At 67.7% G+C, this 57,671-nt stretch carries 47 protein-coding genes and 1 other RNA gene (2 of these 48 cut by a window edge); 30 read left to right on the top strand and 18 right to left on the bottom strand.

Annotated features, from left to right (window positions below):
- On the bottom strand, nt 1-471 hold the 5' portion of the coding sequence (locus tag ASF26_RS12510; protein WP_056254262.1) for a pyrimidine 5'-nucleotidase. 258 nt of this gene lie to the left of the window's left edge; only the first 471 of its 729 coding nucleotides appear in the window; the start codon lies at nt 469-471; the stop codon falls past the left edge of the window.
- 475 nt (nt 472-946) lie between these two features.
- On the opposite strand from ASF26_RS12510, the gene ASF26_RS12505 reads away from it, so the two are divergent.
- Nucleotides 947-4,378 carry an EAL domain-containing protein gene (locus ASF26_RS12505; protein WP_056254258.1) on the top strand — a complete coding sequence of 1,144 codons (3,432 nt, stop codon included), beginning with the start codon at nt 947-949 and terminating at the stop codon, nt 4,376-4,378.
- Nucleotides 4,379-4,397: 19 nt separating this feature from the next.
- Here ASF26_RS12505 and ASF26_RS12500 read toward each other — a convergent pair whose 3' ends face one another.
- Together ASF26_RS12500 and ASF26_RS12495 are read right to left on the bottom strand one after the other, a co-directional pair.
- On the bottom strand, nt 4,398-4,838 hold the full coding sequence (locus ASF26_RS12500) for a response regulator (protein WP_056140216.1): 441 nt from the start codon (nt 4,836-4,838) through the stop codon (nt 4,398-4,400).
- Nucleotides 4,835-5,959 carry a PAS domain-containing protein gene (locus tag ASF26_RS12495; RefSeq protein WP_056254253.1) on the bottom strand — a complete coding sequence of 375 codons (1,125 nt, stop codon included), beginning with the start codon at nt 5,957-5,959 and terminating at the stop codon, nt 4,835-4,837. The genes ASF26_RS12500 and ASF26_RS12495 overlap by 4 nt, the downstream gene beginning before the upstream one ends.
- Before the next feature lie 415 nt (nt 5,960-6,374).
- On the opposite strand from ASF26_RS12495, the gene ASF26_RS12490 reads away from it, so the two are divergent.
- The 3 genes from ASF26_RS12490 to ASF26_RS12480 all read left to right on the top strand — a co-directional run bounded on the left by ASF26_RS12490 (nt 6,375) and on the right by ASF26_RS12480 (nt 9,674).
- Nucleotides 6,375-7,574 (top strand): patatin-like phospholipase family protein, encoded by a 1,200-nt coding sequence (locus ASF26_RS12490; RefSeq protein ID WP_200925923.1) that lies wholly within the window; start codon nt 6,375-6,377, stop codon nt 7,572-7,574.
- Nucleotides 7,575-7,711: 137 nt separating this feature from the next.
- The gene (locus ASF26_RS12485) at nt 7,712-9,337 is read left to right on the top strand and encodes an ABC-F family ATP-binding cassette domain-containing protein (protein WP_056254250.1); all 1,626 of its coding nucleotides are present in this window, start codon (nt 7,712-7,714) and stop codon (nt 9,335-9,337) included.
- Between the two features lie 16 nt (nt 9,338-9,353).
- Nucleotides 9,354-9,674 (top strand): GIY-YIG nuclease family protein, encoded by a 321-nt coding sequence (locus tag ASF26_RS12480; RefSeq protein ID WP_056254246.1) that lies wholly within the window; start codon nt 9,354-9,356, stop codon nt 9,672-9,674.
- 522 nt (nt 9,675-10,196) lie between these two features.
- Here ASF26_RS12480 and ASF26_RS12475 read toward each other — a convergent pair.
- The gene (locus tag ASF26_RS12475; protein ID WP_056254243.1) at nt 10,197-10,325 is read right to left on the bottom strand and encodes a hypothetical protein; all 129 of its coding nucleotides are present in this window, start codon (nt 10,323-10,325) and stop codon (nt 10,197-10,199) included.
- 151 nt (nt 10,326-10,476) lie between these two features.
- Between ASF26_RS12475 and ASF26_RS12470 the strand changes: the two genes are divergently transcribed.
- The gene (locus tag ASF26_RS12470) at nt 10,477-11,724 is read left to right on the top strand and encodes a nucleoside transporter C-terminal domain-containing protein (RefSeq protein WP_056254239.1); all 1,248 of its coding nucleotides are present in this window, start codon (nt 10,477-10,479) and stop codon (nt 11,722-11,724) included.
- Between the two features lie 10 nt (nt 11,725-11,734).
- On the opposite strand, the gene minE is transcribed toward ASF26_RS12470, so the two are convergent.
- The 4 genes from minE to minC (ASF26_RS12450) all read right to left on the bottom strand — a co-directional run bounded on the left by minE (nt 11,735) and on the right by minC (ASF26_RS12450) (nt 14,383).
- On the bottom strand, nt 11,735-12,040 hold the full coding sequence (gene minE / locus ASF26_RS12465) for a cell division topological specificity factor MinE (protein WP_018045195.1): 306 nt from the start codon (nt 12,038-12,040) through the stop codon (nt 11,735-11,737).
- The gene (gene minD / locus ASF26_RS12460; protein WP_018045194.1) at nt 12,037-12,852 is read right to left on the bottom strand and encodes a septum site-determining protein MinD; all 816 of its coding nucleotides are present in this window, start codon (nt 12,850-12,852) and stop codon (nt 12,037-12,039) included. The genes minE and minD overlap by 4 nt, the downstream gene beginning before the upstream one ends.
- Nucleotides 12,853-12,864: 12 nt before the next feature.
- Nucleotides 12,865-13,563: a septum site-determining protein MinC gene (gene minC, locus ASF26_RS12455; RefSeq protein ID WP_056254235.1), complete on the bottom strand. Its 699-nt coding sequence runs from the start codon at nt 13,561-13,563 to the stop codon at nt 12,865-12,867.
- Nucleotides 13,564-13,684: 121 nt separating this feature from the next.
- Nucleotides 13,685-14,383 carry a septum site-determining protein MinC gene (gene minC, locus ASF26_RS12450; protein ID WP_244475914.1) on the bottom strand — a complete coding sequence of 233 codons (699 nt, stop codon included), beginning with the start codon at nt 14,381-14,383 and terminating at the stop codon, nt 13,685-13,687.
- Nucleotides 14,384-14,559: 176 nt separating this feature from the next.
- On the opposite strand from minC (ASF26_RS12450), the gene ASF26_RS12445 reads away from it, so the two are divergent.
- The 4 genes from ASF26_RS12445 (at nt 14,560) to ASF26_RS12430 (ending at nt 21,042) form a co-directional block, all read left to right on the top strand.
- The gene (locus tag ASF26_RS12445) at nt 14,560-15,576 is read left to right on the top strand and encodes a metalloregulator ArsR/SmtB family transcription factor (protein WP_056254227.1); all 1,017 of its coding nucleotides are present in this window, start codon (nt 14,560-14,562) and stop codon (nt 15,574-15,576) included.
- A 65-nt stretch (nt 15,577-15,641) separates the two neighbouring features.
- Nucleotides 15,642-16,562: a methylenetetrahydrofolate reductase [NAD(P)H] gene (gene metF, locus ASF26_RS12440; protein WP_056254221.1), complete on the top strand. Its 921-nt coding sequence runs from the start codon at nt 15,642-15,644 to the stop codon at nt 16,560-16,562.
- A 178-nt stretch (nt 16,563-16,740) separates the two neighbouring features.
- A complete protein-coding gene (gene metH / locus ASF26_RS12435; protein ID WP_056254217.1) occupies nt 16,741-20,493 on the top strand; it encodes a methionine synthase in 3,753 nt (1,250 codons plus the stop codon).
- Nucleotides 20,494-20,607: 114 nt separating this feature from the next.
- Nucleotides 20,608-21,042 carry a hypothetical protein gene (locus tag ASF26_RS12430; protein WP_082477612.1) on the top strand — a complete coding sequence of 145 codons (435 nt, stop codon included), beginning with the start codon at nt 20,608-20,610 and terminating at the stop codon, nt 21,040-21,042.
- Between the two features lie 18 nt (nt 21,043-21,060).
- Here the strand turns inward: ASF26_RS12430 and ASF26_RS12425 are convergent, their stop codons facing one another.
- Nucleotides 21,061-21,282, bottom strand: a complete 222-nt coding sequence (locus ASF26_RS12425; RefSeq protein ID WP_056254211.1) for a hypothetical protein — start codon at nt 21,280-21,282, stop codon at nt 21,061-21,063.
- A gap of 257 nt (nt 21,283-21,539) precedes the next feature.
- Here ASF26_RS12425 and fae point away from each other — a divergent pair, with 257 nt between their 5' ends.
- Nucleotides 21,540-22,079, top strand: coding sequence for a formaldehyde-activating enzyme (gene fae, locus ASF26_RS12420; RefSeq protein WP_056140822.1), 540 nt, complete (start codon nt 21,540-21,542; stop codon nt 22,077-22,079).
- Nucleotides 22,080-22,181: 102 nt separating this feature from the next.
- Here the strand turns inward: fae and ASF26_RS12415 are convergent, their stop codons facing one another.
- Both ASF26_RS12415 and pepN read right to left on the bottom strand, forming a co-directional pair.
- Nucleotides 22,182-24,587, bottom strand: coding sequence for an ATP-binding protein (locus tag ASF26_RS12415; RefSeq protein ID WP_056254207.1), 2,406 nt, complete (start codon nt 24,585-24,587; stop codon nt 22,182-22,184).
- Between the two features lie 191 nt (nt 24,588-24,778).
- Nucleotides 24,779-27,421 (bottom strand): aminopeptidase N, encoded by a 2,643-nt coding sequence (gene pepN, locus ASF26_RS12410; RefSeq protein WP_056254203.1) that lies wholly within the window; start codon nt 27,419-27,421, stop codon nt 24,779-24,781.
- A 168-nt stretch (nt 27,422-27,589) separates the two neighbouring features.
- On the opposite strand from pepN, the gene ASF26_RS12405 reads away from it, so the two are divergent.
- The gene (locus ASF26_RS12405) at nt 27,590-28,030 is read left to right on the top strand and encodes a VOC family protein (protein ID WP_056254200.1); all 441 of its coding nucleotides are present in this window, start codon (nt 27,590-27,592) and stop codon (nt 28,028-28,030) included.
- Between the two features lie 46 nt (nt 28,031-28,076).
- Here ASF26_RS12405 and ASF26_RS23150 read toward each other — a convergent pair whose 3' ends face one another.
- A complete protein-coding gene (locus ASF26_RS23150; protein ID WP_200925922.1) occupies nt 28,077-28,253 on the bottom strand; it encodes a hypothetical protein in 177 nt (58 codons plus the stop codon).
- Nucleotides 28,254-28,420: 167 nt separating this feature from the next.
- Between ASF26_RS23150 and rnpB the strand changes: the two genes are divergently transcribed.
- From rnpB to ASF26_RS12360, 10 genes are all read left to right on the top strand, one after another.
- Nucleotides 28,421-28,814: RNase P RNA component class A (gene rnpB, locus ASF26_RS13690), an RNA gene on the top strand.
- A gap of 429 nt (nt 28,815-29,243) precedes the next feature.
- Nucleotides 29,244-30,311 carry a 16S rRNA (cytosine(1402)-N(4))-methyltransferase RsmH gene (rsmH, locus tag ASF26_RS12400; RefSeq protein WP_056254197.1) on the top strand — a complete coding sequence of 356 codons (1,068 nt, stop codon included), beginning with the start codon at nt 29,244-29,246 and terminating at the stop codon, nt 30,309-30,311.
- The gene (locus ASF26_RS12395) at nt 30,308-30,784 is read left to right on the top strand and encodes a hypothetical protein (protein ID WP_056254194.1); all 477 of its coding nucleotides are present in this window, start codon (nt 30,308-30,310) and stop codon (nt 30,782-30,784) included. Before rsmH ends, ASF26_RS12395 begins: the two co-directional genes overlap by 4 nt.
- Before the next feature lie 4 nt (nt 30,785-30,788).
- On the top strand, nt 30,789-32,618 hold the full coding sequence (locus tag ASF26_RS12390) for a penicillin-binding protein 2 (protein WP_056254189.1): 1,830 nt from the start codon (nt 30,789-30,791) through the stop codon (nt 32,616-32,618).
- The gene (locus ASF26_RS12385; RefSeq protein WP_056254186.1) at nt 32,615-34,084 is read left to right on the top strand and encodes a UDP-N-acetylmuramoyl-L-alanyl-D-glutamate--2,6-diaminopimelate ligase; all 1,470 of its coding nucleotides are present in this window, start codon (nt 32,615-32,617) and stop codon (nt 34,082-34,084) included. Before ASF26_RS12390 ends, ASF26_RS12385 begins: the two co-directional genes overlap by 4 nt.
- Before the next feature lie 199 nt (nt 34,085-34,283).
- Complete coding sequence (locus ASF26_RS12380; RefSeq protein ID WP_056254183.1) at nt 34,284-35,744, top strand: UDP-N-acetylmuramoylalanyl-D-glutamyl-2,6-diaminopimelate--D-alanyl-D-alanine ligase; 1,461 nt, start codon at nt 34,284-34,286, stop codon at nt 35,742-35,744.
- Between the two features lie 126 nt (nt 35,745-35,870).
- Complete coding sequence (gene mraY, locus ASF26_RS12375) at nt 35,871-36,953, top strand: phospho-N-acetylmuramoyl-pentapeptide-transferase (RefSeq protein ID WP_018045176.1); 1,083 nt, start codon at nt 35,871-35,873, stop codon at nt 36,951-36,953.
- Between the two features lie 209 nt (nt 36,954-37,162).
- The gene (gene murD / locus ASF26_RS12370; protein ID WP_056254179.1) at nt 37,163-38,521 is read left to right on the top strand and encodes a UDP-N-acetylmuramoyl-L-alanine--D-glutamate ligase; all 1,359 of its coding nucleotides are present in this window, start codon (nt 37,163-37,165) and stop codon (nt 38,519-38,521) included.
- Between the two features lie 227 nt (nt 38,522-38,748).
- Nucleotides 38,749-39,975, top strand: a complete 1,227-nt coding sequence (locus tag ASF26_RS12365) for an O-antigen ligase family protein (RefSeq protein WP_056254176.1) — start codon at nt 38,749-38,751, stop codon at nt 39,973-39,975.
- A gap of 183 nt (nt 39,976-40,158) precedes the next feature.
- A complete protein-coding gene (locus ASF26_RS12360; RefSeq protein ID WP_056254173.1) occupies nt 40,159-43,818 on the top strand; it encodes a PAS domain S-box protein in 3,660 nt (1,219 codons plus the stop codon).
- A 64-nt stretch (nt 43,819-43,882) separates the two neighbouring features.
- Here ASF26_RS12360 and ASF26_RS12355 read toward each other — a convergent pair whose 3' ends face one another.
- The 3 genes from ASF26_RS12355 to maiA form a co-directional block, all read right to left on the bottom strand.
- A complete protein-coding gene (locus tag ASF26_RS12355) occupies nt 43,883-44,206 on the bottom strand; it encodes a hypothetical protein (protein WP_056254170.1) in 324 nt (107 codons plus the stop codon).
- Between the two features lie 60 nt (nt 44,207-44,266).
- Nucleotides 44,267-45,598, bottom strand: a complete 1,332-nt coding sequence (locus ASF26_RS12350; protein ID WP_056254167.1) for an NAD(P)/FAD-dependent oxidoreductase — start codon at nt 45,596-45,598, stop codon at nt 44,267-44,269.
- A gap of 116 nt (nt 45,599-45,714) precedes the next feature.
- Nucleotides 45,715-46,359 carry a maleylacetoacetate isomerase gene (gene maiA, locus ASF26_RS12345; protein WP_056254163.1) on the bottom strand — a complete coding sequence of 215 codons (645 nt, stop codon included), beginning with the start codon at nt 46,357-46,359 and terminating at the stop codon, nt 45,715-45,717.
- Between the two features lie 184 nt (nt 46,360-46,543).
- Here maiA and dgcN point away from each other — a divergent pair, with 184 nt between their 5' ends.
- The 5 genes from dgcN to coaA all read left to right on the top strand — a co-directional run bounded on the left by dgcN (nt 46,544) and on the right by coaA (nt 50,933).
- Nucleotides 46,544-47,566 (top strand): N-acetyltransferase DgcN, encoded by a 1,023-nt coding sequence (gene dgcN / locus ASF26_RS12340; protein ID WP_056254160.1) that lies wholly within the window; start codon nt 46,544-46,546, stop codon nt 47,564-47,566.
- Complete coding sequence (gene dgcA, locus ASF26_RS12335; RefSeq protein ID WP_056254156.1) at nt 47,563-48,552, top strand: N-acetyl-D-Glu racemase DgcA; 990 nt, start codon at nt 47,563-47,565, stop codon at nt 48,550-48,552. Before dgcN ends, dgcA begins: the two co-directional genes overlap by 4 nt.
- 157 nt (nt 48,553-48,709) lie before the next feature.
- A complete protein-coding gene (hisF, locus tag ASF26_RS12330) occupies nt 48,710-49,486 on the top strand; it encodes an imidazole glycerol phosphate synthase subunit HisF (RefSeq protein WP_026176174.1) in 777 nt (258 codons plus the stop codon).
- A 101-nt stretch (nt 49,487-49,587) separates the two neighbouring features.
- Nucleotides 49,588-49,911, top strand: coding sequence for a phosphoribosyl-ATP diphosphatase (locus ASF26_RS12325; protein WP_056254153.1), 324 nt, complete (start codon nt 49,588-49,590; stop codon nt 49,909-49,911).
- A gap of 65 nt (nt 49,912-49,976) precedes the next feature.
- Nucleotides 49,977-50,933: a type I pantothenate kinase gene (gene coaA, locus ASF26_RS12320; protein WP_238254143.1), complete on the top strand. Its 957-nt coding sequence runs from the start codon at nt 49,977-49,979 to the stop codon at nt 50,931-50,933.
- Between the two features lie 15 nt (nt 50,934-50,948).
- On the opposite strand, the gene thpR is transcribed toward coaA, so the two are convergent.
- Both thpR and ASF26_RS12310 read right to left on the bottom strand, forming a co-directional pair.
- Nucleotides 50,949-51,491, bottom strand: a complete 543-nt coding sequence (gene thpR, locus ASF26_RS12315; protein WP_056254151.1) for an RNA 2',3'-cyclic phosphodiesterase — start codon at nt 51,489-51,491, stop codon at nt 50,949-50,951.
- Between the two features lie 4 nt (nt 51,492-51,495).
- Entirely contained in the window at nt 51,496-52,113 is a 618-nt protein-coding gene (locus ASF26_RS12310) for an arylesterase (protein WP_056140290.1), read from the bottom strand.
- A gap of 150 nt (nt 52,114-52,263) precedes the next feature.
- On the opposite strand from ASF26_RS12310, the gene ASF26_RS12305 reads away from it, so the two are divergent.
- The 4 genes from ASF26_RS12305 (at nt 52,264) to ASF26_RS12290 (ending at nt 57,284) form a co-directional block, all read left to right on the top strand.
- The gene (locus tag ASF26_RS12305) at nt 52,264-52,959 is read left to right on the top strand and encodes an ABC transporter ATP-binding protein (protein ID WP_056254854.1); all 696 of its coding nucleotides are present in this window, start codon (nt 52,264-52,266) and stop codon (nt 52,957-52,959) included.
- Nucleotides 52,960-52,998: 39 nt separating this feature from the next.
- The gene (locus tag ASF26_RS12300) at nt 52,999-55,569 is read left to right on the top strand and encodes an ABC transporter permease (protein WP_056254147.1); all 2,571 of its coding nucleotides are present in this window, start codon (nt 52,999-53,001) and stop codon (nt 55,567-55,569) included.
- Nucleotides 55,570-55,870: 301 nt separating this feature from the next.
- Nucleotides 55,871-56,647 carry a Bax inhibitor-1/YccA family protein gene (locus ASF26_RS12295; protein WP_056140296.1) on the top strand — a complete coding sequence of 259 codons (777 nt, stop codon included), beginning with the start codon at nt 55,871-55,873 and terminating at the stop codon, nt 56,645-56,647.
- Between the two features lie 91 nt (nt 56,648-56,738).
- Nucleotides 56,739-57,284 carry a GNAT family N-acetyltransferase gene (locus tag ASF26_RS12290; protein WP_056254144.1) on the top strand — a complete coding sequence of 182 codons (546 nt, stop codon included), beginning with the start codon at nt 56,739-56,741 and terminating at the stop codon, nt 57,282-57,284.
- 189 nt (nt 57,285-57,473) lie between these two features.
- Here ASF26_RS12290 and ASF26_RS12285 read toward each other — a convergent pair whose 3' ends face one another.
- Nucleotides 57,474-57,671: the 3' portion of a DUF2794 domain-containing protein gene (locus tag ASF26_RS12285; protein WP_056254143.1), read on the bottom strand. The gene runs 177 nt beyond the window's last position; the window shows 198 of its 375 coding nt (coding positions 178-375); its start codon lies beyond the right edge, outside the window; it ends in the stop codon at nt 57,474-57,476.

Raw genomic sequence — 57,671 nt, 5'->3', positions numbered from 1 at the left:
CTTCGGCACGAAGTCGGCGGCGGCGATGTCGAACACGTCCTCGAAATGGTCGAGGATGCCGAGCTTGGCAGCCACGTTCTCGGCATGGCGGCGGGAGCCGTTGGTGAGGATCAGCTTGCGGCCCGGCAACTGCTCGATGGCATGGCCCAAGGCCGCGTCGAGGCGGATCGTGGAATGGTCGATGTCGTGGGCGAAATCGAGGAAATGATAGGGGTCGACATTCTCCTCCACCATCAGCGCCTTCAGGGTGGTGCCGTAGCGATGGTAGAAATGCTTCTGCAGCGCCCGTGCCGAGATCCCGTCCAGCCCGTAGAGCTGCATGACGTACAGGGTGATCCTCTCGTCGACCTGTGGCCAGACGAGGGCGTCGCTGGGATAGAGCGTATTGTCGAGATCGAACACCCAGGTGTCGACGCTCGAGAAGCCACGGGAGCCCGCGCTGGAGAGATGGCTTTCGCCGGGAAGGAACAAGGTGGCTGAACGGGGTTCGAGGCGGCGGGAACGGTGCAGGACCGGTATGGCCACCAACGGTTACGATGAAATTGCGCCCTGCGAAAGGAAGCTCGGCCATTCGATCGGGGCAATCGCTCGATACGCTCGCCTCGGTTGTCGCGCTGGCCTCGATCGCCGGGGCGCGCCGGCGCGGGATCGGGCTTTCGCTTCGCTCGAGGCTTGTCGGGACGTACGTCCTGACAAGGCCGCGCCGGAAAGCCGCTCACACGGCTTCAAGCGATCGCCCTGGCCATTCGATCCCTCCCGATGACGAAACTGCCGTTTCGCGTTCCCGTGCCGTATCGGCCGAATGAAGGCGATGGTTCGAAGGAAAGAGTAGGACTATCGCAACGTTGATCAGCGTAATGTACATCGCGTAACGTCCATGACGCAGCGTCGATCGACGCCATCGGCAGGACGGATAACGTCGGCTTGCTTTCCTGGATGGTGCGACGTGCAAGATCGGGCACACGACCGAGGCGACGAGGAGCGGAATGATGCCATCGAGGCGGATTCCACGCATCCGAGCGATGGTGATCCGGAGCCACATCTCGACGCCGTGTGCCGCACCGCGTCGGCCCTGTTCCGCGTTCCCATCGTCCTCGTCCCCCTCGTCGATACCGAATTTCCCGCGCTGAAGGCGGGATCGGGTGCCGCGGGGGCGATGCCGGGTTGGTCCGATGCGTTCGCGGGGCAGGCCATCGCCGGCGAATCCAGCGGGCCGGTGGTGATCCCCGATCTCCTCGCCGACCCTAGATTTGCCGACCATCCCCTGGTGACGGGTGGACTTCGAGCCCGGTTCTACGCGGGCGTGCCCCTCACGCTCCGTTCCGGGCACAGGACCGGCACGCTGTGCCTCATCGACACCGTCTCGCGTCCGGATTTCACGGACGAACACCTGGTCCAACTCGAGGATCTCGCCCTCATCGTCGCCGGGCACCTGCACCTTCACCGCGCCAATGCGGAGCGCGAGGCTGAGCTGCGCGAGCGCCTGCGCGTCACGACCATGCTCACCCGCCGCGAAGCCCATCTCGAAGCGGCCCTGGCATCTCAGCGCCTGGCCGAGGAGATCGCGGGGTTCGGACATTGGCGCATCGACGTGGCCAAAGCCTGCGTCGAATGGTCGGCGGGGATGGCGCGGATCCATGGCCGCGCGCCCGCCGATCTCACGCGCATCCCCCTCGACGACCATCTGGGCTTCTACCATCCCCAGGACCGGGAGCGTGTCCGCTGGCATCTCGACGACACCGTAGCGGGGTCGGGGGCATTCGCGCGCGACACTTACGAGCATCGGTCGCGGATCGTCCGACCCGGTGGAGAATGCCGGGTGGTCGCCGAGCGCGGAATCGTCGAGCGTGATCCGGACGGGGGCATCCGGGCCATCTCCGGAATCTGCCTCGACGTCACCGAACTGGCCCGATCGGACCAGCACCTGCGCGAGACGACGGACCTCCTGCGCGTCACCCTGGAGAGCATCGACGAAGGCCTCGTCATGGTCGATGCGGACGACCGGGTCAGGGTCCATAACGAGCGCCTCAACCTGCTCCTCGACCTGCCGGAGGGCATGCTCCACGACGGAGCCCCCTTCGACGACCTCCGCCGCCACATCGCCGAACGGGATGGTTCGCTGCCGGCGACCCTGGACAGGCGGGGCCGGGACGGGAAACGCGATCACGGCGAAGCGGGCGCCAGCGGCGAGCACCTGCAGCGGGATGGGACGCTCCTCGAACTCTGCGGCGTGCCACTCGCCGACGGCAGCACCGTCTATACCTTCGCCGACATCACCGCCCGGCATAGGGCCGAACGCTCGCTTCGCGAGAGCGAGGCATCCTACCGCCTGCTCGCCGACTTCCTGCCCCAGATGGTCTGGATCACGAACGACCGCGGCGACACCACCTACTGCAACCGCCATTTCGGGCGCTACTACGAGCGGCCGCTCTTCTCCCTCAAGGAGCGGGTCGAGTCCTGTCACCCGGACGATCGCAGCCGCATCCGTGGCGATGTCTGCGACCGCCACAAGGCATGGCAGGATTACGATTTCGAGGTTCGCATCCGCCGCGCCGATGGCGTCTACCGCTGGCACAAGGTCAGCAAGCGCCCCATCCGCCTCCTCGACGGCCAGCCCGGATGGCTCGCGACGGCCTTGGATATCGACGACATCATCACCGCCCGGAACGCGCTGGAACGCACCGGCGACCTGCTGCGCCTCGCCCAGGACGCGGCGGAGGCGGGGGTCTGGGAATGGGACGTGGCCTCGGGCCGGATCTGGCAGTCCCAGGAAAGCGCACGGATGCAGGGATTGCCCCTCGATGGGGCGGATCCGGCCGCCGGCCTCGTGATGACCATGACGGAGTGGGAGCAAAACCTTCCGGCAGAGGATCTGGTTCGGGTCCGGGCGGAGGCGAGCCGGGCCATCGCGACACGCACCAACCACAAGGTGGAATTTCGCGTCCTGCACCCGTCGACCGGCGAATGCCGCTGGTTCCAAGGATTCGGCCAAGCCGTCCTCGACTCGGAGACGGGCGAGGTCCGCCGCTTCGTCGGCATGAATCTCCACATCACGGCCCGCAAGGAGGTGGAGCAGCGGATCGCCCATCTCGCCTGCCACGACGCCCTCACCGGGCTGCCCAACCGGTCGATGTTCCACGACCGCTTGGAACAGGCCCTCGGCTCGGTGCGGAACGGCGGTCGCGGGATGGCGGTGCTCTGCCTCGATCTCGACCGGTTCAAGGCGATCAACGACACGTTCGGACATCTGGCGGGTGACATCCTGTTGCAGCTCGTCGCCGAACGCCTGCGCGATGTCCTACGGCCCTGCGATATCGTCTCCCGCCTCGGCGGCGACGAGTTCGGCATCATTCTGGTCGATCTCAGCGGGCACGACGAGGCTGTCGAGGTCGCCCGCAGGGTGATCGACGCCATCGCGCTGCCGGTGAAGCTCGACGGGCACCTGGCCAATATCGGGATCAGCATCGGCATCGCCCATGCCCCCTCGGACGGACTCGAGGCCGATCCCCTCCTGAGGCATGCCGACCTCGCACTCTACCGGGCGAAGGCCGCAGGGCGGAACACCGCCCGCGTCTATGAAGCCAGCATGGATGCGGCGATCGAGGAGCGGATCAAGCTCGAATTCGAGCTGCGCGAGGCCATGCTCCGCCGCGACCTGACCCTGCACTACCAGCCGGTGGTCGACCTCGCGACGGACAGCGTGAGCGGCGTCGAAGCACTGATGCGCTGGCCCCATCCCACCCGCGGGATGATTCCGGCTTCGACCTTCGTCGAGATCGCCGAGGAAACCGGCCTGATCGTCGAACTCGGGAACTGGGCTCTGCGCGAAGCCTGCCGCGAGGCCGCGTCCTGGACGCATTCCGCCCGGATCGCGGTCAACGTCTCGGCGATGCAGTTTCGCGAGCCGGGCCTCGAAGAATGCGTGATCATGGCCCTGTCGGCGTCGGGCCTCGCGGCGGACAGGCTGGAGTTGGAGATCACCGAGAGCGTCCTCATCCAGGACACCGAGGCGGTGATCGCCTGCCTGCACCGCCTGCGCTACCTCGGCGTCCGTATCGCCCTCGACGATTTCGGGACCGGCTACTCCTCCCTGAGCTATCTGCGGCAGTTCCCGTTCGACAAGATCAAGATCGACCGCTCCTTCATCCGTGAGATCGCCGACCCGGACACCGCCGCCATCGTGCGCGCCATCGTCGGGCTCGGCGAGAGACGCGGAACGACGATCACGGCGGAGGGCGTCGAGACCCGGGCGCAGCTCGATCTCGTGCGGGCGGAGGGCTGCAACGAGGTCCAGGGCTTCTTCTTCAGCAAGCCTGTTCCCGCACGGGACTTGTCCGGCGTCGTCGCCAGGCTGTCGCGCGCCGAGAGGGCGGCCTGACCGACGGGACGGCGCGGATTCAGCCGCCGAGGCTGGCGAGATAGCCAGGAGCGAGGCGCAGGCCGAGGGGCAGGTTCGAGACCGGGGGCGGGGTCCGGATGCATTCCTCGAGGAATCCCATCGTGTTCCCGATGATGGCCTCGGAGAAGGGCTTGGCGATGACGGCCACCGCGCCGGCGAAGTCGTCGTGGAAGCGGCTCGCATTCGCGGTCAGGAAGACCAGCATCATCGCGGGCTCGTCCGCCAGATCCTTCGCCACGTCGAGGCCGGAGGAGCCGCCCTTCAGCTGCAGGTCGATGAGGACGATGTCGGGCCGGGTCCGGCGGGCCACCGCGACGGCATCCCTCGCGGACACGGCCGTGCCGACCACCTCGTGCCCCGCCTCTTCGAGCAGGATCTCGAGCTGCATCACGATCAAGGCTTCGTCTTCGACGACGACGATCCGGAGAGGTTCGGTCACATCGACTCCCTGTGGCCCGTCCCGCCGCGGGGCAGGCGGATCTCGATCCGCGTCCCGGGATTGGCCGGGTGCCAGGCGATATCGGCATTCAGCTGGCGCACCAGACTCTCGATCAGGCGCTTGCCGAAGGTGCGGCCGCCGACGACGTCCACCGGCATGCCGATCCCGTCATCGGCGATGGTGATGCGGATTTCCTCGCCCTCGGGCTTCACCGAGACCAACAGCCGGCCGCCCGCGTCACGGGGGAAAGCGTGCTTGAGGGCGTTGGTCAGCAGCTCGTTCATCACGAGGGCGACCGGGGGCGCCTGTTCGACGGCGACCTCGACGGAGACGAGGTCGACGTCGAGTTCGATCTCCTGCCGCCCGGAGCCGCGCACCAGATCGACGGCGAGTTCCTGAGCGAAGGCGGCGACATCGAAACGCTGGACGTCGTTGGACTGGTAGAGGCGCTTGTGCACGGTCCCGAGAGCCTCGACGCGGGCCAGCATGGACTTGAGCGAGGCCTTCGCATCCGGGTCGGTGATGGTCCGGGTCTGCAGGGTGAGCAGCGAGGCGATCATCTGGAGGTTGTTCTTCACCCGGTGGTCCACCTCATGGACCAGCATGGTCTTGGCCGCCAGCGCCTCGGTGAGCTCCCGCGTGCGCTTTTCCACCTCGCGCTCGAAATGGATCTTCTCGTTGCGCGTCTGCATGAGCGCATCGATCCGGTCCGTCACGTCGAGCTGCGACGCGAAGAAATACACGGTCTCCCCCTCGTCACTGGTCACGGGGCTGACATAGAGGGCGTTCCAGAACTGGCTGCCGTCCTTGCGATAATTGAGAATGTCGACGGCCACGTCGCGCTTGGCCGCGATCGCGTCGCGGATCTTGCGCACGGCGTCGGGATCGGTCTCCTCGCCCTGGAGAAGGCGGCAGTTCCGCCCCATGACGTCGGCGCGGCTATAGCCGGTCATCCTGAGGAACGCGTCGTTGACGAAGACGATGGGATTGTCGTCTTGCCGCGGATCGGTGATCAGCATCGCCATGCGCGTCGCGCGGATGGCGGCCGCGAAAGGATCGCCCCTTCCGTGCTCGGCCCCCAATCGGTCGGTGAGGTGCCAGGCGTCGTCCGCTTCCATCATGCCTTCCCATGCTGCCCGGCGCATCTTGCGGCCAGGGCGAAAGTCTTCGGCGAAGAGGCTCCGCCGTCCCGTGGATCCGTCTCACGTCGTCATGACGTTGAACCATGCAACGCGATGGGCGAGACGCGACGTCGTTGTGAATTGATGTCAACCACATAGAGGGGGACATCCAATCGACAAGCTTCGGTGTGCCGCATCGTTCCAGTCGTTCAGTGGTGTTTGCGCGGAACGTGTGTCGGAACACCGTCCGGAGACCGTTGCTGATCCATCACGCGCTGCGCCGATCGGGTCGGCCTGCACCGGCGACGATTGTCTGTCCTTACCCGGAACGGTAGAATGGCCAAGCTCGTTATCGTTGAGCTTGACGCTCCGTACGCCGGTGGCGATGCAGGTCGAACGCCAGGATCACGCCGTCATGTCGACATCTCGCCGGTTCGGATGGGTCAAGGGCGCGGCCGCGCTCGCCATGGCCGCGCAATTGGCCGCCTGCGGCTCGATCCCGCGCGTGGCCTACACCGCCGACCAGGCCTCGGCGGCGGTTCCGGCCGGTATGGATCTCAGCGTCCGCGCCTATGCCGACGCGTCCGAGAGCACCTTCACAGAAATGGTCGCACGGCCGGAACGCTCGAAGCGGGCCTTCGCCTATCTCGCCCTGTCGGGCGGCGGCGGTGACGGAGCCTACGGCGCCGGCATCCTCAACGGCTGGTCGGAATCCGGCAAGCGGCCCGAATTCGCCCTCGTCTCGGGGGTGAGCACCGGCGCGCTGATCGCGCCCTTCGCCTTCCTCGGCCCGGCCTACGATTCCACCCTCACCGACATCTATACCAGCGGCGTCGCTTCGACCCTCGTCCAATCGCCGAGCGTGACCAACATCGTATTCGGATCGGGCCTGTTCGGGGACGGCCGCCTGCGCGACCTCGTGCGCCGCTACGTGACGTCCGATCTCCTCGCCGCCATCGCCGAGCAGCACGCCAAGGGGCGCCGTCTCCTCGTGGTGACGACGAACCTCGACTCCCAGCGTGCAGTCATCTGGAACATGGGCGCCATCGCCACCAATGGCGGGCCCAACGCCGTCTCGCTGTTCACGGATGTGCTCACGGCCTCCGCCAGCATCCCGGCCGTATTCCCACCCCAGCTCCTCGACGTGCAGGCGGAGGGCAGGGCGTTCCAGGAAATGCATGTGGACGGGTCGGTGGTGACGCCGGTCTTCACCCTCCCGCAGTCGTTCCTGCTGCGGGACGGCCGCCTGCGCACGGCGGGCAAGGCCGATATCTACGTCATCATCAACGGGCGGCTGGAGCCGGAATTCGACGTGGCGCAGAACAACACCCTGTCCATCGTCGAGCGCTCCTTCACCACCGCGAGCCGGGCGCGCAGCCGCGCGACGCTGGCAGCCACCTATGCCTTCACCCGCGGCAACGGCATGGGCTTCAACCTGACCTATATCGACGAATCCGCGCCCAACACCACGACGGCGCGAGGCTTCGATACCGCCTACATGCGCCAACTCTACGAGAGCGGGCGGGAGACCGGCCGGGCTGGTACGTTCTGGCGCAAGAACGTGCCCACCGCCCCGCTGGTCAAGGCGATCGCCGCCGGCGTCGAGCGGAACTGACGGGCCGGCACCATCCCCCGGCGGGGTGGTGCCCTGCGCGGCCCGCCCTCGCGCTCGTTGCTGCACTGCGATAGGAGGAGGGACATCCTCCCGTGTGGCCACCGGCCCGCATCTCCCCTGCGTTTGGCCGCTGATTCATGATCCAGATCGAAGACCTCACTTTCAGTGCCTGGGGCCGGCGCTTCTTCGACCGCGCGAGCGTGGCCGTCCCGCCCGGATCGAAGGTCGGGCTCGTCGGCCGCAACGGTGTCGGCAAGTCAACCCTGTTCAAGATCATCCTCGGCGAGTTCCAGCCCGACAGCGGCGTGATCCTCCTGCCGAAGAATGCCCGCGTCGCCTCCGTCGATCAGGAGCACCCGGCGACACCCGTCACCCTGATCGACACCATCCTGGCGGCGGATATCGAGCGCGAGGCCCTGAACCTCGAGTTGGAGACCGCCGAGCCCGAGCGCATGGGCGAGATCTACGGCCGGCTGATCGAGATCGACGCCGACCGGGCTCCCGCGCGGGCGGGCGAAATTCTCGCCGGCCTCGGCTTCTCGGTGGAGGACCTGACCCGGCCGATGTCGGAATTCTCCGGCGGCTGGCGCATGCGCGTGGCTTTGGCCGCCGCGCTCTTCGCCGAACCGGACATGCTGCTCCTCGACGAGCCCACCAACTACCTCGATCTGGAGGGCGCCCTGTGGCTGGAGGCACGGCTGAAGCGCTACCCGCACTCCGCCCTGATCATCAGCCACGACCGCGAGCTTCTGAACAATTCCGTCGATGCCATCCTGCACGTCGCGGGCGAAAAACTCGAACTCTATACCGGCGGCTACGACGATTTCGAGAAGCGCCGGGCCGAGAAGGCGCGGTTGCAGGCTTCCACCAAGATGAAGCAGGACGCCGAGCGCGCACACCTGCAGAGCTTCGTCGACCGGTTCAAGGCCTCGGCGTCGAAGGCGGCGCAGGCCCAATCGCGCATGAAGCGCCTCGCCAAGATGGAGCCCATCGCCACCACCATCGAGGAGCATGTGGCCCCGTTCCATCTGCCTTCGCCCAAGCGCCCGCTGGCGCCGCCGCTGATGCATCTCACCGACGCCACCATCGGCTATGGCGATGACGAGCCGGTGCTGCGCGACCTCAACCTGACTCTCGACGTCGATGACCGGATCGGCCTTCTCGGCGTGAACGGCGCCGGCAAGTCGACCTTCGCCAAGATGGCGGCCGGTGCCCTGAAGGTGCGGGACGGGCGCATGGTGCGCGAGGGCAGGGTGCAGGTCGGCTGGTTCCACCAGCACCAGATCGAGGCCCTCGACCCGAAGGACACGCCGCTCGCCATCATCCGCCGCGAGCGGCCGGACGACAGCGAATCCGGCCGTCGCGCCAAGCTCGCCAGCTTCGGCCTCGCCTTCGACAAGCAGGAGACGACGGTGGACGCGCTCTCGGGCGGCGAACGAGCCCGCCTGCTGCTCAACCTCGTGGCGATGCAGGCGCCCCACCTGCTGATCCTCGACGAGCCGACGAACCATCTCGACATCGACAGCCGCCGGGCCTTGCTCGACGCTCTGAACGATTACGGCGGCGCCGTCATCCTCATCACCCACGACCGCTCGCTGATGGAACTGGTGGCCGACCGTCTCTGGCTCGCCGCCGACCGGACCGTGAAGCCCTTCGCCGGCGACATGGACGACTACGCCCGCTTCGTCCTCGACCGGTCGAAGACGGGAAAGACCGCGCCGGGGCAAGGTCGGGAGAAGAAGACCAAGCGCAAGGCGGCGTGAAGATAGAGACTGTCGCGTGCCGGCTTTTGTCTACATCCTGCGCTATGCCGACGGTCGCTACTATGTCGGATCGGCGCGCGGGGAATCTCTCGACAGGCGACTTGGTGAGCATAACGCCGGCACGTTTCCCGGCTACACCAGCAGCCGTCGTCCCGTCGTCCTGGTCTATGCCGAGCAATTTGAATGGATCACCGATGCCATTGCTTTCGAGCGCAGGCTGAAAGGATGGAGCCGGGCGAAGAAGGAAGCCCTCATCGCGAGCGACTGGGAGGCCTTGCAGAGATTGGCGAAGCGTCCGCGCCATGCTCAGACTTCCAACCCGCCGACCTCATCCTGAGGCGCTTTCGCATGGCGAAAGCCTCGAAGGAGGCTTCCAGTCCGCGTTACGCTAGCTGGAGGGCTCCTTCGAGGCCGCTCACGCGGCACCTCAGGATGAGGTCGATGGCGGGATGACCTGGGGAATTGATTACGCCCGCAGGGTTTTGGTGGTCGGCACGGATATCATACCCACCGACCTCACCTTGAGGCGCTTTCGCAGCGCGAAAGCCTCGATGGAGCCTTCCAGTCTGCGTTGCGCTGGCTGAGCGCCTCCTTCGAGGCCGCTTGCGCGGCGCCTCAGGATGAGGCGCGTGGTGGGAGGGTCAGACGGTGCCGTGTTGGGGCGGATCCGCGCGCATACGTCTTCGCCCAGGCGGCGCTACGGCAATCGGACATTTCGCGGGATGCACGGCCCTCCTCCCCCTTATGGGGAGGAGTGGGAGGTGGGGGTGGTGCCGCTAGCCTCGGCCGAGTGAGGGTCGCCCAGCCACCCCCACTCCTAACCTCTCCCCACGAGGGGGAGAGGGGATGTACGTCGAGCTTACTTCCGCAGGATCTTCGTCACGAGGCGGCCGATGGGGTTGCTCGAATCGTAGTTGCGGTCGTCGCGGACGACGGGGCGGTTCTCGTTGCCGAGGATCTTGGTGACGAGGCGTCCGATGAGGCTCATGGCTGTATCCCTTCAAACCGGTTATGCGCCGCATTACGGCGCAGCTTGACGGTCAACACGCCGGACGTCCTCCCGTTCCGGATGAACCCCATATGACGCGCGCCCGTCCCGGCATCGCCCTTGCTCCTCTCGGGCTGAAAGAGGGGACACGATGACCGAGCGACTGCTTCATGCCGGCGCGAGCCTGGCGCTGCTCCTCGCCGTCGCGATCCTGTTCTCCACCAATCGCCGGGCGATCCGCCCTCGGACCGTCATCTCGGCCCTCGCCCTGCAGATCGCCATCGGGGCAATCGTGCTGTTCGTGCCCGTGGGGCGTCAGGCCCTCGATGCGGCGGCGACGCTGGTCCAGACGGTTCTGGCCTATGGTGATCGCGGGGTCCTGTTCCTGTTCGGCGGCCTCGTCGAGCCGCGCATGTTCGAGCTCTTCGGCGGCAGCGGCTTCATCCTGGCCCTGCGGGTGCTGCCGCAGATCCTCTACGTCTCCGCGCTCATCGCGATCCTGTATCACCTCAAGGTGATGCAGACCCTCGCCCGCCTCATCGGGGCGGGCTTGCAGCGGGTGCTCGGCACATCGCCCATCGAGACCTTCTCGGCGGTGATCACCATCGTCATCGGCCAGAGCGAGATCGCCGTGGCCCTGCGGCCGTTCCTGATCCTGCTGACCGGGGCCGAATTGTTCGCCGTGATGTCGAGCGGGGCCGCCTCCACCGCCGGATCGATCCTGGCCGGCTACGCCGCGTTGGGCGTGCCGATGGAATATTTGCTCGCCGCCGGCGTCATGGCGATTCCCGGCGGGCTTCTCTACGCCAAGATCCTGATGCCCTCGACGGAGCCGACGCGGGTGACGACCATGCGGGTGGAATTCGCCGAGACGCGGGCGGTGAACCTCATCGAGGCGGCGGCCGATGGCACGCAGAAGGGCCTCGTCATCGCGGTGTCGGTGGGCGCCATGCTGATCGCCTTCACCGGGCTCATTGCGCTGCTCAACGGCATCGCCGGATGGGGCGGCGGACTCGTCGGTTATCCGTCCCTCAGCATCGAGGGCGTGCTCGGGCTCGCTTTCGCGCCGCTGGCCTGGCTCATGGGTGTGCCCTGGAGCGAGGCGGGTCTGGTCGGCGGCGCAATCGGGCAGAAGATCGCCTTCAACGAGTTCCTGGCCTATGCGCAACTCTCGCCGACACTGAAGGCTGGCACGCTCGATGCCCGGACGACGGCCATCCTGTGCTTCGCCCTGTGCGGCTTCGCCAATCTCGCCTCCATCGCGATCCAGCTCGCGAGTCTGGCGAGCCTCGTCCCCGAGAGGAGGTCCGAGATCGCACGCTATGGAATGCGCGCGATCCTGGCTGGTACGTTGTCGAACCTGACGAGTGCGACCATCGCCGGCCTGTTCATCGGCTGACGGCGGACCGTCACGCGGCGGCGCGCTTGGCCTTGGACGGCTTGGCCGCTGCCGGGGCGGCCTTGGCCGGGGCCGTGACCGGGAGTTCGATGTCGACGCCGAGCGTCGACATGTCCTGGCCCCGCTCCAGTCGGATCTGGACCTTGTCCCGCTCCACCGTGACATGCTTGGCGATGACGGCGAGGATCTCCTCCCGCAGGAGCATCACCAGGTCGGAGCCGCCGGCCCCGGCCCGCTCATGGGCCAGGATCAGCTGGAGACGGTCGCGGGCCGTGGGGGCCGAGGCCCGCTTGCTGAAGAGGTTGCGCAGGCTCATGCCGCCCTCCGGGTGAACAGCTTGTTGAGGAGAGACTTCTTGTCGGACGGCACAGTCATCGGAACCGTATCGCCCTTCAGGCGGCGGACGGCGTCGATATAGGCCCGGGCCGGGGCGCTGAGCGGGTTGTTCATCGTCACCGGGCAGCCGACGTTGGAGGCGCGCAGCACTTCCAGGCTCTCGGGGATGATGGCGAGCAGCGGGATCGAGAGGATCTCGAGCACGTCGTCGACCTTGAGCATGTCGCCGCGGTCGGCGCGGGCGGGGTCGTAGCGGGTGAGGATGAGGTGTTTCTCCATCACCTCTCCGCGCTCGGCCTTCAGCGTCTTCGAATCGAGAAGACCGATGATGCGGTCGGAATCGCGCACCGAGGAGACTTCCGGGTTCGTGACGACCACCGCGAGGTCGGCGTGTCGCATGGCGAGCGTCGCTCCGCGCTCGATGCCGGCCGGGGAATCGCAGATCACCCAGTCGAACTTCTCGCGCAGCTCTTCCATCACCTTGGCGACGCCCTCGTCGGTAAGCGCGTCCTTGTCGCGGGTCTGCGAGGCGGGCAGCAGCGACAGGTTCTCGAGCCGCTTGTCGCGGATCAGCGCCTGGTTGAGCTTGGCGTCGCCGTTGACCACGTTGATGAGGTCGTAGACCACGCGCCGCTCGGCGCCCATCACGAGGTCGAGGTTACGCAGGCCGACGTCGAAATCGACGACGGCGACGCTCTGTCCGGCCTGCGCGAGTGCTGCGCCGAGAGCCGCTGTGGTGGTCGTCTTGCCGACGCCGCCCTTGCCAGATGTAACGACCAGAACCTTGGCCATGCGTGTATCTCCTTAATCCAAGGTTGCCATTTTGATGGAGCCGCTATCGAGCCAGATCTGCACGGGTTTCCCGCGCAGGGTCGTGCCCATGTCCTCGGCCGTGCGGACGAGGCGATCGATCCCGAGCAGTTCGGGCTCGAACTTGCGGCAGTAGATGCGGGCGCGGGGGTTGCGGGCGGCACCGGCGATGGCCCGGCCGCGGAGCGCCCCATAGACGTGGATGGAGCCGCCGGCGAGGATCTCGGCGCCGGAGGCCACCGAACCCATGACGGTGACGTCACCGGTGGGATGCGTGATCGACTGGCCGGACCGGACCGAGCCCTCGATCATGAGAGACGTGGTTTCCGGCTCGGCCTCCTTCGGAATCTCGATGCCGATGGAGGGCCGTCCGTTTACGAGGAGCGGGGGCAGGGCGAGCCCGTCGAGCATCGTCGTTCCCGCCAGGGTCGCCGCCGCGCCCTCGATGCCGAGGATGCGGATGCGGCGGGCACCGAGATCGGCCAGGACCTTGCCGAGCACGTCCGGGTCCGACCCGAGCGCCGCGATGTCGAGGATGAGGGGGCGGCCGTCGAACAGGGTCGGCGACCGCTTCAGCGAGGCGTCCAGATCGGCGAACCAATCGGGAAGCGGAGCTTCCGGCGCCAGGACGAGTGCCTTGAAGGCACGGCCTCGTAGCGTCACGGATCGGCGGGATGGAGGGGCGTGTGTCACGGGCTCTCGCGATTCCTTACCGAACCATTGACGGTCCTTATGGTTACCGCTTGGTTAACGAGCCGGCTTTCTGTGATCCTGTGACCCTATAATCCTGCGATCCTGGGTTCCTGCGTTGGCGCTACTCCAGCGCGGCGACCTTGATCGCATCTCCTTCCAGGCGGATCTGCGCCGGTTGGCCCCGGCGGTCCGGCCCGAGATCGTCGGCCGTCCGGTAGAGACCGTCGATGGCGAGCAGTTCCGGCTCGAACTTGCGGCAGGTGATGCGGGCATCGGGATTGCCGGAGGCGCCCGCGATGGCCCGCCCCCGCAGCGCTCCATAGATATGAATGGAGCCGCCGGCGATCACTTCCGCGCCGGAGGCCACCGATCCCATGATGGTGATGTCGCCTTCGAGATGCAGGATCGTCTGGCCCGACCGGACCGGCTGGTCGAGGATCAGCGAGCGGGCGGCGCGCGGCGGTTCGGCGTGCGTGGGCGCGGGAGCGTCCGGCGTGGCGACCTCGTCCACCGGCCGTCCGCCAGCCGGGGCAGGGGGCAGCCCCTCGCCGAGGCTGCCGGATTTGGCTCCCTCGATTCCCATCACGGTGACGTCGCGGGCCTTGAGTTCGGAGACCAGGGCGGTGAGGTCCGCCCGGTCGAGGCCGAGGCCGGACACGTCGAGGATCACCGGGCGCCCCACGAAGAAGGCGGGGGAGCGCCGGGACAGCGCGTCGAGGTCTTCGAGCCAGTCATGCACCGGTGCCGAGGGGGCCAGCACCAGGGCCATGAAGGAGCGGCCACGGAAACGGATCGGGGGACGGGAATTCGGCTGGGTCACGCGGGGGCGTTTCTGTTGTTCTGGAATCGCAAAAGAAAGTCTTGGGCCGACCATATCGGCAGATCGCCCGGAACGCTCCCCTCCCGGCATCGTCGCCCACGCCTGTTTCTCAGCTGAATCCGGCGAGCCGCCGTTTCCCCTTGCCATGTGTCCGGATCGAACATAAAGATATCTTTATGTCTCAAGAGAGCGCCAAGGCGACAGTCGTCCTTCCTTTCTCCGATGCCCTCGGTGTGCTGCGCGCCACCGCGGAAGAGACGCGCCTGCGCATTCTCGCTTTGCTGATGCAGGGGGAATTGTCGGTCTCCGATCTCACCGACATTCTCGGCCAGTCGCAGCCGCGCATCTCGCGCCATCTCAAGCTTCTCGTCGAAGCGGGTCTGGTGGAGCGGCATCGCGAGGGGGCCTGGGCGTTCTTCCGTCTCATCGAGGCGAGGACGGGCCTGGTGGAGCCCCTGGTCGGCGGCCTCGACCGCTCGAGCCCGCCCCTGTCCGAGGATCGGGCCCGGTTGGAGGGCGTCCGGGCCCAGCGCGCGGATGCCGCGCAGAGCTTCTTCGCCCGCCTCGCCCCGAAATGGGACCAGCTTCGCTCGCTCCACGTGCCGGAGGCGATTGTAGAGGCGGCGGTGATCGACGCCCTCGGACCGCGCCCTGTGCGGAGCCTGATCGATCTCGGCACCGGCACGGGGCGGATGCTCGGACTTCTCGCGCCCAGGGCCTCCCGCGCAACGGGACTCGATTCGAGCCACGCCATGCTCTCCGTCGCGCGCGCCAATCTGGAGCGGGCCGGCTTGTCCGGCGTCGACCTGCGCCAGGGCGACATCCATGCGCCACCCTTCGGCCGGGGCAGCTTCGACCTCGTGGTGGTGCATCAGGTGCTGCATTATCTCGACGATCCCGCCCGTGCGCTCCGGGAGGCGGCGCGGCTCGTGGCGCCCGGAGGCCGGCTTCTCGTGGTGGATTTCGCGCCGCACGATCTCGAATTCCTGCGCGAGGAGCAGGCCCATCGCCGCCTCGGCTTCGCCGCCGAGCAGGTGACGGGCTGGCTCGCCGATGCCGGGCTCGGCATGGTGGCGACACGGCATCTCGCTCCGGCCGACGAGAGCGGGCACCAGCTCACCGTGACCCTCTGGCTCGCCGCCGCGGCGGCGGAGCCGACCCTCGCTTCCGAGGCGGAGCGCGCGGTGGCCTGACCGGCCGCCACGAAATTCCACCTCGACGACACACGTCTGAACCGAAAGATCTTGAGGACGACCCGATGCCCACCGCTTCCCACCACCGCGCGAGCCGCGACGGCTACCGTCCGATCCAGGTCTCCATCGAGTTCTTCCCGCCGAAGACCGACGAAATGGAGAAGGTCCTGTGGTCGTCGATCGAGCGGCTCGCTCCGCTCCAGCCGAAATTCGTCTCGGTGACCTATGGGGCCGGCGGCTCCACCCGCGAGCGCACCCACAACACCGTGGCGCGGATGATCAAGGAGACGAGCCTCAAGCCCGCCGCCCATCTCACCTGCGTGGACGCCACCCGGGAGGAGATCGACGAGGTCGTGCAATCCTATTGGGATGCCGGGGTACGCCACATCGTGGCCCTGCGCGGTGACCCGCAGGACGGTGTCGGCACCGCCTATCGGCCGCATCCCGGCGGCTATGCCAGGACCAGCGATCTCGTGGCCGGCATCAAGCGGATCGGCGACTTCAAGGTCTCGGTCTCGGCCTATCCCGAGAAGCACCCCGAAGCCGCCACGCTGGACGCCGATATCGACGCGCTGAAGGCCAAGGTCGATGCCGGCGCCGACCAGGCGATCACGCAGTTCTTCTTCGAAAACGAGGTCTACCTCCGCTACGTCGACAAGGTCCGCGCCGCCGGGATCGACATCCCGATCATCCCCGGCATCCTGCCGGTGCAGAACTTCAAGCAATCCGCCAATTTCGCCCGCCGCACCGGCGCCTCGGTGCCGTATTGGCTGGCCGCCCGGTTCGAGGGGCTGGACAACGACGTCGACACCCGTCGGCTGATCGCGGCGGCGGTGGCGGCCGAGCAGGTGCTCGATCTGGTGGACGAGGGGGTCAACGACTTCCATTTCTACTCGATGAACCGCTCCGACCTCGTCTATGCGATCTGCCATCTCCTCGGCCTGCGCGCGCAAGCGCCGAAGGTGGCGGCGGCGAAGGCGGCCTGAATCAAGAACGCGCGCTCCAACCCTCGGACCTCATCCTGAGGTGCCCGCATAAGCGGGCCTCGAAGGAGGGATCCAGATCGCGCAACGAGACCTGGAGGCCTCTTTCGAGGCCTTCGCTACGCTCCGGCACCTCAGGATGAGGTGGATTGGTGGGACTTCGCGTCTCCAAGGATACGACATGACAGACCTCCGCCCCGTAGACGGAAAAGAGATCGAAGCGGCCCTGCGCCAGCGGGCAGCGGAAAAAATCCTCGTCCTCGATGGGGCGATGGGCACCGTGATCCAGCGCCTCGGCTACGGCGAGGCGGATTTTCGCGGGGGGCGCTTCCTCGATCACAGCCACGACCAGAAGGGCAACAACGACCTCCTGATCCTGACGCAGCCCGATGCGATCCGGCAGATCCACCTCGACTACTTCCTGGCCGGGGCCGACGTCTGCGAGACCAACACCTTCTCGGGCACCACCATCGCCCAGGCCGATTACGGCATGGAATCGATCGTCCACGAGTTGAACGCGGAAGGCGCGCGGCTCGCCCGCGAGGCTGCCGCCTTGGCCGAGAAGCAGGATGGCCGCCGCCGTTTCGTGGCCGGCGCCATCGGCCCCACGAACCGCACCCTGTCGATCTCGCCGGACGTGAACAATCCGGGCTACCGGGCGGTGACCTTCGATCAGGTCAAGACCGCCTATATGGAACAGGTGCGCGGCCTCATCGACGGCGGCGCCGAACTGATCCTCATCGAGACGATCTTCGACACGCTCAACGCCAAGGCGGCGGTGGCGGCGGCCTGGGCGGTGTTCGAGGAGACCGGCACCACCCTGCCGATCATGATTTCGGGCACGATCACCGATCTCTCCGGCCGCACCCTGTCGGGACAGACGCCCGAAGCGTTCTGGAACGCGCTGCGCCATGCCAGCCCGCTCACCATCGGGCTGAACTGCGCGCTCGGCGCCAAGGAGATGCGCGCTCACATCTCCGAACTCTCGCGCATCGCCGACACCCTGGTCTGCGCCTATCCGAATGCCGGCCTTCCCAACGAGTTCGGCCTCTATGACGAAAGCCCCGAAGCCATGGGCAGGCTGGTGGGCGAGTTTGCCACCTCCGGCCTCGTCAACATGGTCGGCGGCTGCTGCGGCACCACGCCGGACCATATCCGCGCCATCGCGCAGGCCGTGGAGGGGGTGAAGCCCCGCGCGATCCCGGAGGTGCCCCGCCTGATGCGCCTGTCGGGCCTCGAGCCCTTCACGCTGACGAAGGAGATCCCCTTCGTGAATGTGGGCGAGCGCACCAACGTCACCGGCTCGGCCAAATTCCGCAAGCTCGTCACCGCCGGCGACTACGCGGCCGCCCTCGATGTCGCCCGCGATCAGGTGGCGGCGGGCGCCAGCATCATCGACATCAACATGGACGAGGGCCTGCTCGATTCCGAGAAGGCGATGGTCGAGTTCCTCAACCTCGTGGCCGCCGAGCCGGACATCGCCCGCGTGCCGGTGATGATCGATTCCTCGAAGTTCCACGTCATCGAGGCCGGGCTCAAGTGCGTCCAGGGCAAGGCCATCGTGAACTCGATCTCCATGAAGGAGGGCGTCGAGAAGTTCATTGCCGATGCCAAGGTGTGCCGCTCCTACGGCGCCGCCGTGGTGGTGATGGCCTTCGACGAGCAGGGCCAGGCCGACTCTTACGAGCGCAAGGTCGAGATCTGCACCAAGGCCTACAAGGTACTCACCGAGGAGGTCGGCTTCCCGCCCGAGGACATCATCTTCGATCCGAACGTGTTCGCGGTGGCCACCGGCATCGAGGAGCATAACGGCTACGGTGTCGCCTTCATCGAGGCGACCAAGACCATCCGCGAGACCCTGCCCCACGCCCATATCTCGGGCGGCATCTCGAACCTGAGCTTCGCCTTCCGCGGCAACGAGCCGGTGCGCGAAGCGATGCATGCGGTGTTCCTGTACCACGCGATCCAGGTCGGCATGGACATGGGCATCGTGAATGCCGGCCAGCTCGCGATCTACGACGAGCTGCCGGCCGAGCTGCGCGAGCTGTGCGAGGACGTCGTCCTCAACCGGCGCGAGGATTCCACGGACCGACTGTTGGAAGCGGCCGCGCGCTTCAAGTCGGGTGGCGGCGTGCAGGCCAAGACCGCCGATCTGTCCTGGCGCGAGGCTCCGGTGGAGAAGCGCATCGAGCACGCTCTGGTCAACGGGATCACCGAGTACATCCTCGCCGATACCGAGGAGGCGCGCCTCGGCGTCGAACGTCCGCTCCATGTCATCGAAGGCCCGCTGATGGCTGGCATGAACGTGGTCGGCGACCTGTTCGGCTCCGGAAAGATGTTCCTGCCGCAGGTGGTGAAGTCCGCCCGCGTGATGAAGCAGGCCGTGGCCTATCTCGAACCCTTCATGGAGGCGGAAAAGCTCGCCAATGGCGGCGACGGCAAGCGCCAGGCCGCCGGCAAGATCCTGATGGCGACGGTGAAGGGCGACGTCCACGACATCGGCAAGAACATCGTCGGCGTCGTGCTCGCCTGCAACAATTACGAGATCATCGACCTCGGCGTGATGGTGCCGGCGGCCAAGATTCTCGACGTGGCCAAGCGCGAGAATGTCGACATCGTCGGCCTCTCCGGCCTCATCACGCCCTCGCTGGACGAGATGGTTCACGTGGCGGCCGAGATGGAGCGCGAGGGGTTTTCGGTTCCCCTGCTCATCGGCGGCGCCACGACCAGCCGCGTCCACACCGCCGTGAAGATCCACCCCTCCTACAACCGTGGCCAGACCGTCTACGTGACGGATGCGAGCCGCGCCGTGGGTGTGGTCTCCAGCCTGCTCTCGAAGGAGACGCGGGACACCACCATCGCCAACATCCAGGCCGAGTACCGCAAGGTGTCGGACGCGCATGCGCGCTCGGAGCTCGACAAGCAGCGCCTGCCGCTGGCCAAAGCCCGTGCCAACCCGTTCAAGATCGACTGGTCGGGCTACCGTCCGACGAAGCCGAGCTTCACCGGCGTGCGGGTCTACTCCTCCTACGAGGTCGCCGACCTCGTGCCCTATATCGACTGGACGCCGTTCCTCCAGACCTACGAGTTCAAGGGTCGCTACCCGGCGATCTTCGAGGACCCGAACCAGGGTCCGGCCGCCAAGGCCCTGTTCGACGACGCGCAGGAGATGCTGAAGCAGATCGTCGACGAGCGCTGGTTCAACCCGAAGGCGATCATTGGCTTCTGGCCGGCAAATTCGGTGGGCGACGACATCGCGCTCTATACCGGCGAGAGCCGCTCCGAAAAACTCGCGACCTTCCACGGCCTGCGTCAGCAGCTGTCGAAGCGCGACGGGCGCGCCAATACCTGCCTGTCCGATTTCGTGGCACCGAAGGACTCGGGCATCGGCGATTACGTCGGCGGCTTCGTGGTCACGGCGGGGCTGGAAGAGGTTCGCATCGCCGAGCGCTTCGAGCGGGCCAACGACGATTACCGCTCGATCCTGGTGAAGGCGCTCGCCGACCGCATCGCCGAGGCCCTGGCCGAGCGCATGCACGAGCGCGTCCGCAAGGAGTTCTGGGGCTACGCCGCCGACGAGACCTTCGGCCCCGAAGATCTCGTGCGGGAGGACTATGCCGGCATCCGCCCGGCACCGGGCTATCCCTCGCAGCCCGACCACACCGAGAAGGTCACCTTGTTCGACCTGCTCAAGGCCGAGTCGCGCATCGGGGTGAAGCTCACCGAGAGCTATGCCATGTGGCCCGGCTCCTCGGTCTCCGGTCTCTACATCGCCCATCCGGACGCGCATTACTTCGGCGTCGCCAAGGTGGAGCGCGATCAGGTGGAGGATTACGCCCTGCGTAAGGGCATGGACCTCCGCGAGGTGGAGCGTTGGCTCGGCCCGATCCTCAACTACGACCCGGCCCGCTACCTCGCGGCGGCGGCGGAGTAAGGTACGCGATTCGGTGGAATGGAGCGCGGGTGTGTCCTGGCGAGGCTTGACCGTCGGACCGCCCGCGCTTCAATGCGATCCCTTGTTCGATGGCCTGAGCGGAGCGCGACCACGTTGAACCGGACCACCGGAATTCTGGCCGTCGCGGCCACGCTCGCCCTCGGGGTCTCGGGCTGCACCGGTTTCTCCTACCTGTCGAAGAATTACGCCACCGTGGGCGTCCAGGTGGTGACCATCGGCTGCAAGGACCCGTATTCCGTCTACGACCAGCGCCGCGTGAACAAGATGCTCGTCGTCTCCGATGGCGTGCGGGAAATCGTCGGCTGCGGCATCGACGAGCGCTACGACGGGCAGGGCGGCCCGGCGGAGACCCGAGCCAAGCGGTTGCGCGAGGCGGCGCGGACCTTCCTCGACGAGACGGCCCGCGAGAATTGCAAGATCACCGGGGAAGCCATCTTCTCCGACCTGCAGACCGAGTTCTCCTACATCTGCAAGCCGACGCCCGAAGAGCGCGGCTTGAAGGTGCCCAGACTCCCTGGTCGCGGCTGACCAGCCTGATCTGACGCATCAGTCCGCGTTCGCCGAGGGCGGACGCGGAAAAGTCCGCTCCGCGGCATCGCCCGATGCCGCGAGCAGGGCGCGGGCGAGGTCGCGCGCCTCCCGCCGGTCGAGGGCGAGAATGGCGGTGAAGGGCGTCCCGGACAGGTCCGCGAGGCCGAGTTCGAGCCGCACACCGTCCGGCAATGCGGCGACGGCGAGACTCCAATCCCGTTCCTGCTGCCCGTTCATGTACCCCACTCCCGTTCGGCTCGCGGCATCGGCCCGAGGATGGGCGGCGATCCACCGGACCACGCCGATGTCGCGATGCCGGAAACCGCGCATGGAATGACCGATTGCGGCGCGCAGGGCCAGAGGGGAAGCGCCCCCTGCGAAACTCTCTCGGACGCGGGCGATTGACGGGCGGCGGCGGAACGGTGTTTCTCCGCCCGCGAAACGGCCGGATCGCCGGCCGGGCAACCCTCGCCCAGGAACAAGGAAACGCCCACATGTCCGAGATCTGGTTCCGCACCGGAGAGGCCACCGTCCTCGCCGCCGATGGCCAGTACACCGACGCGATGCCGGAGGTGCTGATCGGCTCCACCCGCGGCCCGGTGGGTCAGGCCTTCGCCGGCATGATGGGGCAGGTCCAGGGCCATACCCGCATGTTCGTGGTGCGCGACCTGAACCAGCTCGTGCGCCCATCCACCATGATGACCACCAAGGCGACGATCCACACGGCGGAATACGTCAACCTGTTGGGCGGCGTGGTTCAGGCCGCCACGGGCGACGCCATCGTCGATTGCGTGATCGAGGGCATCCTGCCGAAGGACGGGCTCGACGACCTGTGCATGATCATCATGATCTGGCTCGACCCGCGCTGCGCCGAGGATGCCAATCTCGACCAGAAGGATCTCTACCGCACCAATTACGAGGCGACGAAGCTCGCCATCGCCCGCGCCATCAAGGGCGAGCCGAGCATCGACGAGCTCATCGCCAACCGCAAGACGGTGAAGCACTACGCGCTCGAGGACATCATCGAGTACTGAGAGGCCGGAAAACCCAAGGGCGGAGGGATGCGCGGGCGTTCCTCCACCCGCGGACCATTCCTATCCGTAAAAAAGCGGCCGGTACGGCGGCGATGGCCGCTCTCAGGCCGATACGGGTGCCAGGACCCGTGGCTGCATCCCGGCCGTTCCGGCGCCGCCGCGGGGCCGCGCGCCCGACACTTCGCGTAAGGAGTCCACCGTCTCGTCGGAGCTCGCGGCGACGAGATCGCGCCGCCGTTCCGCCGTCGGGATCGGCATGCGCACCATGATGATGGTGCCGAGGCCCTCCTCCGAACGGATGCGCAGCGAACCGCCATGCAGCTCCGCCATGGAGCGGGCGATGGCGAGACCCAGCCCGGACCCCTTATGGGTGCGCGTGAGATTCGTCTCCACCTGCTGGAAGGGCGAGCCGAGGCGGCGGAGCGCCGCCTTCGGGATGCCGATCCCGTTATCCTCGATGAAGATGTTGACCAGATCGCCGGAGGGGCGCGCCTTGACGACGATGCGCCCGTCGCCTCCGGGGGTGAACTTCACCGCGTTCTGAATGAGGTTCAGGAGGATCTGGTGCAGGGCGCGGCCATCGGCCAGCAGGGTCAGATCGGTGGCGACGTCGACCGCGATGGTCAGCGACTTCGCCTTTGCCGCCTCGGCCACGAGCTTCAGCGCGTTCTGGACCGCGTCGTCGAGGGGAACCTCCCGGAGGGCCAGACGGACGCGGTGCGATTCGATGCGCGACATGTTTAGGATGTCGTCGATGACCGAGAGCAGGTAGTCGCCGCTGGAGCGGATGTCGCGGCAATACTCGGTGTAGCGCGGGGAGCCGAGCGTCCCGTAGACCCCGCTCTCCATCAACTCCGCGAAGCCCATGATGGCGTTGAGCGGCGTGCGCAGTTCGTGGCTCATGGTGGCGAGGAACTCTGACTTCGCCTGGTTGGCCGTCTCGGCCTGGGCCTTCTGGTCGAGGTAGCGCTCGGCGAGGTCCGCGAGCTGCTGGGTCTGGAGTTCCAGGGTCCGGCGCGAGCGCTTGAGGTCCTTGACCGTCTCGATCAGTTCGCGCTCCGAGGCGACGAGCTGCTCCTGCTGGCGCTTGAGGTTGGTGATGTCGGTGCCGACCGAGACGTACCCGCCGTCCTTGGTCCGCCGCTCGCTGATCTGGAGCCAGCGACCGTCGGTGAGCTCCGCCTCGAAGGTGCGGGCCGTGGCCGACGAGGCCTCGATCTCGCGCAATTCGCGGCGCACCGGCGGCAGGACGCCCCGGCCCATGATCTCGTGGTAGCGCTTGCCCGGAATCGCGTCGTCCGGGCTCAGGGCATGGAGGTGGCGGAACTTCGAATTGCACAGGACGAGGCGGTTGCTCGTGTCCCACAGGACGAAGGCTTCGGAGATCGCCTCCACCGCGTCGCGCAGGCGCATGTCGGCGGTGGCGTTGGATTCGGCGAGCTGGCGCTGCTCGGTGACGTCGAGGGCGATGCCGACGAGGTGACGGCCGCCATCGACCTGATCGGGGACGATCTCGGCGCGGGTGCGCAGCCAGATCCAGCCGCCATTGGCGCTGCGCATGCGGAACTCGTGATCGACGGTGGATTGGCTCGCGGCCAGCTGGCGAGCCAGGGCGTAGAGGTCGCCGTCATCGGGATGGACCAGGGCGTTCACGTCCCCGAAGGACAGGAACTCCCGCTCCCGGCGGTATCCGAGCAGGGCGTACATCGAATCCGACCAGTAGATCCGGCCGCGTGGAATATCCCAGTCCCACAATCCGCAGCGGCCACGACCGAGCGCCGTGTCGAGCCGCTGCTTGATCTGCTCGCAGAGCCTGTCCACCGCGTAGGCGCGCTGGGTCTGGAGCGCGTAGGCGATCCCGATCCCGATGATGACGAGGGCGGCGGCGCCGTAGAGCACCACCTGATGCCGCATCCGCATGGCCCAGGCGTCGAGGACCGGGGCGATGGGCTGGATCACGGCGATCTGGCCGCGGCCCTTGGGGAGCGTCCGCAGGGCCGCGAAGGCCTGCTCGCCGTTGGCGAGGGTGAGGGCCATCACGCCGGCGCGCTCGCCCAGCGTGCTGAGCGCCTGCATCTCGCCGAGGCGGTCCGTCAGGGTCCCGCTCAGATCCGTCAGTGCCGGATGGGCCCCGAGGATGGTCTCGGATGCCGAGGTGACGAGGATCTGGCGTCCGGCCGGCATCAGGGAAACGGGAAGGAGCGTCTCCAGGCGCGACCGGATCGCCGGAGACGTCGCTTCCACATCCGCCAGGGCGCCGGTGACGAGACGCGTGAAGGTCTCGATGTCGGTGACCGTATCGCGCAGGATCTCGCTGCGCTCGCCGCGCAGATGGAGCGCTGCGCCAGCCGCAAGGCAGACGAGAAACGTGGCCAGAAAGGCGGGCACCGCATAGCGGAGCCAGATCTCGGCACGGACGAACCGGGTATGGGCCGCGGTCTGAGGGCGGTGAATACCAAGAATCGTATCCGCACGTGCGGAGAGGGAAGCGGAATCCGCCTCCAGCATGACAAGTCCCCGCGGCTGTGGATGAGTCGTTCCTCGGCGTGGGGTGAGTCACGCTTCGAATCGTATCCAATTCAGCATTTCCACAGCCAACTTGTCCACGAAATTCTTGGGCGAGCGCTTGACTCTCGGCTCGGTGTGACAATCGGATTCGAAGAATCGATAGTTCGAATTTGACCTTATTTTAGAAAGCGTTAACCAATCTCGAGTGTCCGGCCCAGAATATCGGCCACGTCACGGGAAAGCCCCCCGGCGGAGGCGAATTCGCCAAGCGTGACCGTAGCTTGAGTCCGCCGTCCGGATTCCAGCATTTTCCACGATCCGAACGCCGTCAGAAGCCGCGCGGCGAGCTGTGGATTCATCCCGTCGATGGTCCGGATCGCGTCCGCCATCAGTCTGAAGCCCGCTCCGTCGGGTCGGGCGAACTGGGTCGGGTTCGCCATGGCGAAGGAACCGAGAAGCGCGCGCACCCGGTTCGGGTTGGTGATGGCGAAAGCCGGATGGCCCTGAAGCGCCGCGACGCGGGCGATGGTGCCATCCTCCGGGATCATCGCCTGAAGGGCGAACCATTTGTCGAGGACCAACGGCTCGTCGGCATAACGGACGCCGAAGGCATTGAGGGCCGCCTCCCTCGCTTCGCCGGGGATCGCGGCCAGGGTCGAGAGGGCCGCCAGCCGGTCGGTCATGGTGGCGGCCTCGGCGAATTGAGTGGCGGCGAGTTCGCCGCCTCGGACTTCGTCCGCCGCGGCGATGAGGTCGAGGGCGGCGTTGCGCAGGGCCCTGCGCCCGGCCGAGGCCGCATCGGGGCTGAAGGCGGCGCCCGTTGCGTCGGTCATGGCAGCGTGGAGGGAGTCCAGTCGTCGTCCGAGACCCTGCCCGATCTGGCGCCGCAGGGTCCGCCGGGCGCGGTGGACCGCATCGGGATCGACGTCGCCGCCGATTTCGTTGGCGACGTCGCCCTCGCTCGGCAGACCGAGGACGAGGGCGGCGAAAGCCGGATCGCTGAGGGCTTCGGTATCGAGGAAGGTGGCGAGAGCCTCGACGAAGGCCCGCGCGTCCGGTCCCGCATCCTCCGCCGGCGGGGCATCGGCCCTCGTCCGTTCGACAATGAGGCGCATGGCGACGCTCTGGGCCGCCTGCCAGCGGTTGAACGCGTCGGTGTCGCGGGCGAGCAGTCTCAAGCGGTCGGCATCGCTCGATGCCATCTCGATCCGGACCGGGGCGGAGAAGCCCCGCAACAGGGACGGCACCGGCCTGTCGTCGACCCCTGAGAACACGATTTCGTCGGAGGCGCGGTCGAGGACGAACACACCCTCGCTCACGCGCTCGCAGGAGGCGGCGATGGGGCCACCCTCGCCGACGAGGCCGAGGGCGATGGGGATGACGAGGGGCGGGCTGTCCTCGGCGCCGGCCAAGCGCTGGCGGAAGCGCAGGCGACAGGTCCGCGCCGTGGCGTCGTAATCCCCCTCGACGCTCACCACCGGCGTTCCGGGACGCTCGTACCACCGCGCGAAATCCGACAGGTCGCGCCCGGTTTCGGCACTGAACGCGGCGAGGAAATCCTCCACCGTGGCGGCCCGCCCGTCATTGTCGGCGAAGTAGCGGTCCATCCCGGCGCGGAAGGCGGCGCCGCCGATCAGGCTGCGCAGCATGCGCACGATCTCCGCGCCCTTCTCGTAGACGGTGGCCGTGTAGAAGTTGTTGATCTCGGCATAGGCCCGGGGCCGGACCGGATGGGCCAGCGGCCCGGCATCCTCCGGGAACTGGCGGGCACGCAGCGTCCTGACCTCGCCGATGCGATGGACCGCGCGCGAGCGCATGTCGGACGAGAATTCCTGGTCGCGGAAGACCGTGAGGCCCTCCTTCAGGCAGAGCTGGAACCAGTCGCGGCAGGTGACGCGGTTGCCCGACCAATTGTGGAAATACTCGTGGGCGATGATCCGCTCGATCGCCGCGTAATCGGCATCGGTGGCGGTGTCGGGCGAGGCGAGGACGTATTTGTCGTTGAAGATGTTGAGGCCCTTGTTCTCCATGGCGCCCATGTTGAAATCGGACACCGCCACGACGTTGAAGACGTCGAGATCGTAGGCGCGGCCGAACGCCTCCTCGTCCCATGTCATCGAGCGGGCGATGGCGTCGAGGGCATAGGCGGCCCGGTCCGACTTGCCCGGCTCCACGTAGACGGCGAGGGACACGGGGCGGCCCTCCATCGTGGTGAACTCGGCGGACACCCGGTCGAGGCGGCCGCCGACGAGGGCGAAGAGATAAGCGGGCTTCGGGTGCGGATCGTGCCAGATCGCATAATGCCGGCCCGGGCCGGCGGGACCGGCCTCCGTCAGGTTGCCGTTGCCGAGAAGGACGGGCGCTTCGTCGGCATCGGCCTCGATCCGCGTCGTATAGACCGACATCACGTCGGGCCGGTCGAGGAAGTAGGTGATCCGGCGGAAGCCGTCGGCCTCGCACTGGGTGCAGTAGACGCCGCTCGACCGGTAGAGGCCCATGAGCTTGGTGTTGGCGGTCGGATCGACCCGCGTCTCGATCGTCAGCGTGAAGGGTTGTCGCGGCGGCTCATGCACCGTCAGCGCCGAGGCGGTGGCGGAATAGGCCGCCGGATCGAGGATTTCGCCGTCGAGCGACAGCCGCGTCAGCGCGAGATCGTCACCGTCCAGCACCAAAGGCGTGTCGGCGCGTCCGTCCGGGTTCGGGCGCAGGGCCAGGGTCGTGACGATCCGCGTCTCGCGGGGATGGAGCCGAACGTCGAGTGCCACCGTGTCGATGAGATGGTCGCTCGGCCGGTAATCCTCCAGACGGATCAGCGTCGGGCTTTCGGTACGCATGCGGTCGGTCCTGATCGGAATCGAGGATTGAGAACAGCTCCGTGTCGCCGGTCGGCCCGGCTTCCACCCTCTGGATATGAGGGGGGCGGGAGCGTTGGAGGCATCGCGGCGTTGACGCTTGGCATAGCCGGGCCACATAGGCGGCATCAACCGGAGACGACCCAGCCCATGGAATACCTGCACACGATGGTCCGCGTGGCGGATCTCGACAAGGCGCTCGCCTTCTACGTCGATACGTTCGGCCTGCGCGAGACGCGCCGCGTGGAGAACGAGAAGGGCCGCTTCACCCTCGTCTTCCTCGCGGCCCCCGGCGATTACGACACGGCCCTGGAGACGAAGGCGCCCCAGGTGGAGCTCACCTACAATTGGGACCCGGAGACCTATTCGGGCGGGCGCAATTTCGGTCACCTCGCCTATCAGGTGGACGACATCTACGCCTTCTGCGCGCGCCTGCAGGACAAGGGCGTGACCATCAACCGGCCGCCGCGCGACGGCTACATGGCCTTCGTGAAGTCGCCGGACGGGATCTCCATCGAGATCCTGCAGAAGGGCGAGGCGAAGCCGCCGCAGGAGCCGTGGGCCTCCATGGAAAATACCGGCTCCTGGTAGGGCCGGCGGGTCGGGGCGCGCGTCATGGCGCGCCCCGCATTCGACGCTATGCGCCGCCCGCTTCGCTGGCCGGCGTGATGCCGAGTTCGGCGAGCTTGGCCGAGACGGCTTCGATCGGCCGCTTGAGCTTCAGGCTGATGATGGAGACCGGCACGCGTTCGCGCGCCAGCGTCCGGAGTTCCGATACGTTTTCGAGCGTCCAGGCCGAATCGCTCGTTGCCATGGTCACCTCCTCACGTGGGCGGGCCGCCGCGACGGGCGTGGCCCATCGGATGAGCTAGGGCCGGGCGGATCGTCGAACAAGCCGCCGAACAAAATCCCGCCATGGCGCCCGGATGGGCATCCGGCTCCTTGACCTCGGGCGCGATGGCGGCGCACATCCGCGCCGGATCAGTCGGCCGGGCGGCCGCTCCGGTGCGAACCGGGGAGGAAAGTCCGGGCTCCATGGAGAGACGGTGCCGGATAACGTCCGGCGGGGGCGACCCCAGGGACAGTGCCACAGAGAGCAGACCGCCCCGCTTCATGCGGGGTAAGGGTGAAAGGGTGCGGTAAGAGCGCACCGCGGACGCGGCAACGCGGACGGCACGGCAAACCCCACCGGGAGCAAAACCGAATAGGGGCGACACGCTCGGTCCGACAGGACGGGGCAGGCCCTCTCTCCAGGCTCGTCGCCCGGGTTGGTTGCTCGAGGCGTTCGGTAACGATCGTCCCAGAGGAATGGCCGCCACGTCCGGGAGTTCGCTCCCAGGCCCTACAGAACCCGGCTTAAAGGCCGGCTGATCCGCTTCCCGCCCGCGCCGCGACAGCGCTCGGCGAGCTTCCCGGGCCCCATCGAATACGCTGCATAAAACCGACGAAACTTACCGTCGGTTAACCTTGCTGAGGTCTGATCGGTCTCGACGGAGCCCATGCGGGTCCGCGCGTTGACGGTGCTCAGAGGCTCATGTTACCCGAAATCACTTCGTCAGCGGCGATTTTGGGAACGGCGGACGCGCAGGGCGCTCGTCTCGGGCGAAGTGCGGGCCGCGTCCGCGACGTCTCGTCTTCCTTTGCCGTTCCGTCTCTTCCGGCCGCCTCGGAGCGGTCGATGCCCGCCGCAGGGACGCATGCGTCACATCCTTTCTTCCGTCGCCGTCCGGCGTCCTCGACCCGTTCCGCTTCGGCGCGCTTCGCCCCGGCCCGTCTCCAACGTCGCCATCGGCCGGGTCGCGGCATGACGGTCCTTCATGACGCCGTCCCCGACGGCCCGGCGGCGGCCCCGCCCCACATTCCCGTGCTGCTCGCGGAGGTCGTGGCCTCGCTCGGGCTGACCGGCGCGTCCCTGGCCGTGGACGGCACCTTCGGTGCGGGCGGTTACACCCGCGCGATGTTGCAGGCCGATCCGGGCGTTCGCGTGCTGGCCATCGACCGCGATCCAAACGCCATCGCTGGCGGCGCGGGCCTCGTGACCGCCTCCGAAGGGCGCCTGACCCTGGTGCCGGGCCGATTCGGTACGCTCGATGCCCTCGTCCGCGACCAGGGCGCCGAAACGGCCGACGCCGTCGTCCTCGATATCGGCGTCTCCTCGATGCAGATCGACCAGGCCGACCGCGGCTTCTCGTTCCGCAACGACGGCCCCCTCGACATGCGCATGGAGCGCGCCGGCCAGAGCGCCGCCGATCTCGTCAACGGCGCCGAGGAGGCGACGCTGGCCGACATCATCTACCACTACGGCGAGGAGCGCCGCTCGCGGGCGGTGGCCCGCGCCATCATCGAGGCGAGGCGGAAAGGCCCGATCGAGACCACGGCGGCGCTGGCCGAAATCGTGTCGAGCGTGGTCTGGGCCGATCCCGCCAGCGGAATCCATCCGGCGACGCGGACCTTCCAGGGGCTGCGCATCGCCGTGAACGACGAACTCGGCGAACTCGTCCAGGCGCTTCATGCCGCCGAGCGGATTCTTCGGCCCGGCGGGCGCCTTGCCGTGGTCACCTTCCATTCGCTGGAAGACCGCATCGTCAAGCAGTTCTTCTCCGCGCGTAGCGGCCGGGCGGCCCAGGCCTCCCGCCACCTGCCGAGCGCCGATGCGCCGACCCCGCGCAGCTTCACCATGGTGACGAAGGGGCCGGTGACGGCCTCGGATTCCGAGATCCATGCCAATCCGCGCTCGCGCTCGGCCAAGCTCCGGGCCGCCGAGCGCACCATGGCGCCCGTCGCGCCGCCGCTGGCCGCCATCGAAGCGCTGGCGGCCCTTCCCGCCCGGCGCGGTCACCTCGTCTCGAAGAGCGGTGGAGTGCGTCGGTGATCCGTCTGCTGAACGTCCTCGCCATCCTCGGCCTGATCGGATCGGCGATCTACGCCTACTCGATCAAGTACGACACACTGTACCAGGCCGGTCAGGTCTCGAAGGCCAAGAGCCAGCTCCACAAGGAGCGGCAGGCCATCGCGGTGCTGCGGGCCGAATGGCAGCTGCTGACCCGCCCCGACCGCCTGCAGGCGGCGGTGGAGCGCCATCTCGCCCTGGAGCCCATCGGCGTGAACCATCTCGGACGCCTCTCCGACCTGCCGATGCGTCCCGACCGCGGCGACGAGATCGGCCGCCTGCTGGCCGCCACCGCGACGCCCAAGGAGAAGTCGACGGCGAAGTCCTCCGACGAGCCGAGGACGACCGGTTCGATCACCACGCGCACCACGACCACCAAGCCGACGACCACCGCGTCGGCGACCAAGACGACCACCGTCCAAACCACCAGAACGCCCAATACGGTTTCGAGGTAGTCCCGTGTCAGACGAGACCGTTCACGATCATTCCCACACCGCCGAAGAGGCCGGGGACACCCACCACCCCGGGAGCGCTCCGCAGCCGGCGCCCGCCGCGCGTCCGACCTGGACGGTGATGGGCGTGGTGCGGGCGATGTTCCATCTGGCCATCGAGCGGTCCTATGCCCGCGTCGGCCTCGTCGGTCTCGGCTTCGCGGTGGTGTTCCTCACCATCGCCGGCCGGCTTGTGGCGATGGCGGCCTTCCCCCAGGCCGATAACGGCGACAACCGCGTCGCCGCCGCGGCCACCACCGCGATCCGGCCCGACATCGTCGACCGCAACGGCGAGATCCTGGCCACCGACATCCGCACGGTCTCGGTCTTCGCCGAGCCGAAGAACATCTACGACAAGGACGAGGCGGTGGAACTCCTCACCGCAGTCCTGCCCGAGCTCAACGCCACCGACCTGCGCGCCAAGCTCTCGACGAAGAAGGGCTTCGTCTGGGTCAAGCGCGAGATCACCCCGAAGCAGCAGCTCGAAGTGCATCGCCTCGGCATTCCGGGCGTCGGCTTCCTGCCAGACCACAAACGCGTCTACCCCAACGGCACGGCGGCGGCCCATATCCTGGGCGTGACCAACCTCGACAATATCGGCATCGCCGGCATCGAGAAGTACATCGACAATACCGGCCTGAAGGACCTCAACAGCCTCGGCTTCGTCGCCAAGTCCACCGACCTCCGGCCGGTCCAGCTTTCCATCGACCTGCGGGCGCAATTCGCCCTGCGCGACGAGCTCGCCTGGGGCCTCGACCACTTCAAGGCCAAGGCCGCGGCGGGCATGATCCTCGACGTGACCACCGGCGAGGTGATAGCGCTCGCCTCCCTGCCGGATTTCGACCCGAACAACCCGGCCGAGGCGAACAATCCCGACCGGATCAACCGGATGAATGTCGGCGTCTACGAGATGGGCTCGACCTTCAAGGCGATGACGCTGGCCATGGCGCTCGATTCCGGCAAGTACAACGTCAATTCCACCTTCGACACCCGCGGCGGCGTGCTCACCTGGGGCCGGCAGAAGATCCACGAATATCACGGCACCAACCGCACCATCACCATGCCGGAGGTGTTCACGCACTCCTCCAACATCGGCTCGGCCAAGATGGCGCTCGGCATCGGTGTGCCCGGCCACAAGGCCTTCCTGAAGAAGATGGGCCTGACCGACCGGATGCGGACGGAACTCCCCGAGAGCGCGGAGCCCATCGTTCCCTCGCGCTGGACCGAGATCAACACCATCACCATCGCCTTCGGACACGGTCTGGCGGTGGCACCGCTCCAGGCGGCGGCGGCGGTGGGCGCCATCACCAATGGCGGCAACCTCATCGTGCCGACCTTCCTCAAGACCACCGAGGCCGAGGCGCTGAAGAAGGCGACCCGCGTGCTCAAGCCCGAGACCAGCGAGGCGATGCGCTTCATCATGCGCCTCAACGCGGTGGAAGGCTCGGCCAAGAAGGCCTCGATCCCGCTCTACTATGTCGGCGGCAAGACCGGCACCGCCGAGAAGGTGATCCACGGCCGCTACGTGAAGAACCGCCTGTTTACGACCTTCATGGCCGCCGCGCCCATGAACAACCCGAAATACCTGTTCGTCACCATCATGGACGAGCCGCAGGGCCTGCCGGAATCCGGCGGCTACGCCACCGCCGCCTGGAACTCGGGCGTCGTCACCGGGCGGGTGATCGAGCGCGTCGCCCCGATCATCGGTCTGCCGCCGCAATTCGATCCGCCGGTGAAGCCGTTCCCCCTCATGGTAAAGCTCGGCGCGTATCACGCGACGATGCTCGACGGGCGATGAGCGGCATGACCCTCGGCGGATTGTTTCCCGAGGCCGAACTCGGTGCTGCGGCGGGAAACGCCGTCCATGGCATCACCGCCGACAGCCGCCGGGTCGTTCCCGGCGGCGTCTTCGTGGCGGTGCCGGGAACGCGGGTGGACGGCAAGGTCTTCGCGGCCAAGGCCTTCGCGGACGGCGCCGTCGCCATCCTCGGGGAGGGCGACCGGCCCGCCGACCTGCCGGCTGAGGCTCTCTGGATCGCCGTTCCCGACGTGCGCCGGGCCCTGGCGCTCGCTGCCGCGCGCTTCTCAGGCCGCCAGCCGGAGACCGTGATCGCGGTCACCGGGACCAGCGGCAAGAGTTCGGTGGCCGATTTCGTCCGCCAGATCCTGTCGCGACTGGGATTCGCTTCGGCGAGCCTTGGCACGGTGGGCATCGTCACCGATCGCGGCGCGCAATACGGCACGCTGACCACACCCGATCCGGTCTCGCTGCACGAGACCCTGGCGCGCCTGGCGGATGACGGCATCACCCATCTCGCCATGGAGGCATCGTCCCACGGGATCGAGCAGCGCCGCCTCGACGGCGTGACGCTCACTGTGGCCGGTTTCACTAATCTCGGCCGCGACCACCTCGATTATCACGCCACCATCGAGGAGTATCTCCAGGCCAAGCTGCGGCTGTTCACGACCCTCCTGCCGGATGGCCGGGCCGTGATCGTCAATGCCGACGGTCCCTTTGCCGACCGGGTCATCGATGCCGCGCGCGCTGCCGGGCACGATGTCCTGACGACCGGCATGAAGGGCGATGCCATCCGCCTCGTCGATGCCCGGACCGAAGGTTTCGCCCAGGTTCTGACGATCCGGCTCGGAGACGAGCCGGAAACGCACCGGGTCGACCTGCCCCTCGTCGGCGCCTTTCAGGTGGAGAACGCACTCCTCGCCGCCGGCCTCGTCGGCGCCGCCATCGGCCGCGACCGCATGGCGGACGTTCTCGCCACCCTCGAACACCTCACCGGCGTGCCCGGCCGCATGGAGCGGATCGGCGAGGTCAACGGTGCCCTCTGCCTCGTGGATTACGCCCACAAGCCCGAAGCCCTGGAGAGCGTGCTCGATGCGCTCCGCCCCTTCGCGACAGGTCGCCTGACCTGCGTCTTCGGCTGTGGCGGCGACCGCGACACCGGCAAGCGCCCGCTCATGGGTGCCATCGCGGCACGGAAAGCCGACCTCGTCATCGTCACCGACGACAATCCGCGCAGCGAGGATCCGGCCTCGATCCGCGCCGCCATCCGCGCCGCCTCTCCCGGCGCCATCGAGATCGGCGACCGGGCCGAGGCGATCCGCACCGCCATGCGCGGGCTCCGGCCCGGCGACGTGCTGGTGGTGGCCGGCAAGGGTCATGAAACCGGCCAGATCGTGGGCGCACAGGTGCTCCCGTTCTCGGATCACGAGGTGATCCGGTCTGCGATGGCGGAGGTGGGCGCGTGAGATCGATGGAGAGAGAATCGCTGATTTCAGCGCGTCTCACCCTCCCCCCTCTGCGGGGGAGGGTGCCTGCGGAGCAGGCGGGAGAGGGGACGACCTCTCCGGACAACGCGCTCCCCTCTCCCGACCCGCTTCGCGGGCCACCCTCCCCCGCAGAGGGGGGAGGGCATGCGCGCAGCCGCTCCATGCATGAGTCCGCCCGATGACCCCCCTCTGGACCCCCGAGGCCCTGGAAGCCGCCACCGGCGGCAGCCTGCTTGGCAATCCGAAACCGATCACCGGTGCCTCCATCGACACGCGGACGCTGCAGCCGGGCGACCTGTTCTTCGCCATTCGCGGCGAGGCGCGGGACGGCCACGATTTCGTTCGCGATGCCCTGGCGCGCGGTGCCGGAGCGGTCGTGGTCGCAGCCGACCGGGCCGATGAGTTCTCCGGCGCGGGCGGCGTCCTTGCCGTGTCGGGAGCGGGCGAAGATCCGATCCTCGAGGCCATGCGTGCCCTCGGCGCGGCCTCGCGCCGGCGCACGGATGCCGGCATCGTCGCCGTCACCGGCTCCGTCGGCAAGACCGGCACGAAGGAGGCCCTGCTCCACGTCCTGTCCGCGCAGGGGCGGACCCATGCGTCTATTGCCTCCTACAACAACCATTGGGGCGTGCCGCTGACCCTGGCGCGGATGCCCGCCGACAGCGATTACGGCGTGTTCGAGATCGGCATGAACCATCCCGGCGAAATCGTGCCGCTGACGACCATGGTCCGGCCGGACATCGCGCTGATCACTACGGTCGAGCCGGTGCATATTGAGCATTTCGCCTCGCTCTCGGCCATCGCCGATGCCAAGGGCGAGATCTTCTCCGGCCTGAGCGCCGGCGGGACCGCCATCATCAACCGCGACAACCCGAACTATTCCCGCCTGCTGGCCCATGCCCATGCATCGAAGGCGGGCCGGGTCGTCACCTTCGGCGAGCACGAGGAGGCGGATGTCCGTGCCCTTCGCATCGTCATGCGGCCCGATCTCTCCGTGGTGGACGCATCGGTGATGGGTATCCCCGTCACCTACCAGCTCGGAACGCCCGGCCGGCACACGGCGATGAACTCGCTCGGCGTCATGGCGGTGGTCCATGCCCTCGGCGCCGATCTCGCCCGCGCCGCCCTGTCCCTGGCCGCGTTGAAGCCCCCCGTCGGGCGCGGCGAGCGCACGGCGCTCAAGCTCAAGGACGGCGAGGCCTTTCTGGTGGACGAGAGCTACAACGCCAACCCGGCCTCGGTGCGCGCGGCTCTGGCCACCCTGTCCGGCATCGAGACCGGATCGCGCGGGCGCCGCATCGCGGTCCTCGGCGACATGCTGGAGCTCGGAGCGGCGGCGGAAGAGCACCACCGGGCCCTCGCCTCGGCGGTGGAAGAGGCCGGGATCGATCTCGTCTTCACCGCCGGCCCGATGATGCGCCACCTGTTCGAGGCGCTGCCGGTGAGCCGGCGCGGCGTCTCGGCCGGCGCGTCGTCGGATCTCGTCGATCCGCTCCTTGGTGCCCTGCGCGCCGGAGACGCCGTGATGGTGAAGGGATCGAACAGCATCCGCATGGGCCGCATTGTCGAAGCCCTCAAAGCCCGCTACGCGGGCGCCGTGGACCGCGCCGAGTCGGCGCAGGCCGCGATCCGCCAATAGACCTCCGTGTCAGGCACGGCTCGCCGGGAGAGCCCGCGAGCCGGGCGGCATGGCGGGGATGGAAAGGCGCGCGGCCTCCTCCAACCCCGATGATCCATTCCCAGACAAACCGCGACCGGGTGTCGGATGCTGTATCTCCTGTCGGACCTGAGCGGCACGCTCTCGCCCCTCAACGTCTTCCGCTACATCACCTTCCGTACCGGCGGCGCGCTGTTCACGGCGGGCCTGTTCGTGTTCTGGTTCGGGCCGCTCATCATCTCGCTTCTGCGCCTGCGCCAGGGCAAGGGGCAGCCGATCCGCGAGGACGGGCCTCAGACCCACCTGACCAAGCGCGGCACGCCAACCATGGGCGGGCTGATGATCCTGGCCGGCGCCATCGTGGCGATCCTGCTCTGGGCCAATCCGCGCAATCACTTCGTCTGGGTGACGCTGGCCGTGACCCTCGGATTCGGCGCTATCGGCTTCTACGACGACTACCTCAAGGTGACGAAGCAGTCGCATAAGGGGTTCTCGGGCAAGTTCCGGCTGCTCCTCGAAGCGTCCATCGCCATCTCGGCCTGCACACTGATCTCGTATTATTCGGCGCCCGCACTGCAGAACCAGCTCGCCTTCCCGGTCTTCAAGGACGCGCTCCTGAACCTCGGCTGGTTCTACGTCCTGTTCGCCGGCTTCGTCATCGTCGGCGCCGGCAATGCGGTGAACATCACGGACGGCCTCGACGGCCTCGCCATCGTGCCGGTGATGATCGCCTGCGGCACCTTCGGGGTCATCGCCTATCTCGTCGGCAACGTCTTCACCGCCAACTACCTCCAGGTGAATTACGTCCGCGACACCGGCGAACTCGCCGTCGTCTGCGGCGCGGTGATCGGTGCCGGGCTCGGCTTCCTGTGGTTCAACGCCCCCCCGGCGCAGATCTTCATGGGCGATACCGGATCGCTGGCGCTGGGCGGCCTTCTCGGCACCGTGGCTGTCGCCACCAAGCACGAGATCGTCCTCGCGATTGTCGGCGGTCTGTTCGTGCTCGAGATCATGTCGGTGATCATCCAGGTCGCCTCGTTCAAGCTCACCGGCAAGCGCGTCTTCCGCATGGCGCCGATTCACCACCATTTCGAACAAAAGGGCTGGAAGGAGCCGCAGGTCGTGATCCGGTTCTGGATCATCGCCGTGATCCTGGCGCTGGCCGGCCTCGCGACCCTGAAGCTGCGCTGAGCGTCGTATGATGGTTCGTCACAACCGGTCTTTCTCCCGCCGATCCACCTCGTCCTGAGGCGCCGCAGCGGAGCGGAGGCCTCGAAGGAGGCCTCCACTTCGTGCATTGGGCTCTGAAGGCCTCCTTCGAGGCCTGCTCGCGCGGGCCCCTCGGGTTGAGGTAGAGGGACAGGGACAGAGATCAGAGCATTGGCGAGTTCGAGACCCGCATGACCCCCGCCACCACCTTCGCCGGCCGCACGGTCGCCCTGTTCGGCCTCGGCGGCTCCGGCCTCGCCACGGCGCTCTCTCTCCAGGCCGGGGGCGCCCGCGTCGTCGCCTGGGACGACAGCCCCGAGAGCCAGGCCAGGGCGCGAGACCAGGGTATCGCCATCGCGGATCTGCGCAGCGCCGACTGGTCGGGCTTTTCCGCCCTGATCCTGGCCCCCGGCGTACCGTTGACCCATCCCATGCCGCATTGGACCGTCGGTCTCGCCAAGGCGGCCGGGATCGAGATCATCGGCGATGTCGAATTGTTCTGCCGCGAGCGGGCGAAGATCGCCCCCGATGCGCCTTTCGTCGCCATCACCGGCACCAACGGCAAGTCGACCACCACGGCGCTGATCGCGCATATCCTCAGTCAAGCCGGCCTCGACGTTCAGATGGGCGGCAATATCGGCACGGCGATCCTGTCGCTGGAGCCGCCGGCTCCGGGGCGCTACCACGTCATCGAACTGTCCTCGTTCCAGATCGACCTGACGCCGTCCCTCGCCCCCAGCGTCGGCGTGCTCCTCAACATCACGCCCGACCATCTCGACCGGCACGGGACGATGGAGAACTACGCGGCGATCAAGGAACGGCTGATCCGGGGCTCCGCCCTCGCGGTGGTCGGGGTCGACGACGAGCCCAGCCGCGCCATCGCCGACCGGCATCGGGGACCCCTCGTGCGGATCGGTGTCGCGCGGCAGGATGTGGATGGGCTGACCGTCCGCGACGGGATCGTGGCCGGGCGCTCCGGGGAGGCCATCGCGGATGTCTCCGGCATCGGCTCGCTCCGGGGCGCCCATAACTGGCAGAACGCCGCCGTCGCCATCGCCGTGGCCCAGGCTCTCGCCGTGCCCGATGGGCAGATCGCATCGGCACTCGTGAGTTTCCCCGGCCTGCCGCACCGGATGGAGGAGGTCGGCCGGCGCGGGCGGGTCCTGTTCGTCAACGATTCCAAAGCGACCAACGCGGATTCCACCGAGAAGGCACTCACGGCTTTCCGCGACATCCACTGGATCCTCGGCGGCAAGCCGAAGGAGGGCGGCATCGACCTGCTCGCGCCGCTGTTCGACCGCGTCGCCCACGCCTACCTCATCGGTGCGGCGAGCGACGCCTTCGCCGCGACGCTGGAGGGGAGGGTACCCTATACGCGCTGCGGCACCCTGGACGTGGCGACGAAGCGGGCGGCGGAGTCCGCTGCGACATCAGAAGCGCCGGAGCCGGTGATTCTCCTGTCGCCGGCTTGTGCCTCCTACGACCAGTTCAGGAGTTTCGAGGATCGGGGCGACCAGTTCCGCGCGCTCGTGCGGAGGCTGATCGGATAATCCGACCTCGCGTTGCTGGATTCCTAGTCCGCCCCCGGCCTCCCAGGACAGCGACGGCCTGACGCTTGGGCGACCGCCCTCCGCATACGGGGAACGCAAGACCGTCGGTTTAAGTCTTCGCTGACGGGGAGTGCCTCATGCTGAGGCCGGGCGCGTATCCTCGGGCGGGTTGGACGGGCGGAATGGCGGCAGGCGGGAGATGGAGCGCGAGTGAGGCGGGCGTCGATATGGCGTCGGCTGATCCTCGCCGTGTCTCGTCGGGCCCGCTCCACACCCTCGGCTACGCGCTGTTGGCGCTGGTCATCTTCTTTACGTGCTTCACTTTTATGAAGCCGTCGCCCTATGATTTTCTGGCATTGCCGACGATCGCGTTGTGGTTCCTGCTGGGGATCAGGCTCTACCGCTCGACGATCGTCATCGTCGCACTTCTGCTGATCTATCTGTCGGCCATCGTCATCGCGCTGATCCCCTATCTCGACGAGACAAATTCGGTCGAGTGGACCTATCAGGCCATCTATCTCGGCTTGACCGGGATTTTCTTCGTGATGTTCTTCTCGGACGAGACATCCGACAGGGTCGGTTTCGTCCTCAAGGCCTATCTCGCGGGAGCCCTCTTCGCCGCGATCTGCGGCATCTTCAGCTATTTCGACGTGCTCGGCGAAGACGTGCTGTTCAAGATGGACGGACGCGCCTCGGGCGTGTTCCAGGATCCCAATCTGCTCGGATCCTTCCTGATCCTGTCGGTGCTGTATCTCATCCGCAGGATGCTGGTGGGGGAGACGCGGCGGAACTTCCTGTCCGCGACTGCACTGCTCGTCCTGCTGGCCTGCGTCTTCCTTTCGTTCTCGCGCGGATCCTGGGGAGCGTGCCTCCTCGGCATCTGCCTGACGATCGGCCTCACATGGGCAACCTCCCCGTCGCGGGCCATTCGGCGGCGCATCGCCCGGCTGTCGGCCCTGACCATCCTCGTCGGCGCGCTCCTGATCGGCGGCCTGCTGTCGATGGAGGGTGTCTCCGAGCGCTTCACCGATCGGGCGCAGGTCACGAAGGATTACGATGAAGGCGAGACCGGACGGTTCGGCAACCAGCGCCGAGGCATCCCGATGCTCATCGATCGCCCCCTCGGTTTCGGGCCTCTGAGATGGCGCGTGGTCTTCGATCTGGAGCCGCACAATTCCTATATCGGCGGGTTCGCGAACGGGGGATGGCTCGGAGGTTTCGCGTTCGTCTCCATAGTCCTGACATCCGTCTTCGTCGGGTTTCGCCTGTGCCTCAAACCGTCGCCCTATCAGGGGCTCGCGCAGATCGTGTTTCCAGCCCTTCTGATGTTCTTCCTCCAGGCATTTCAGATCGATATCGAGAAGTGGCGTCATGTCTATATGATGCTCGGGATGCTATGGGGGCTCGAAGCCGCGCGTGTTCGCTGGTTGTCTCAGCAGCGATCGACCACCTGAAGTTTCGCATTGGGTCTATCGCCGTGGCGTCGAAGTCTCGCCGACGAAGGAATGTTGCTGTGCGCCGTAAAGAATGAGGCGGCTGAGGGCAAAATTCTCATGCGAGACATAGAACGTTATCCTTGCGACCCGCACATGTGATGCTCCGCAAGGCTGCCACCGCAGCTCAACGAGGCCCGATCCTTGATCACGCCGTCGCATGAAGCCGAGCGCGTCGCCGCGCTTCACGGCCTGGGTATCCTCGATACGCCCCCCGAAGAGCATTTCGAGGCCGTGTCGCGCACGGCCAGACGCCTCTTCGGGGTCGAGAAGGCCTATCTAGCCCTCATCGATTCGGACCGGCAGTGGATCAAGTCGGACTGTGATCTCGCCGGCAAGGAGATGCCGCGCCTCGAATCGTTCTGCCATCACACCATCGCCGGTGGCGACATGCTCGTGGTGCCGGATGCGCGCCTCGATCCGCGCTTCGCCGGGAACCCCTTGGTGACCGGCCCCGATCCCATCGTCTTCTACGCCGGCGTACCCCTGTGCCTCGAATCGGGTTTCCGCGTCGGCTCGTTCTGTCTCATGCACAGCACGCCGCGCCCGTTCAGTGCGGAGGATGAAGCAGCTCTGCGCGACCTCGCGGCCACCGTCACCGCCCATCTGCGCCTCGCGGACGCCCATGTGAGGCTGGTCCGGGAGGCTGAGGAACGCACGGCCCATCAGGCGACGATCGCCGACCAGCAGCAGGAGTTGCAGCAGCGCCAAGACGCGCTCTCCAGCGCGCATCACCTGCTCGCTATGGCGGAGGAGGTCGCCGGGATCGGCCATTGGCGCGTTCGTCTCGCCGATGGCCAGACCTTCTGGTCCACCGGCATCTACGTGATTGCCGGGCTCGATCCCGCGACCTCCGCGCCGACATTCGACGGGGCCATCGATCTGCATCATCCCGACGACCGGGAGCTGGTTCGGTCCAGCATCTCCGATGCGCTGGAGCGGAAAGGCGCTTTCGCCTTCGAAGCGCGGATGGTTCGTCCGACGGGGGAAATCCGGACGATGGTGGTTCGCGGCATCTGCGAACGCGATGTGACGGGTCTGGCCGTGGGTCTGGTCGGCACCGCCATCGACGTGACGGACGCCCGCAATTCCGACGCCGCCCTGCGGGAGCGGACGAGCCAATTCCGCCGTCTCGTGGACGCGGTGAGCGATTGCGCCTTCGTCACCCTCGACCGGACCGGGCATGTCGCCAACTGGAACAGCGGGGCCGAGCGGATCACCGGCTATTCCGCGAAGGATGCCATCGGTCGCCACGTCTCGCGCTTCTATACGACAGAGGGGCTCGAAGCCGGGGCACCGCGCATCGCGCTCGCCACGGCCGCCTATGAGGGGCGGCTCAAGTTCGAGTGCTGGCGGGTTCGCCGGGACGGCTCGCAATTCTTCGCCAGCGTCGCCATCGATGCCATCCGCGACGACGAGGGGGCCGTGGTCGGCTATGCCGAGATCACCCGCGACATCACCGAGCGCCGCGCGGCGGAGCTCGAGCTCCAGCGCAGCGAGGATCGCTACCGCACCCTTGCGGAGGCGCTGCCTGCGCTGATCTGGACGACCCGGCCGCCGGACGGGACGGCGACCTACGTGAATCGCGCCTTCACCGCTTTCTACGGCGATATCGGTCCCGAGCGGACCGAGCGCACGGCGCGCAACCATCCCGACGATGCCGAACGCATGGCGGTCGCCTGGCGGAACGCCCATGCCTGGGGGCGGACCTTCACGGTGGAGGGACGCCTGCGCCGCCATGACGGCGTCTACCGCTGGCACAAGATCGTAATGATCCCGATCCCGACCCATGACGACCGGGCGCCCGATGCCGCCGAATGGCTCGGCACCGCCCTCGACATCGACGACATCATCACCGCACGCCAGCGGTTGGAGGAGACCACCGACCTGCTGCGCATCGCCCAGGAAGCGGCCGATGCGGGCACCTGGTATCTCGACCTCTGGACGGATACCATCACCCTCAGCCCGAAAGCCGTCGGTCTGTTCGGCCTCCCCGGCGAGGGCGCTCGGGCCATGCCCGTCAAGGACTGGATCCCGCTGGTCCATCCCGATGACAGGCAGGCGGTCCGAGAGGAAGCGGCCCGCGCGATCCGAAACCGGACCAACTACGTCGCCGAGTACCGCATTGTCCTGGACGCGGAGGAGCGCTGGATCTCGACCTGCGGTCGCGTGCTCTACGACGCGGCCGGCGCGCCTTATCGGATGGTTGGCCTGCATTTCGACATCACTGAGCGCAAGACGGTGTGGGCGGCGCTACAGGCGGCGACGGCCACGGCCGAGCGGGCCAGCGCTGCGAAGAGCGAATTCCTCGCCGCCATGAGCCACGAGATCCGGACACCGCTCAACAGTATCCTCGGCTATGCCGACCTCCTGCTGGAGGCGACGAGCCGGACGCCGGACGACAGGCACCGTCTCGAATTGGTCCGTGGGGCGGGCGCCGCGCTCCTCACCATCGTCAACGACGTTCTCGACTTCTCGAAGATCGAAGCGGGGCAGTTCACCCTGGAATTGCTGCCGTTCCCGTTGCGCGACCTCATCGAGAACACGGTGGAGATCGTGCGTGGCAGTGCGCTCAAGAGCCCCGTGACCATCCTCTCGCATCTCGACCCCGCGCTGCCGCCCTGGGCACTGGGGGATGCGAACCGGCTCCGGCAGGTCCTGCTCAATCTCCTCAACAATGCGGTGAAGTTCACTCCTGCCGGTTCCGTCACCCTCAATGTGAGCCAATGCGGCGAGGAGGCGGGCGGCCCCATCCTGCGCTTCGAGGTGGTGGATACCGGGATCGGCATCTCGGAGGAGGAGCAGGTCCATCTGTTCCAGCGCTTCAGCCAGGTCGATTCCTCCATCAGCCGTCGCTTCGGCGGCACCGGACTCGGCCTCGCCATCTGCCGCCGCCTCGTCTCGATGATGGATGGGGAGATCGGGGTCACGAGCCGTCCCGGCGAAGGATCGACTTTCTGGTTCACCCTCGCCCTGCCACGCGCGGACGCGGCGAGCGGCCCCGCAGAGGCCGGTGCGGAGAGAGTGGTGGCGAGGGAGGCCATGGTGCCGAGGCCGGTGCGGATCCTCGTCGCCGAGGACGTGCCGGTGAACCAGACCCTGGCTCGGGCGGTCCTCGAACTCGCCGGCCACAGTGTCGACGTGGTGGGCAACGGTGCGGAGGCGGTGGCCGCGATCCAGGCCCATGCGGGCGGACCGCTCGCTTTCGATCTCGTCCTCATGGACGTCCAGATGCCCGGCATGGATGGGCTCGCCGCCACGCGCCTGATCCGCGCCCTGCCTACCCCCGCCTGCGCGGTGCCGATCATCGCCATGACCGCCAACGTCCTGCCCGAGAAGATCGCTTCGCTGACGGCCGCGGGCATGGACGACCATGTCGGCAAGCCGTTCAAGCGCGATGCGCTCTACGCGGCCATCGCCCGTTGGAGCGGCCCCGTGGCTACCGGCGACGCGCCGGCCTCACCGACCATTCTCGACCGCGAGGTCTACGAGTCGCTGAGGGACATGGTGGGGCCGGAGCGGGCGACGGTCCTGCTGTCGATGCTCGCCGACGAACTCATCGACCGGTTCGGGTCGTCGCCCGAGGCCGTGGATCTGTCGGGCATGGAGCCGGCGGATCTGGCCTACGACGCGCACGTCATGGTGTCGGCCGCCGGGCTGCTCGGCTTCGTCGGTCTATCGGATCTCTGCCGCGAGATCGAAACCGCATGCCGCAACGGGGACGACCTCGCGCCGCTGGTCCAGCGCCTCATCGTCGTCCGGGACGGTACCCTTGGAACGATCAGGATGCTGCAAGCCGCCTGACCGTTCGGCAAGAGTCCATACCGGGTCTCCCTGACCCTGACCCACAGGTCGGGGAGGTTCGGTATCACTCGGTCTCGGGGGTCGGCTCGTCGTCCGGCTCGGGTTCCGCCGTCCAGGCCGTGGCGAAGGCGGCGAGCTGCATGGCATCCTTGAAAGCCATGACCGAGACGTTGCGCTCGGTGGGCATTCCACCCGGATAAGGAGCGATCAGGACGGTCTCCTGGGAGAGACGCGCGCCGGGGGTCTTCTCGGCGATCCAGGCCTCCGCCTCGGCGCAGAGACGTGCCGTGTCGGAGGGATCTCGTGCGCGGGAATCCGAGCGCAGCACGAGGACGTAGGGGCCGAGCGTCGGATTGCGCTGCTGCAGGCCCTGGATGATGTCGATCATGATCGTGTCTCGTCACGTTCCTGCCGGGGGCGCGGCACGGCCCCCAGCTAATCCGGTCGTTTAATGGAGTTTGACCCGCGGCTCCGTGCGCCGCGTCAGGGCGCGGGCCGTGGCGTCGAGAGCGGTCTTGATCGTGCCGTGCAGGGCGCGCTCGTGCATCTTGTAGAGCGACCAGTACATCATCCGCGCGAACAGCCCGGCGATGAACATGTTCTTCCCCTGGATGAAGCCCATCAGGTTGCCCACCGTGGAATATTCCCCGAGGGACACCAGCGAGCCGAAATCCCGGTACTTGAACGGCTTCAGGGGCTCCCCGGCCATCTTGACCGGGATCTGCTTGATGAGATGGCTCGCCTGCTGGTGCGCCGCCTGCGCACGCGGCGGGATCGGAGTGTCCGAGCCCTGCTCCACGAGATAGGCGCAGTCGCCCATGGCGAAGATGTCGGGATCGCGCGTGGTCTGGAGCGTCGGCGTGACCACGAGCTGGTTGTTGCGCGTGGTCTCGAGGCCGCCGATCTCCTGCAGGAACGGCGGCGCCTTTACGCCGGCCGCCCAGACCACGAGTTCGGAGGGAATGAACCCGCCATCGGCGAGCTGGACGCCGTCGGCTCGGACTTCCGTCACCCGTGCCTGAGTGCGGACCTCGACGCCGATCTTGTTCAGCAGCGCCATCACCTCCGCAGAGAGACGCTCGGGGACGGCCGGCAGGATCCGGCTCGCCGCCTCGACGAGGGTGATCTTCAGGTCCTTGGCGGGGTCGATCTTGTCGAGGCCGGTGGAGGCCACGTCACGGGTCGTGCGATGAAGCTCCGCCGCGAGTTCGGTGCCGGTGGCGCCGGCACCGATCACCGTCACGTGGAGCTGGCCGGGGCGCACCGGCCCGACCTGGGTGTGTGCGCGCAGCATGCCGTTGACGAGGCGCTGATGGAACCGTACCGCCTGGTCCGGCGTGTCCAGGGCGATGGCGTTCTCCTTCACCCCCGGCGTGCCGAAATCGTTGGTGGTCGAGCCCACCGCCAGGACCAGCGTGTCGTAGGGGATCGAGCGGACGGGCGTGACCTCGCGGCCCTCGGCATCGTGGCTCGCGGCGAGCTGGATCGTGCGCGCGGACCGGTCGAGCCCCGTCATCGAGCCGATGCGATAGCGGAAATGATGCTGATGCGCGTGGTGGAGATAGTCCACGGCGTGGTGGCCGACATCGAGGCTGCCCGCGGCGACCTCGTGCAGCAGCGGCTTCCAGATATGGGTCCGCGCCCTGTCCACGAGGGTGACGTGTGCCTTGCCCTTCCGGCCCAGCGTGTCGCCGAGCTTGGTGGCGAGCTGAAGCCCAGCCGCGCCTCCACCGACGACCACGATGCGGTGGAGGTTATCCACGGTTTCGCCCGGTACCATGCGTCCCTCGTCCCTTGAACTTGAGCGGCAGGCGGCCCGCCTTTTTCTCCGCTCGGGTCTTATAGGCAAAATCTTTTTTGAACGGCAGCCTCAGCTACGCGGCCCGGCCGATATTCTCACGCGGGCGCGCCGGGCTGGCGCAGGGGATGCGCCCTGGCGAACGCCTCCTGCCCCAGGCAATCCTCGGCGATCCGCCTCACGGTGGGATAGGGCGCGGTCTCGACGCCGAAGATGCCGGTGCCGACCCAGAGGCTCACGAGGCAGAGGTCGGCATGGCTGATCGCGTCTCCCTGAGCATAGCGGCCGGTGCCGGGCTCGTGGGCGAGGCGGGTCTCCAGGGTCTTGAGCCCGGTCTCGAACCAATGCCGCACGAACCCCATCATGCCGTCCTTCGGGATGTCGTAGGCCGACATCAGGTAGTTGCGCACCCTCGGAACATAGAGCGGATGAGTATCGCAGGCGACCACCTGCGCCAGGGACCGGGCGCGCGCCCGGGCTTTCGGATCGCTCGGAAGCAGGGCCGGCTCGGGATGGATGTCCTCGAGATAGTCGAGGATCGCCAGCGATTGGGTGAGGGGAGGGCCTTCGCCGTCGAAGAAGGCCGGCACGGCGCCCTGCGGGTTAATGGCGAGATACTCGGGCTTGAACTGGTCGCCGGCATCGAGATCGATGAAGGTCTCCTCGCAGGCGAGGCCCTTGAGGTTGAGGGCGATGCGCACCCGGAAAGCGGCGGCCGAGCGCCAGTTGCCGTATATCTTCATGGCCGTCTCCCCTTCAGCCTTTGTTCGCCGCGGACCACACCCGACAACGAAGCCGTCCGCAAGTGCCGATTCCGTCAGAGGGACCCGGACGTCCTGGCCATGATCGTGCATTTGGCAGCGAGGCCGCCTTCGCGCATAGACGGAGCGAACCGGCCACCATCTCAGTCCGACGGGTGAATGCGAGATGCAGATCGAAACGCCCTACCTGATGTTCCTCGGCGACGTGCCCGATACGTTGGCGGCCAAGACCGCCTACGGTATCGCCGACTGGCGGCCGAACTGGTGCGTCGGCCAGTTGCGCCTGCCCGGCTGCGCCGCCGATCTCGGCATCCCGGACCTCACCCTGGACGAGGCCGTGGCCAAGGGCTGCCGGACCATGGTCATCGGCGTCGCCAATGCCGGCGGCGTGCTCCCGACGCATTGGGTGTCGGAGGTCGTGGCCGCCCTGAATGCGGGGCTCGACATCGCCAGCGGCCTTCACGTGCGCCTCGGTTCGCTGCCGGAGATCGCCGAGGCGGCCGAGAAGAACGGGCGCCAGTTGCACGACGTGCGCCACACCACCGAGACCTTCGACACCGGCAAGGGCATCAGGCGGCCGGGACGTCGCTTGCTGAGCGTCGGCACCGATTGCTCCGTGGGGAAGAAATACACCGTCCTCGCCCTGGAGCGCGGCATGCGCGAGCGCGGCCTCGATGCGGATTTCCGGGCCACCGGCCAGACCGGCGTGTTCATCTCCGGGCGAGGCGTCGCCATCGATGCGGTGGTGGCGGACTTCATCTCCGGCGCCGTGGAATGGATCGCCCCCGCGGCGGATCCGGACCATTGGGACCTGATCGAGGGACAGGGCTCGCTCTACCACCCGTCCTTCGCCGGCGTCAGCCTCGGCCTGCTCCACGGTGCCCAGGCCGATGCCTTCGTCGTCTGTCACGAGCCGAGCCGCAAAGCCATGCGCGGCGTGGCGCATCCGCTGCCGTCGATCCAGCAGGTGATCGACCTCACGATCCAGCTCGGCAGCCTCACCAATCCCGGCATCTGCCCGGTGGGGATCGCCGTGAACACGCAGAAACTCGGGGAGGACGAGGCCCGTACCCTGCTCCAGGATCTGACCAAGGAGCACGGGTTGCCCGCCACCGATCCGGTCCGGTTCGGCGTCGACGGGATCATCGACCGTCTGCTGGCGGAGTTCCCCGCCGGGAGCGCGGCATGACCCGCCGCCTCACGGTCGCGGTGGAGCGCTTCCCCATCGCCGGAGCCTTCACCATCGCGCGGGGCAGCCGCACGGAAGCGGTGGTGGTGCTCGCCACCATCACGGACGATGCCGACGGCCATCTGGGCCGGGGCGAATGCGTGCCCTACCCGCGCTACGGCGAATCCCCCGAGGGCGTCTGCGCCTTGATTTCCGAACAGGCAGACGCGATCGCGGCGGGGGCCACGCGCACCGATCTGCTCACGCTGATGAAGGCGGGAGCGGCGCGCAACGCCGTCGATTGCGCCCTGCTCGATCTGGAGGCCAAGCAGCGCGGCCGCCCGGCCTGGGAAATCGCGGGCCTGAGCCCGCCGCAGGTCGCCACCACCGCCTATACGCTGAGCCTCGGCACGCCGGAGAGCATGGAGGAGGCCGCACGCGGCGCGGCGCACCGGCCCCTGCTCAAGGTCAAGCTCGGCGGAGAAGGCGATCCCGAGCGCATCGCCGCCGTGCGTCGCGGCGCGCCGGAATCGCGCCTGATCGTCGATGCCAACGAGGCGTGGCGCGGAGAGACCATCGAGGCGAACCTGGCCGCCTGCCTCGCCGCGGGGGTCGGCCTCATCGAGCAGCCGCTCCCCGCCGGCGAGGACGCGTTGCTCGCCCGTATCGCCCGGCCGATCCCGATCTGCGCCGACGAGAGCCTGCACGACCGCGCCGGCCTCGACGCGCTCTCCGACCGCTACGACGCCATCAACATCAAGCTCGACAAGGCCGGCGGCCTCACCGAGGCGGTGATGCTGGCGCACGAGGCAAAGGCGCGGGGGCTCTCGCTGATGATCGGCTGCATGGTCGGCACGTCGCTGGCCATGGCGCCCGCCATGCTGCTCGCCCACCACGCCGATTATGTCGATCTCGACGGGCCCCTGCTGCTGGCGCGGGACCGCGAGCCGGCCCTGCGCTTCGACGGCAGCCTGATCCATCCGCCGACGCCGGATCTGTGGGGATAGGGCCGAGAGTTCTCGACGCCCGGTTCGGGTTTCAAATCTCGGCGAACGACCCTGCAAAATGGTGCCGATCCCCGTCGCCGAGTTGACGGAATGGTGCAGGGACGGGCATGGCCCGATGCGTGCGACCCGGATCGGCCGCAAGCGTGACAGGTCCACCATGTTGAAGACCCGAATCATTCCCTGCCTCGACGTGAAGGACGGGCGCGTCGTCAAGGGCGTCCAGTTCCTGGAACTGCGCGATGCCGGCGATCCGGTGGAGGCGGCCAAGGCCTATGACGCGGCCGGCGCCGACGAACTCTGCTTTCTCGACATCACCGCGAGTCACGAGGCCCGCGGCACCCTGCTCGACGTGGTGAGCCGCACGGCCGAGGCCTGCTTCATGCCGCTCACGGTCGGGGGCGGCGTGCGCACGGTGGAGGATATCCGCACCCTGCTCCTCGCCGGGGCCGACAAGGTCTCGATCAACACGGCGGCGGTGAACGACCCCTCCTTCGTGGAGCGCGGCGCCCTCAAGTTCGGCAGCCAGTGCATCGTCGTCGCCATCGACGCCAAGCGGACCTCCGCCCCGGGCGAGCCGGATGCCTGGCAGATCTTCACCCATGGCGGGCGCAAGCCCACCGGGCTCGACGCCATCGACTTCGCCCGGACCGTGGCGGCGCGCGGTGCCGGTGAACTCCTCGTCACCTCCATGGACCGGGACGGGATGCGCTCGGGCTACGACATCGCCCTGACACGGGCGATCTCGGACGCGGTCTCGGTGCCGGTCATCGCCTCGGGCGGCGTCGGTGGCCTCGACGACCTCGTGGCAGGCGTGCGCGACGGTGGCGCCAGCGCGGTGCTGGCCGCCTCGATCTTCCATTTCGGCCAGCACACCGTCGCCGAGGCCAAGGCGCATATGGCGAAGGCCGGCTTGCACATGCGGCTCGACCCGTGACGGGTCGCGGCGCCGAGGTCCGACCCTTGCCCAATCCCTTCCCGTGCCGCAGGCTCCCCGCCGTAGCGTGCATCGTCCGGCCTGCCGAGAGCTAGGATCGCATGACCGATTTCACCCTGAGCGACCTGGACGCCCTCATCGCCGACCGCGCCGCCGCGCCGCCGGACCAGTCCTACACGGCCAAGCTCCTGGCCGGCGGGCCGGCCAAGCCCGCCAAGAAGCTCGGCGAGGAAGCGGTCGAGGCCGCCATCGCCGCCGTGCAGGGCGATCGTGACGGGCTCGTGAGCGAGGCGGCGGACGTGCTCTACCACCTCCTCGTGCTGCTGCGCGCCGGCGGCGTCGCCCTGCCGGAGGTGATGGCGGAACTCGAGCGCCGCACCGCCCAGAGCGGCATCGCCGAGAAAGCGGCCCGGAGGCACACGTGACCGTCGAGCCGTCACGGCCCATCGCCATCGTATCCGAGCGCGATCCCGCCCTCGGCCAGGACCCGGTGACGGGGATCGGCCCCGAGCGCCTATCGCCCTATCGCCTGTTTTCCCGCGAGGAATGGGCTCAGCTGCGCGCCGACACCCCGCTGACGCTGACGGGGGACGATGTCAGCCGCCTGCAATCGCTCAACGATCCCATCTCCATCGAGGAGGTGGTGGCGATCTATCTCCCGTTGTCGCGGCTGCTCTCCCTCTACGTCGCGGCGACGCAGGGGTTGTTCAAGGCGACCCAGCGCTTCCTGCTGGCCGAACGCGAGGCCAAGGTCCCCTACATCATCGGGGTCGCCGGCTCGGTGGCGGTGGGCAAATCCACCACCGCCCGCGTCCTCAAGGCACTGCTCGCCCGCTGGCCTAATACGCCGAAGGTCGACCTCATCACCACCGACGGGTTCTTGCTGCCCAATGCCGAGCTGAAGCGCATGGGCGCGATGGAGCGCAAGGGCTTTCCCGAGAGCTACGACACCGCCGCCCTCCTGCGCTTCCTCACCGACATCAAGGCCGGCAAGAAGAGTGTGGCGGCGCCGCTCTATTCCCACCTCGTCTACGACGTGGTGGCGGGCGAGGAGCGGGTGGTGGAATCCCCCGACATCCTCATCGTCGAGGGCCTCAACGTCCTCCAGCCGGCGCGCCTGCCGCGCGACGGCACCGCGATCCCCTTCGTCTCCGACTTCTTCGATTTCTCTATCTATCTCGACGGGCACGAGGACGACCTGCACCGCTGGTACGTCAACCGCTTCCTGCGCCTTCGCCAGACCGCCTTCCGTGATCCGCTCTCGTATTTCCGGAAATACGCCGAGGTGACGGAGGCCGAGGCCCTCGAGATCGCCGACAACCTCTGGACCACGATCAACCTGCCGAACCTGCGCGACAACATCCTGCCGACGCGCCAGCGCGCGAGCCTGATCCTGGCCAAGGGCGCGAGCCATCGAATCGAGAGCGTGGCGCTGCGGCGGTTGTGAGCCGGAGCGTATCCCTCAGCCCAGAGGATACGCCGCCTCCACCACATACGGCCCGCCGCCCCGCGATTCCCGCGCCGAGAATAGGGCCACCCGCGTCGCGGTGAACTGCAAAGCCGGAAACAGGCCTCTCTCGGCGAAATACTCCGCCACGTCCGGTGCCTGGGTGTCGCGCTTGGCGAGACGGGCGAGGGTCACGTGGGGCGTGAACTTGCGTCGCTCCGGCTCGGCACCGGCGGCGCGGGCGATGCGCTCGTGCTCCTCCTGCAGGTCGAGCAAGTCGGGGCCGGCAGTCACGCCTGCGATGATCGCGCGAGGCCTGTCTCCGCCGAACGCGTGGAGGCCGGACAGCGTCACGTCGAGAGGCGGGCGCGGGCGCGCTTCGACGAGGCCGGCATGGAACGCCTCGGCCACTTCGTCCTCCACATCGCCGAGGAAGCGCAGGGTGATGTGGAGGTCGCCGCGCTCGATCCAGCGCGCGCCGCGCAGGCCGCATTGATAGCGCGACAGCGCTTCGGCGACGTCGTCGGGAATTTCCAGGGCGGTGAACAGGCGCGGCATCGGTCTATTTCTGCGCCGTGCCGAGCCGGTCGAGGAAGGTCTCCACCGTGGGCAGGATGCCGGCGACGATGGTCTCGACGCCCTTCACGTTGGGGTGGAGCCCGTCCTCCAGGTTGAAGCGCCGGTCGTTGAGGATGCCCTCAAGGAAAAATGGGTAGAGGACGAGGCCGTGTTGCCGGGCGAGATCGGGATAGATCGCGTCGAACCGCGCGACGTAGTCCGGCCCGAGATTGGTCGAGGCCTTCATGCCGGCGAGCAGGACCGGGATGTTACGGGCCTTGAGCCGGGAGACGATGGTGTCGAGGGCCTTTCTCGTCACGGCGGGGTCGGTGCCGCGCAGCATGTCGTTGGCGCCGAGTTCGAGGATGACCCCGTCGGTCCCGTCGGGGACCGACCAGTCGAGCCGGTCGAGCCCGCCGGTGCTGGTGTCGCCGGAAACGCCCGCATTGGCGATCGACACGGCGCGGCCCCTGGCCTTCAGTTCGCGTTCCAGCACGGAGGGGAAGGCCGCGGCCGAGGGCAGGCGGTACCCGGCGGTCAGGCTGTCGCCGAAGGCCACGAGGTTGAGGGGGCGTGCGGCGGCATGGCCGATTCCCGTACCCAATGCGGCAAAGAGTGCCATTACCAGCGTCGCCCGGCGGGAATGCTGGCGTGGTGGGGCGAGACGAACCATATCGACCTCGTCGCGTGACGTATGACACAGACCCATTCCCGCACAGCCTCGACCTATGGTGTTCATGACGATGGTCTCACACAGATCGGTCCTGCCGTGATGCCCGGCAAGGTGGACGCTCCCGCGATCGCCCTGTCGCGGATCGATCTCAGCCTCGGCCGGGGGGCGGCGCGGGTCCATGTCCTGCGTGGCATCTCCCTCGACGTGGCGCGCGGCGAGGCGGTCGGCCTCGTCGGCCCCTCCGGCTCGGGCAAGTCGACCCTGCTGATGGTGATGGCGGGCCTCGAGCGGCCGGAATCGGGAGCGATCCATGTGGAGGGCACCGATCTCGGCGCGCTCGACGAGGATGCCCTGGCGCGGTTTCGCGGCCGGCGCATCGGCATCGTGTTCCAGGCCTTTCACCTCGTGCCGACGATGACGGCCCTGGAGAACGTCGCGTTGCCCCTCGAACTCGCCGACAAGCCGGGTGCGCACGAGCGGGCGCGGGCGGAACTGGAAGCGGTCGGCCTCGGTCACCGGCTGCACCACTACCCCGCCCAGCTCTCGGGCGGCGAGCAGCAGCGCGTGGCCATCGCCCGCGCCATCGCGCCCGACCCGGCGATCCTGGTGGCCGACGAACCCACCGGCAATCTCGACGAGGCCACGGGCCGGCAGATCGTGGACCTTCTCTTCGCCCTGAAGCGCGGTCGCGGCGCGACCCTCGTTCTGGTCACCCACGATCCCGGCCTCGCCAAGCTCTGCGACCGCACCGTGCGCCTGCGCTCGGGGCTTGTGGACGAGGCGGTGGCGGCGTGATCCGCCTGAACCCGCGCGTTCGGCGGAAGGCCTGACCCCATGCATGGCACCCTGCCTCGTCCCACTCCGCGCCCCAGCCGCGTCCCGCTCACCCTGCGCCTCGCCTTCCGCGAGTTGCGCGCCGGGCTCGCCGGTTTCGTCGTGTTCCTCGCCTGCATCGCGCTCGGCGTCGCGGCCATTGCCGGGGTCGCCTCGATCTCGCGCTCGCTCACGGATGGTCTCGGCCGAGAGGGCAAGCGCATCCTCGGCGGCGATCTCACCTACAGTCTGATCAACCGCGAGGCGACGCCCGACGAGCGGGCCGCCCTCGACGCGCAAGGCAAGGTCTCCGTGGTCACGACCCTGCGGGCCATGGCGCTGGCCGGGGACAAGGGCGCGGCCCTGGTGGAACTCAAGGCGGTGGACGCCGCCTATCCCGCCGCCGGGGACCTCGTCACCGACCCGGCCTTGCCGCTCCCCGATCTGCTGGCCGAGAGGGATGGGGTGTTCGGCGCCGTCGCCGATCCGGTCCTGCTGACGCGCCTCGACCTCACGGTCGGCGACCGGATCGAGATCGCCGGCAAGCCGATCGCCATCCGGGCCACGCTGGTCTCCGAGCCGGACAAGATCGCCAACGGCATCGGCTTCGGCCCGCGCCTCCTCGTCTCCGCCGCGACGCTTCAGGCGACGGGGCTGATCCGGCCGGGCAGCCTCAACCGGTGGAGCTATCGCATCCAGGCGCCCGCCGCCGACGATGCGGAACTGGAGCGGCGGATCGCGGCCGTCGCCCGTGCGGCGCCGGATGCCGGCTGGGAGATGCGCTCGCGGTCCAATGCCGATCCGCGTTTCGCCAAGAGCGTCGAGCGCTTCACCCAGTTCCTCACCCTGGTCGGGCTCACGGCGCTCATCGTCGGCGGGGTCGGGGTCGCCAATGCGGTCAATGCCTTCGTGGCGCGGAAGCGCGGGTCCATCGCCACCCTGAAGAGCGTCGGTGCGCCGGGAGGGCAGGTCGTCGCCATCTATCTCACGCAGGTGATGCTGGTGGCCGGGCTCGGTACCGTGATCGGACTCGCGATCGGGGCGGGCCTGCCATTCCTCCTCGATGCCCTGTTCCACGATGCGCTTCCGCTGCCGCTGAACCCGACCCTGGCGCCGGCGGAACTGCTGCTCGCCGCCGCCTACGGCCTGCTCACGGCGCTCGCCTTCGCCATCATTCCCCTGGGCCATGCCCATGACGTTCCGGTCTCCGGCCTGTTCCGGGACGTGGTCGATCCCGACACCCGCAAGACGCGGCTGCGCTACCGGCTCATCCTCGTCGCGGCGCTCGCCGCCCTGGTGGCGCTGGCACTGGCCACGGCGTTCGACCGCAGGGTGGCGCTGATGTTCATCGCGGCGGCCGGCCTCGCCTTCGGGCTTCTGCGTCTCGTCGCCCTCGGCCTCATGGCCGGGGCGCGGCGCCTGCCCCGGCCGCGCTCGGCGGCACCCCGCATGGCTTTGGCCAACCTCCATCGCCCCGGCGCGCTCACCCCCGCCATCGTCCTGTCGCTCGGGCTCGGGGTGACCCTGCTGGTGACGCTGAGCCTGATCGACGCCAATGTCCGGCGGACGCTGACGAGCTCGCTGCCGGCCCGTGCACCGAACCTGTTTTTCCTCGACATCCCGGCTGCGGAGGCGGACGGGTTCCATGCGGAGCTCGGCAAGCTCGCGCCGGGGGGCAAGATCGAGCGCGTGCCGATGATGCGCGGGCGCATCGTCGCCATCAACGGCACCCCCGCCGCCGCGATCAAGCCGCCCGAGGATGCCGCCTGGGTGCTCGATGGCGACCGCGGGATCACCTATGCCGAGGATCTCCCGGAGGGATCGAACCTCGTCGCCGGCTCGTGGTGGAATGCGGAGGAGGGGGCAAAACCACTGGTCTCCTTCGATGCGGAGCTCGGCCGCGCGCTGAATCTCGGCGTCGGCGGCACCGTCACCGTCAACGTTCTGGGGCGGAATCTGACGGCTACAGTCGCGAACCTGCGCAAGGTCGAGTGGCGCAACCTCGGCATCAATTTCGTCATGGTCTTCTCGCCCGGTACCTTCCGGGGCGCACCGCATTCGGACCTCGCCACCCTCACCCTGGCGGGCGGGCCGGATGCCGGGACCGAGGCCCTGATCCTGCGCGACGTCGCCCGCGCCTTTCCGTCGGTGACCAGCGTTCGGGTGAAAGACGCCCTCGACACGGTCAACGACATCGTCGGTAAGCTGGTCCTGGCGATTCGCGCCGCCAGCGGCGTTGCCGTCGTGGCGAGCCTGTTCGTGCTTGCCGGCGCCATCGCGGCGGGGCACCGCGCCCGGCTGTACGATGCCGTCGTGCTGAAGGTTCTGGGCGCCACGCGCGGGCGCCTGCTCCTGGCCTACACGCTGGAATACGGTGCCCTGGGCATCGCCACTGCCCTGTTCGGGCTTCTCGCCGGCACGCTCGCGGGCTGGACCATTGTGACCCGCGTGATGAAGCTCGACTTCGCCCTGGACCTCTCCGGTGCCCTCGTCGCATCCACCCTTGCGGTGGTTTTCGCGATCGTCCTCGGGCTGGCCGGGACGTGGCGCATCCTCGGCCAGAAACCGGCTCCCTACCTGCGCCAGTTCTGAGACCGGACGGTCGTCCGCCTCCCCGTCGCAGGAGAAAGACGACGCCGAAGTCATGGTTTATGACTTGTCACTATAGCTCTGGTGCGCTGCGCGGATGATGAACGAGATTTAATCCGCCCTCATCCAAATAAAGATAGAGGTCAGAACCCGTGATTCCTGGGCCGCAAAGCTCGGCCGCCCCCTTGTGCGGAGCGGCATGACGGAACATATTTCGGCTCAAGGCGCGGTACCGTGCCAGAGGTCCTGTGCGTGAGCCTCGGTTCCAAATCACACGCTGAGAGAGCTTCCAAGGGAATCTCCCATGGCATTCGATAACAGTCCATTCCGCTACGGCGCCCAGCCCCAGGGCTATGCCGGCTCCCAGGTCGATGTCGATCAGGGGCTGCGCAGCTTTATGCTCGGCGTCTACAACAACATGGTCGTCGGCCTCGGGATCTCCGGCCTCGTCGCCCTCGGCCTGAACATGGCCGTCCAGACCGGCACCATCGTCGCCAACTACAAGGGCGTTCCGCTGAACCAGGCGGGCGTCTTCATCTACGGCACGTGGTTCAAGTACGTTCTGATGCTGGCCCCGCTCGCTTTCATCTTCATCTTCACGATGCGGATGGATCGGATGTCGGCCTCCGCGGCACGTCTCACGTTCTTCGCTTTCGCGGCGGTGATGGGTGCCTCGATGTCGTCGATGCTGCTCGCCTTCACGGGCGCCAGCGTGGTCCGGGTCTTCTTCATCACGGCGGCGACGTTCGGCGGTCTCAGCCTCTACGGCTACACCACCAAGCGCAGCCTCTCGGGGATGGGCTCGTTCCTGATCATGGGCGTGATCGGCCTCTTCATCGCCTCGATCGTGAACATCTTCCTGGCGTCCAGCGCGCTGCAGTTCGCCATCTCGGTGCTCGGCGTCCTGATCTTCGCGGGCCTCACCGCCTACGACACGCAGAAGCTCAAGGAGATGTTCCTCTACAGCGGTGCCGACGCCGAGGGTGCGGCCAAGCTGTCGGTGAACGGCGCTCTGACGCTCTACCTGGACTTCATCAACATGTTCCAGTTCCTGCTCCAGCTCCTCGGCGATCGCCGCTAAGCGAGCCATCGGAACGCGGATCGAAAGGCCTCGGCGGAAACGCCGGGGCCTTTTTTAGTCGCGAGACGGGCCTGCATGGTGGATCGCGGTTATGGCGATTAAACCCGTGACTCGCTCCGCAGAAGCGGATTTGAAAAACGGCTTCTCGTCAGGCCTGAACGTTGCGAGCCAGCTTTTGCTCAGCATTCGCCCCGCCGTCGAAAACGATGTCCCCGCTCTCATTCGTTTGCTTCGGCGCTCGTGGCTGGTGACGTGGGCTCCCGAATTGCCGTTCTACGCCGTGCAGGCGTTCGCGTCCGCCGATCCCGTACCGGCCGTTGTCGAGGCGCGTTGGCCTATCATGTGGGTCGCAGTCATTGGGGAGAGACTGGCCGGACGCGTTGAGGTGGAGATGGATCGTTTGGAAAATATTGAGGTCGATCCAGCCTTGTGGCGGCAGGGATTTGGGCCAGCCCTCCTCGCGCACGGCGAGAGCCTCATCGCACGCTCGCATTCCGTCGCGTTCTTAGAGGTCCGAGCGTTCAATGCACGTGCCATCCGCTTCTACACCCGGCATGGCTGGAAAGAGGTGCGGCGTTACCCTGGCACGGAATGCGGAGCGCCTGTCGAAAACATCGAGATGAGCAAGAGCTTTTGAGCCGCTCATCTGCCCAGTTGGCGTATAGACCTGCGGGCAAAGTGGCTGTTGGACTGCCGCCGGCTGACGCTTCGCGGAGCAAGGAGGTGGACGTCACTCCCAGCGGTTGGATACCTACGCGGCTCCGCTGACGATGGACGGAAGCACTCGTCTGTCATCTGGTGCGAAGCGGCCGGCGGGCATCGGCGATCACACCACGCGAAGGGGCTTTTCCAGCGCTGCCAGGACACGGGCGAGGTCATGCCCTCGCTTGAGCACGATGCCGGCGGCGGAAATCACCGCGAAGGCGCCCTGCCGGCGCGCGAGTTTGGGATCCTTCTCCACCCGGAACAGGGGCGTTTCAGAGGAGCGGCGGTAGATCGAGAACACCGCCTTGTCGCGGCGGAA

It is taken from the genome of Methylobacterium sp. Leaf93 (assembly GCF_001422345.1).
Classification (GTDB): domain Bacteria; phylum Pseudomonadota; class Alphaproteobacteria; order Rhizobiales; family Beijerinckiaceae; genus Methylobacterium; species Methylobacterium bullatum.
The sequence above is the reverse complement of the archived record's forward strand: the minus strand, read 5'-3'. Positions and strand labels throughout refer to the sequence as shown.

Excerpts from the sequence above, each read along its gene's own strand:
- ASF26_RS12425 (WP_056254211.1), bottom strand. The coding sequence starts at position 21,282 with ATGAACGGGCAGCAGGAACGGGATTGGAGTCTCGCCGTCGCCGCATTG.
- ASF26_RS12385 (WP_056254186.1), top strand. The coding sequence starts at position 32,615 with ATGAGCGGCATGACCCTCGGCGGATTGTTTCCCGAGGCCGAACTCGGT.
- ASF26_RS12470 (WP_056254239.1), top strand. The coding sequence starts at position 10,477 with ATGACCGAGCGACTGCTTCATGCCGGCGCGAGCCTGGCGCTGCTCCTC.
- pepN (WP_056254203.1), bottom strand. The coding sequence starts at position 27,421 with ATGCGTACCGAAAGCCCGACGCTGATCCGTCTGGAGGATTACCGGCCG.
- ASF26_RS12405 (WP_056254200.1), top strand. The coding sequence starts at position 27,590 with ATGGAATACCTGCACACGATGGTCCGCGTGGCGGATCTCGACAAGGCG.
- ASF26_RS23150 (WP_200925922.1), bottom strand. The coding sequence starts at position 28,253 with ATGGCAACGAGCGATTCGGCCTGGACGCTCGAAAACGTATCGGAACTC.
- ASF26_RS12380 (WP_056254183.1), top strand. The coding sequence starts at position 34,284 with ATGACCCCCCTCTGGACCCCCGAGGCCCTGGAAGCCGCCACCGGCGGC.
- ASF26_RS12295 (WP_056140296.1), top strand. The coding sequence starts at position 55,871 with ATGGCATTCGATAACAGTCCATTCCGCTACGGCGCCCAGCCCCAGGGC.
- murD (WP_056254179.1), top strand. The coding sequence starts at position 37,163 with ATGACCCCCGCCACCACCTTCGCCGGCCGCACGGTCGCCCTGTTCGGC.
- ASF26_RS12355 (WP_056254170.1), bottom strand. The coding sequence starts at position 44,206 with ATGATCGACATCATCCAGGGCCTGCAGCAGCGCAATCCGACGCTCGGC.
- ASF26_RS12350 (WP_056254167.1), bottom strand. The coding sequence starts at position 45,598 with ATGGTACCGGGCGAAACCGTGGATAACCTCCACCGCATCGTGGTCGTC.
- ASF26_RS12305 (WP_056254854.1), top strand. The coding sequence starts at position 52,264 with ATGCCCGGCAAGGTGGACGCTCCCGCGATCGCCCTGTCGCGGATCGAT.
- metH (WP_056254217.1), top strand. The coding sequence starts at position 16,741 with ATGACAGACCTCCGCCCCGTAGACGGAAAAGAGATCGAAGCGGCCCTG.
- ASF26_RS12475 (WP_056254243.1), bottom strand. The coding sequence starts at position 10,325 with ATGAGCCTCATCGGACGCCTCGTCACCAAGATCCTCGGCAACGAGAAC.
- dgcN (WP_056254160.1), top strand. The coding sequence starts at position 46,544 with ATGCAGATCGAAACGCCCTACCTGATGTTCCTCGGCGACGTGCCCGAT.
- ASF26_RS12325 (WP_056254153.1), top strand. The coding sequence starts at position 49,588 with ATGACCGATTTCACCCTGAGCGACCTGGACGCCCTCATCGCCGACCGC.
- ASF26_RS12365 (WP_056254176.1), top strand. The coding sequence starts at position 38,749 with ATGGCGTCGGCTGATCCTCGCCGTGTCTCGTCGGGCCCGCTCCACACC.
- ASF26_RS12310 (WP_056140290.1), bottom strand. The coding sequence starts at position 52,113 with ATGGCACTCTTTGCCGCATTGGGTACGGGAATCGGCCATGCCGCCGCA.
- rsmH (WP_056254197.1), top strand. The coding sequence starts at position 29,244 with ATGACGGTCCTTCATGACGCCGTCCCCGACGGCCCGGCGGCGGCCCCG.
- hisF (WP_026176174.1), top strand. The coding sequence starts at position 48,710 with ATGTTGAAGACCCGAATCATTCCCTGCCTCGACGTGAAGGACGGGCGC.
- mraY (WP_018045176.1), top strand. The coding sequence starts at position 35,871 with ATGCTGTATCTCCTGTCGGACCTGAGCGGCACGCTCTCGCCCCTCAAC.
- ASF26_RS12300 (WP_056254147.1), top strand. The coding sequence starts at position 52,999 with ATGCATGGCACCCTGCCTCGTCCCACTCCGCGCCCCAGCCGCGTCCCG.
- minE (WP_018045195.1), bottom strand. The coding sequence starts at position 12,040 with ATGAGCCTGCGCAACCTCTTCAGCAAGCGGGCCTCGGCCCCCACGGCC.
- ASF26_RS12485 (WP_056254250.1), top strand. The coding sequence starts at position 7,712 with ATGATCCAGATCGAAGACCTCACTTTCAGTGCCTGGGGCCGGCGCTTC.
- ASF26_RS12415 (WP_056254207.1), bottom strand. The coding sequence starts at position 24,587 with ATGCTGGAGGCGGATTCCGCTTCCCTCTCCGCACGTGCGGATACGATT.
- thpR (WP_056254151.1), bottom strand. The coding sequence starts at position 51,491 with ATGCCGCGCCTGTTCACCGCCCTGGAAATTCCCGACGACGTCGCCGAA.
- minD (WP_018045194.1), bottom strand. The coding sequence starts at position 12,852 with ATGGCCAAGGTTCTGGTCGTTACATCTGGCAAGGGCGGCGTCGGCAAG.
- fae (WP_056140822.1), top strand. The coding sequence starts at position 21,540 with ATGTCCGAGATCTGGTTCCGCACCGGAGAGGCCACCGTCCTCGCCGCC.
- ASF26_RS12290 (WP_056254144.1), top strand. The coding sequence starts at position 56,739 with ATGGCGATTAAACCCGTGACTCGCTCCGCAGAAGCGGATTTGAAAAAC.
- dgcA (WP_056254156.1), top strand. The coding sequence starts at position 47,563 with ATGACCCGCCGCCTCACGGTCGCGGTGGAGCGCTTCCCCATCGCCGGA.
- maiA (WP_056254163.1), bottom strand. The coding sequence starts at position 46,359 with ATGAAGATATACGGCAACTGGCGCTCGGCCGCCGCTTTCCGGGTGCGC.
- metF (WP_056254221.1), top strand. The coding sequence starts at position 15,642 with ATGCCCACCGCTTCCCACCACCGCGCGAGCCGCGACGGCTACCGTCCG.
- ASF26_RS12445 (WP_056254227.1), top strand. The coding sequence starts at position 14,560 with ATGTCTCAAGAGAGCGCCAAGGCGACAGTCGTCCTTCCTTTCTCCGAT.
- ASF26_RS12490 (WP_200925923.1), top strand. The coding sequence starts at position 6,375 with ATGTCGACATCTCGCCGGTTCGGATGGGTCAAGGGCGCGGCCGCGCTC.
- ASF26_RS12495 (WP_056254253.1), bottom strand. The coding sequence starts at position 5,959 with ATGATGGAAGCGGACGACGCCTGGCACCTCACCGACCGATTGGGGGCC.